Origin of the sequence: Corynebacterium sp. 11A (assembly GCF_008930935.1) — a bacterium.
Classification (GTDB): Bacteria; Actinomycetota; Actinomycetes; order Mycobacteriales; family Mycobacteriaceae; genus Corynebacterium; species Corynebacterium megadyptis.
On sequence record NZ_PQMR01000001.1, the window covers coordinates 402,348 to 459,770 of the forward strand.

Here is a 57,423-nt window from a genome sequence, read left to right on the forward strand (position 1 = left end):
ATACTGGGATTGAACCAGTGACCTCTTCCGTGTCAGGGAAGCGCTCTCCCGCTGAGCTAAACGCGCTTAAGTGGAGGTGGAAACGGGAATCGAACCCGTGTACAAGGTTTTGCAGACCTTTGCCTCACCACTCGGCCATTCCACCGTGTCACTTAGTATTTGCAACGATACACACCTTAAGTGTAAGGAGGACACCCCCGAAGGGGTGGTGTATCAGAGCGGATGACGGGACTCGAACCCGCGACCCTAACCTTGGCAAGGTTATGCGCTACCAGCTGCGCTACATCCGCATGCATGTTGTTTTAAAGAACAATGCCTTGTTCTGCGTGCGCGATACTGGGATTGAACCAGTGACCTCTTCCGTGTCAGGGAAGCGCTCTCCCGCTGAGCTAAACGCGCGTGCGCTGTTCAAATACCAAGCACATGATCGTGATCAGTGCCCATAAATGAACCAGAGCGGATGACGGGACTCGAACCCGCGACCCTAACCTTGGCAAGGTTATGCGCTACCAGCTGCGCTACATCCGCATTGCATCACCTGCTCGCTTGGTTCTGTATCAACAGTTCCGTGAGCTGTGGTGCGTTGAAAACAATAGCGTGAGAGCAAGCGAAATGACAAATCTGCATGTGGCACCGCATTTGCCGTGGTGTGAAGGCGGATAGGCCGCAGCGCAATGAAAGTGACAGCACTGTAATTTACGCCCAGGTGGGGGCGGGGTGTAGCTATAGCTACTTGCGCGCAGGGTGTACGGCGCGCGGGGGAGAGGTGCGCGCATGTCGTATTCGGGGTTCCAGCCGCCTTGGGGTGGGTGTGGCCGCGTTCTCGGGGCGGCATTTACGGTCCTGAACTGGTGATTAGTCCTCGCTGTGAATCTCGTGCTAGGTTATCTACTCGGAAGCGACAAGCTGATTCTTTTCAGTTCTCGTCATTTCTGGTCCCATGGCTCAGTGGAAGAGCGTCCCGTTCACACCGGGAAGGTCGCTGGTTCGATCCCAGCTGGGACCACTTTGTGTTTCTGGGGGCCTCCATAGCGGAGGTCCCCAGTTTTCTTTTCTGCAGCCTTCTTAGCTCGTGTGCGGGAACAGTGCGGGCGCGGTGGGCTTCGCGCCACGCGGGGTGTGGCAGGCGCGGCGGCGGGGTGGGCGACGCAACTCAATATCGCCCTAGCTGTGGCATATGTCACGTGATGGATCGGCGGGGAACTATCGTGCAGGAATCTCCGACTGTTGTCATAGAGCCTGATGCCTTGGGGTATTGCAGAGTTTCTGCCGTTGGTGGCGGGAATGTGGGTGATACCGAATGGAGGTGCAGGCTTAGTCTGATTCACGTCCTCACTTGTGGGTGGTGGTTAGGCGGCACGGCTGGTGCGCCATACTTGTCGTGGAAGCACAACAATGCAGTGTCGGCTTGAAGGAGAATGGTGTATGCGCAGAACCTGGGGACGCACAGCCCAGCCCTCGCGGGCTATGGCGGTACTGACCTCAGTGGGTATCGCGATTGCCACTGTGTTCACGGTGCTGAGCGCTCCGCTGGCCGCGGCGCATGACGTGGTAATCAACTCCACGCCGCAGGATGGCTCCACGGTGAAAGAATTTCCGCAGAAAATCGTGCTAGAGTTCTCTGCCATTCCGCTCGATACCTTTAATCGAGTGGCAGTGAGTAATAGCGATTCCGGCGAGATCCTCTACCAAGGAGAGCCCGAGCTGGATCAGCAACTAGTCATCATCGATCTGCCCGAAGGGATGGATCCCGGTGATGGAAATTATCTCGTCGGATTTCAAATTACCTCCTCCGACGGCCATGCCACCCGTGGTGGCATCACCTTTAGCGTGGATTCTGGTGAGGGCGCAGTCGCCCCGGCCACTGATGCTAGCTCGGAAAAATCCGAGTCTTCCGAGACAGACACGCTAGGCTCGGAGGGGGAACGATCAGCTCCGATGATAATTATCGCCGGTGGCATAGTGCTACTGGTCGCCATCGTTGGCGCAATCCTGATGTTCGCCAAAAGGAAGGAATCACAGAAATGATTACCCGTAAATTCGCTACAGTTGCTGCAGCTCTACTCGCAACCGGCTCCCTGACCCTCGCTGCATGTTCCCCGGAGATGGAAAAAGACTCCGACATGCCCAAGGATCCCACCGATAACCCCTCGATGAGCTCCTCCGCTCCGGCAAGCACCGAGAGCACCGAAACCTCTACCGAGGCCTCCTCCAAGGACGTCGAGTTCCGAAACGCCTACGTGAAGGCAAAGCCGGCCGATAAGAATATGACCGCTGCTTTCGGTACCTTGGTGAATAACACTGATCAGGACATCTTGGTCACCTCCTTCACCACCTCCTTGGGCGCGCCGAAGAACGAGATCCACGAGGTGCGTGATGGTGCTATGCGCGAGCTCGAGGGCGGCCTGCCGATCCCCGCTAATGGACAGGCCCCCCTGCAGCCGGGCGCTAATCACTTCATGATCATGGATTATGACAAGGCCATCGAACCCGGTGACACCGTCTCCATCACCATCACTCTCGAGGACGGCACTTCCTACACCTTCGACGATGTCGAGGTTCGCGATATCGCCGCCGGCGAGGAGAGCTACGACGCCGATGGTGGCGTCCAGGGCCACAACGGCATGAACCACGAGGGCATGAACCACGACAACTCCTAAGCATCGGCGTCGTCATCTCATCAGCGGCGAAGCTCTGTCGGGGCCGCGCCCGCGGCTCCAGCAGCGCTCGCCGCTAGGAGGAGACGGACGTCGCTAGCTAAAAGAGGGCGCCTGCTCCGACCAGAAGTGCGCTAGATCGTGTGTCTAGCTCGCGGCGTGGCCGCCGGCAGGCGCCCTTCACGTTGCCACCGCCTCTCCATGAGTGGAGTGGGTGAGAGGGCGGCGTCGATAAGCTTGCACCTCTACGCGTGTCTACAACTTCATACATAGTGCCCAGCGTGCCCGCATCTGGGGCCTCGTCGTGTGTGTTATTCCTGAGGCGCAAGAGCGGGAGCGGAAACTTATAAAGGAGGATGGTGTCTTCTAAGATGTCCCATGGCAAACCCGTGGACGAGAACCCCCAACCGCACGGATCGGCGAGCTCGGGCCGCTCTGGCGGAGTCAATCGCCGTGCCTTCCTCAGCGGCGCTACCACCTTGGCCGCTGGGGCGGGACTGGCGTCCTGCGCGCGCGGCCAAGACAATTCCGAGGCCGGCGCCGCAGCAGCGAATAAGGACGTATCCACCCGGCTTCGCCATGCCACCGTCGATTTCGATGGCCCGCACCAAGCGGGTATCGCCACATCCAAGCAGGCCCGGGTAGCAGTCTGCGCCTTTACGGTGCGCCCAAATAGCACCATCGAGGACATGCAGCGTCTCTTCCGGCTGTGGACCATGGATGCCCGCCGCCTGACCCAGGGCGTGCCTCCGCTGGGTGATCTCGAGGAGGAGCTTTCGGAGATTCCCGCGAACCTCACCATCACCGCTGGGGTGGGCGAGCGTTTCTTCGATATCATCGGCCGGCCCGATTTGCGCCCCGAGTGGCTGCACCCCATTCCCGCCTTTTCTCGCGATCAGCTGGATCCGAAGTGGGGCGAGGCCGATATTGTGCTGCAAATCTGTGCCGATGATGGGTTGACGCTGGCGCACGCGATGCGGCACATGGTTCGCTCCGGCGACCGCTATGTCACGGTCAAGTGGATTCAACAGGGCTTTTCCAATGCCGATGGCACGGTGACGGCCGATACCACGCAGCGCAATCTTTTCGGCCAGATCGACGGCACCGTTAATCCGCACACGGAGGAAGAGTATGAGGAGCAGGTGTGGATCGATGAGGGCCCCGAGTGGATGCGCGGCGGTAGCTGCATGGTGCTGCGCCGTATCGCCATGAATATTGACACTTGGGAGATTCTGGATCGCGGTTCCCGCGAGCTGTCCGTGGGGCGGACTCTCGATAATGGGGCCCCGCTGACTGGCGGCGATGAGCACAGCCCCGCCGATTTCGAGGCCACGGATAAGTTCGGGCTGCCGGTGATCGACCCGATGAGTCACATGGCGCGCTCGCATCCGCCGGCCGATAAGCCGCAGCAGAAGATTCTGCGTCGACCCTATAGCTATGATCTGCAGCCGGAACCTGGCTCGGAGCAGCTATCTAATTCGGGTCTATTGTTCATCTGTTTCCAGAAGAATCCCGATGAGCAATTCACCCCGATTCAACGGCGTCTCGATGAGGGCGACCGGCTGAACCAGTGGATCACTCACATCGGCTCCTCCGTCTTTTTCATCTTCCCCGGCACCACCGAGGACGACTATTGGGGCAGGGGGCTGCTGGAATCCTAGCGCCACGGGGTAAGATACCCCGCAGACGTGTGTGCAGACGTCCATGGGAGCAGCGCTTATCGACGCTGCCCTCGGTGGCATCTGCAACTCCCTAACCAGAGAGACGACGTCTGGGTGGGCGACCCCCGCCTAGGAAACGCCCTGGCGACCAGGTATGTCGCCGGGGCACAAGATGTGTGAGGAGCACGAAGAAACGTGAGTATGTCAGACCCGGTCTACTGCAGTGTGGATCCTTTCCTTGTCCCCGCCGGCCAGGCTGTGGGCCAGGCCATGCGCGAGCTCGAGTTGCCCAATAAGGGCCCCGAAGCCATCGTGGTGGCGAAGGATCCCGAGGGAACATTGCGCGATTTGTCCTTTGTCCCCACTGAGGACACCGAGTTCACCCCCGTTCCTGCGTGCACCGAAGAGGGGCGCGGAGTTATCCGTCACTCCTGTACCCACGTGCTCGCTCAGGCGGTCCAGGCTGAGTTTCCCGGCACTAAGCTCGGCATCGGCCCGGCCATCGACAATGGCTTTTACTATGATTTCGATGCCGCCGAGCCTTTTACCCCAGAGGATCTCAAGCGCATTGAAAAGCGTATGAAGAAAATCATCAAGCAGGGGCAGAAGTTCGAGCGCCGGGTCTACGCCACCCCGGATGAGGCCCGCGCCGAGCTGTCTCACGAGCCTTATAAGCTCGAGCTGATCGAGGATAAGGGCAATGTGGATCCCGACTCGGACGAGGCCACCGAGGTGGGCGCCGGCGAGCTCACCAGCTACGCCAACTGCAATCCGCGCACCGGCGACGTGGAATGGTACGACCTGTGCCGCGGCCCGCACGTGCCCACCACCAAATACATTCCGGCGTTTGCGCTCACCCGCTCCTCGGCCGCTTATTGGCGCGGCGATCAGAACAACGCCGGCCTGCAGCGCATCTACGGCACGGCGTGGGAGTCCAAGGAAAAGCTCGCGGAGTATCAGACGATGCTCGCCGAAGCCGAGAAGCGCGATCACCGTCGCCTCGGCGCGGAGCTGGATCTGTTCAGCTTCCCCGATGAGATCGGTTCGGGCTTTCCGGTGTTCCATCCCGCCGGCGGAATTGTCCGTCTGGAGATGGAGGAGCACTCCCGCCGCCGCCACATCAGCGCCGGCTACTCCTTTGTCAACACTCCTCACTTGACCAAGGGGGATCTCTTTAAGAAGTCTGGGCACTTGGACTTCTACTCGGACGGCATGTTCCCGCCCATGCAGCTCGATGGCGAGTACGACGATGATGGCGCGGTGGTCAAGCCCCCGCAGGACTACTACGCCAAGCCCATGAACTGCCCGATGCACAACCTGATCTTCGCCTCTCGGGGTCGGTCCTATCGCGAGCTGCCGCTGCGGCTTTTCGAGTTCGGTACCGTCTATCGCTACGAGAAGTCCGGTGTGATCCACGGATTGACCCGTGCCCGCGGCTTCACCCAGGATGATGCGCATATTTACTGCACCGAGGCACAGCTAGAAGACGAGCTCACCCGGGTACTCGACTTCATCATCTCGCTGCTCAAGGACTACGGCCTGGATGATTTCTACCTGGAGCTGTCCACCAAGGACCCCCAGAAGTTCGTCGGCTCGGACGAGATCTGGGAGCGTTCCACCGAGATCCTCGAAAACGTTGCCACCCGCTCCGGCTTGGAGCTGGTGCCCGATCCGGCCGGTGCCGCGTTCTATGGTCCAAAGATCTCCGTGCAGGCCCGCGACGCCATCGGCCGTACTTGGCAGATGTCCACCGTGCAGCTGGACTTTAACCTGCCCGAGCGCTTCAACCTGGAGTACACGGCCCCCGACGGCTCCAAGCAGCGTCCGATCATGATTCACCGCGCGCTCTTCGGCTCGATTGAGCGCTTCTTCGGTGTGCTGCTCGAGCACTATGCCGGCGCCTTCCCTGCGTGGTTGGCCCCGCACCAAGTGATGGGCATTCCGGTGGCCGATGAGTTCTCCGGTTACCTCGAGAATGTCTGCGCCGGTTTGCGCCAGTCCGGCATCCGCGCCGAGGTGGACACCTCGGATGATCGTATGCAGAAGAAGATCCGCAACCACACCACCGGCAAGGTTCCCTTCATGCTGCTGGCCGGTGGCCGCGATGTGGAGGCCAACGCCGTCAGCTTCCGTTTCTTGGATGGCTCCCAGGTCAATGGGGTGCCGGTTGATCAGGCGCAGACGCTGATCCGTAACTGGGTGGCCCAGCGCATCAATGCCCAACCGAATAAAGAACTCGTTGAGGAGTTCCGTGGAACGGCAAGCTAAACCCGAGACGCAGCCCGCAGAGTCTTATAAGGATTCTGGGTTGGGGATCCCCGACCGCCTCGAGCGGCTGTGGGCGCCTTATCGGATGAACTATATTCGCGACGCCAGCGCGGGCGGCGCGGGCAGTGCGGATGCGCGGCCGCGTAATCCCTTCCTCGCTATCCCTGAGATGAGCGATGAGGAAGGGCTGATCGTGGCCCGCGGCGAGCTCGTCTACTGCGTGCTGAACCTCTATCCGTATAACTCTGGCCACGCCATGGTGGTGCCCTACCGGCAGGTTGCCAACCTGGAAGATCTCCGCGTGGACGAGACCGCCGAGCTCATGGCTTTCGCCCAAAAGCTGGTGCGCGTAATCAAATCCGTCTCTGCACCCGATGCCTTCAACGTCGGCTTCAATCTGGGTCGCGCCTCCGGCGGCTCGGTGGGGGAGCATCTGCACCTGCATGTGGTGCCCAGGTGGAGCGGCGATTCCAACTTCATGACGGTGATCGATGGCGTGAAGGTGCTGCCGCAGCTGCTACGTGATACCCGCCAGCTCCTCGCCGATGCGTGGGAGGCTGATAGCGATGCTTAGCGTGCATGGACGCAAACCCGCAGCTGTGGTGGTGGAGCCAATCGCGAAGCGTTTGGTGAAGTGGAATCTCACCCCCAATGTGGTCACCGTGTTCGGGGCAGTGGTGTCCATCCTGCTCGCCGTGGTCCTTATCCCCACCGGCCATCTGGTGGCGGCGGCCGTGCTCTCCGGGCTATTCGTAGCCTTCGACATGGTCGACGGCACCATGGCACGGTTGCGCGGCGGCGGTACCAAATACGGCGCCACCCTCGATGCCACCTGCGATCGGCTCACCGATGGCGCCCTCTTCGCGGCGATTACCTGGTGGCTGATCTATAGCTACGAGGCATCCCAGCCGCTGGTGGTGGCCTCCTTAGTCGTGCTGGTGTGCTCCCAAGTGATCTCCTATGTCAAAGCCCGTGGCGAAGCCAGCGGCCTGAAGATGGTCGGCGGTCTCATCGAGCGCCCCGAAAGGCTCATCATCGGCCTATTGGGCATTGGCCTGCAGGGCTTCGGTGTGCCCTATGCGGTGGACGTGGCCATCTGGGTATTGGCGGTAGGATCGGTGTTCACCGTGGTCCAACGACTCGCCATGGCCGCCAACTCCACTCACGGCCAGGACAGGATCGCCCCTCCCGCGGGGGCGCGTAACCCGAGGACCCGCTAGACCCTATCCGCCCACGACACTGTGCATCGACTGGGCGGCGTCGTCGCCCAACCGCGTGGGCGCGGCGCTGCCCATGCTGCGTGAGGAGCTCGCCCTACGATGACCCCCTGGAGCCGCCTACGCTACGCCCTGAGTGAGCGACACTGGGCCGCCGCCGGCTACATGTTCGGCTGGGCGGCGCTGTCCCAGCTGCCCCGCCCGGCCGCCACCGCCTTAGCAACCATCGGCGCCGATATTGCGAGCAAGCGCGGTCGTGCTCCCGCTCAGCTGCGCCGCAACCTCGAGCGCGTCGTAGGACCGGCCGCGGTGACCCCAGCGTTGATGCGGGCATCCATGCGCTCCTATACCCGCTATTGGATGGAGGCCTTCCGGCTGCCGCACATCGCCACCGATCCACAGCTGCTGGACTCGCTTAATTCCACGGTGCGCGGCTTCGATCACTTAGACGAGCCCCTCGCCGCCGGGCGCGGGGTGATTCTCACTCTGCCGCACAGTGGCAACTGGGACATGGCCGGGGTGTTTTTGGTGCATCGCCACGGCAGCTTTAGCACCGTGGCCGAACGCCTCGAACCCGCCGAGCTCTACGACGCCTTCGTTGACTATCGCAGCTCCCTCGGTTTTCGGGTCCTGCCGCACCGCGATGAGCACGGCAATGGCCCCTACCAGAAGCTCAAGCAGATCCTCGATCATGGCGGGGTGGTGTGCCTGCTCGGCGAACGCGACTTACGCGCCAGCGGGGTAGAGGTGGACTTCTTTGGCCAGCCCGCCCTCTTCCCAGCAGGCCCCGCCCAGCTCGCCCTGGACACCGGCGCCAGCCTGCACGTAGTACATAGCTTCTATCCGAGCGCCGATACCTGGGGGCTCGATGTCTCCGCGGAGATTGAGGTGGATGATCTGCAGTCCACCACCCAGCGCATCGCCGCGGGATTCGAGGCCAATATCGCCGCCCACCCCGCCGATTGGCACATGCTGCAACCCCTATGGCTCGCGGATCTCGATCCGGCGCGCCTCGCCCGTGGCCGCGGCCAGCAGCAGGAGAACCCGCCTGCACCGGGTACCGGAGACACAGCGGAGGGCCACTAATGCGTATTGGTATCGTCTGCCCCTATTCCTTCGACGAACCTGGCGGCGTCCAGGCCCATATTCTTGATCTTGGGCACGCCCTGCACGAACGTGGACACTACGTGCGCGCCATCGGCCCTGCTACGAGCGCTGCAGAGGTGCCCGACTGGGTGGTTCGTGGCGGCAGAGCGGTGCCCATTCCCTATAACGGCTCAGTGGCGCGCATCTCCGTCGGCCCACACGTCGATAGCGGATTGAAGCGCTTTATCGCCGACCACAATTTCGACATTCTGCATATTCACGAGCCCAACTCGCCCAGCTTTTCGATGGCGGCACTACGCGTGGCCCACGGGCCGATCGTGGCCACCTATCACGCCTCCAGTTCCGGGTCGAAGCTGCTGAAACTCTCCACTCCGGTGCTTCGGCCGCTCTTAGAAAAGATCCGCGGCGGCATCGCGGTCTCCGAGCTGGCACGGCGTTGGCAGGTGGAGCAACTCGGCGGCGATCCGGTGCTCATCCCCAATGGGGTGGATACACGGCAGTTCGCGGCGGCGCGCCGTCGCAGCGAGGAGCACGCGGCCGGCGATGCCGTGACGACAAGCGCAGAGCAGGTACCAGAGATTGTCTTTCTCGGACGGCTCGATGAGCCCCGCAAGGGCCTCGATATTTTGTTGCGCGCCCTAACGCAGCTGGATCGTCCCTTTCGCTGCACAGTGATCGGGGCCGGGACCCAGCGGCCGATGCCGGGGGTGCACTACGCAGGCAAGGTCTCCGATGCGGAGAAGGCCGAGATTCTCGGTCGAGCCGATATTTATGTGGCCCCCAATACCGGTGGGGAGAGCTTCGGCATCGTGCTCGTCGAGGCCATGGCTGCCGGGTGTGCAGTGCTGGCTAGCGATCTGGAAGCCTTCGCTGCGGTGACTAACGCCTATAGCGATACCCCTGCAGGGCTGCTTTTCCCCAATGGCAGCGCCGCGGATCTAGCCGCACAGCTGCGGCGGCTCATCGACTCGCCCGCACAAGGCCGCAGCCTCGTGGACGCCGGTGTGGCCCGTGCCGCCAGCTATGACTGGGATACAGTGACCACCCAGATCCTGCAGGTGTATGAGGCCGTCGCCGATGGCACCAGCGTGAAACTGAAATGAAAGGTGCGTCATGAGCGCGGTGTATGTACTCGTTGCCATTGTCCTGACCACTGTGGTGCTCTGGGCCGTCTTTACCGCTCAGCGGTTGAACCGAATGCATATTCGGCTCGACGCCGCCTTGGTGAACCTCCAAGCGGCGCTCGATATGCGGGCCGCGGTGATCGCGGCAAGTATCGAGGAGGTGGCTGTACAGGCCTATGCTGCGCAGAACGAGCCCTTAGACCCGCACAATGTTTCGCTGCGGGTTGATAAAGAAAAAGAGCTCATCAAGGCGCTCAAGAAATACAGCGAGGCCCATGCGGATGAGCCCCTGCCCAGGCCCATCACCGATGCAGCAGTTCGGGTGCAGCTGACCCACCGCTTCTACAACGATGCTGTGGTAGATACCCGTGCCCTTCGGATCCGCCCCGTGGTGCGACTGCTGCATTTGGGAGGGCGAGCACCCATGCCTCAATACGTGGAATTGCCGCTTGCTACCCCCTTTTTAGAAAAAACGTCCCGCGATACGGGAGAAAAAAGCTAGCATTATCTGCTTAAAGATATCCGAGTGGCTCAAGAAGGGTTGGTTCATTCCCAGTGGCAGACACTAATGGAGTACACGCAGGCGTTACTGACCGCCTGCTCGGCGGAGTGATCATGGATGTGGTGACTCCCGAACAAGCAGAGATCGCCCAAGCAGCAGGCGCGAAGGCCGTGATGGCTCTCGAGCGCGTTCCCGCTGATATTCGCCGCGATGGCGGCGTGTCCCGAATGTCCGATCCGGACATGATCGCCGGTATTCAGAAGGCCGTGGATATCCCGGTGATGGCCAAGGTGCGCATCGGACACTTTGTGGAAGCACAGGTCTTGCAGGCCCTCGGGATTGATTGGATCGACGAGTCCGAAGTGCTCACCCCCGCCGACCACTCGCACCACGTGGATAAGCATCGCTTCGGGGTACCGTTTGTCTGCGGTGCGACCACCTTGGGCGAGGCCCTGCGCCGTATCGCCGAAGGCGCGGCCATGATTCGCTCCAAGGGGGAAGCCGGCACCGGTGACGTCTCCAATGCCGTCACGCATATCCGCGCCATCCGCGCCGAGATCGCGAAGCTGGCCAGCCTCGATGAGACCGCCCTCTACCATGCCGCCAAAGAGCTGCAGGCCCCGTATGAGCTGGTGCGGGAGACCGCCTCCACCGGCCGGCTGCCGGTGGCCCTCTTCGTCGCCGGTGGCGTGGCAACCCCAGCGGATGCCGCCATGATGATGCAGCTCGGCGCCGAGGGTGTGTTCGTCGGCTCCGGCATCTTCAAGTCCGGAAACCCAGAAAAGCGCGCGCGGGCCATCGTCGAGGCCACCAAGCACTACAACGATCCCAGCGTGATCGCCGAAGTATCGCGCTCTCTCGGCGAGGCCATGGTGGGCATCAATTGCGATGACCTCAGCGAGCAGCAGCGCATGGCCGATCGCGGCTGCTAAGCCCCACAGACCAACTCCACGCTATGCGGCAGCCACAGCCCTCGAGGATCGAGCAGATTTGCGATCTCCGCGAGATCGCCACCGATGAGTTTCAGACGGCGGTGGTGCCCTCCTCTCTGGAGCGCACCTTCGGCGGCCAGCTCTTGGCTCAGGCTGTGGCTGCGGCGGTGCGTACCGTCGATGCGCGCTTTTCCCCGCATTCGCTGCACTGCTATTTCCTCGCTCCCGGTGATCCGGCCCAGCCGACCCAGGTAAGGGTGCAGCGGCTGCGCGAGGGGCGCTCTTTTCATTCGCGGCTGCTGAGTCTCTCGCAATCTGGGCAGCTGTTGTGCAGCGTGCAGGTGAGCATGCACCACGACAGAGATGCTGGGCTTAGCCACAATGAGCCCGCTCCGGTGCTGCCGGCGCCGGAGGATATTTCCCGCGCCGACTCGGCTCGGGCGGCGTTTTTCGATCGCGAGTGGCCGGAGTGGGATATCCGCATTGTTCCCCGCGAGTGCTTAAACACCCCGCTCACCGCCGCCGCCACACAGGTGGCGTGGATGCGCTCCACCGCGGCGTTGCCGGCAGATGATCTGCTTCACAGCTGCGCGTTGTCCTATATCTCGGATGCCACGCTGCTTTCTGCCGCTCAGGTGCGTCACCCGAACACCCCGCTGCAGATGGCCTCGTTGGATCATGCCCTGTGGTTTCTCCGCCCAGTGCGTGTGGATCAGTGGTTGGCTTATGTACAGACCTCGCCGGCAGCCGGCGGCGGCCGCTCCCTCTGTGAGGGCCGGATATATGATGCCGCTGGGCAGCTCGTTGCCATGGCTACACAGGAAGGCCTGACTCGGCACCTGAAGCACTCACGCTATACTGATAAACCGCTTACTAACGACTGTTGAACGCGAAGTATTTAAGAGAGAAGAGGAACGCTGATGTCAGGCCACTCAAAGTGGGCAACAACCAAGCACAAGAAGGCCGCTAACGACGCCAAGCGTGGCAAGGAGTTTGCCAAGCTCATCAAGAATATCGAGGTAGCGGCCCGGACTGGCGGTGGCGACCCAGCAGCGAACCCGACCCTCGATGACATGATCCGCAAGGCCAAGAAGGCCTCGGTGCCCAATGATAATATTGAGCGCGCCCGCAAGCGCGGCTCCGGCGAAGAGGCCGGCGGCGCCGACTGGCAGTCCATCATGTACGAAGGCTATGGCCCGGGTGGCGTAGCCATGCTTATCGAGTGCCTCACCGACAACCGCAACCGCGCGGCCTCCGAGGTGCGCAGCATTATGTCGAAGAACAACGGCAACATGGCCGAATCCGGTGCCGTGGGCTACCTTTTTACCCGCGTCGGTGTGGTGGTAGTGGACAAGGGCGAGCTAACTGAGGACGACGTGCTCATGGCTGTGCTCGATGCCGGCGCCGAAGAGGTGAATGATCTTGGCGAGAAGTTCGAGGTCGTGTGCTCTCCCTCTGATACCCGCGGCGTGCGCGCTGCCTTGGAGGAGAACGAGATTAAGGTCGATGACGCTGACCAGGATTTCCGCGCCTCTGTCGAGGTGGATGCCGATGCGGATCTTGCCCGCAAGATCCTGCGCTTGGTGGACCTGCTCGAGGATTCCGATGATGTGCAAAACGTCTACTCCAACATCAATATCTCCGATGAGGTCGCCGCTCAGCTCGACGCTTAGCGACGTCGCGCGCTAGGCGTATTCCGTCTGCGGCACAATCAACGCCCTTTCCCTGCAGCCACTGCGGAGGCGAGGGCGTTTTCTGCGCCCAGCACACCGCTGATACAGGATCGTGCGAAAAAATGTGCTAAACATGGTCTGAGACAACGAGGAGGATATACGGGTGCGCGCTGCAAACAGCATGGAGGGCCTGCGGGTGATGGGCATTGACCCAGGTTTGACTCGCTGTGGGCTGTCTGTGGTGCAGGCAGGGCGGGGCCGGGCCGTATATCCCGTGGCTGTGGGGGTGGTGCGCACCCCAGCGAAGGATGACCTGACGGCGCGTCTACTCCAACTCAGCCAGGCGGTGAAGGAATGGATCCGTGACTATGATCCGGACGTGGTGGCCATCGAGCGCGTCTTCGAACGCGGAAACGTCTCTACGGTGATGCACACCGCCCACGCCGTAGGGGTACTGGTGCTCGCTGCCGCCGAGTGCCACATCCCAGTGCACATGTACACCCCCTCGGAAGTGAAGAAGGCCATTTCGGGCAATGGCCGCGCTGATAAGAAACAAATGACCGCCATGATCACCCGGATTCTGGGACTGGCGGAACCACCCAAACCAGCTGATGCTGCCGATGCTTTAGCGTTGGGGGTATGCCACTGTTGGCGCGCTCCCGCCCTAGCGCACCAAGCGGAGCTGGCCAAGCAACACCAAAGGAGCAGCAGCACATGATTGCATCCCTGCGCGGAACCTGTATTGATCTCGGCCTGTCCGGCGCGATCATCGAATGCGCCGGAGTCGGCTATAGCATCAGCGCCACCCCGCGCACCCTCGGCACCATGCGCCAGGGGGAGGAGTGCTTTGTGGTGGTTGCGCAGATCGTGCGGGAAGACTCAATGGAGCTATTTGCCTTCGCCAATAGCGAGGAAAAGGAGTTCTTCCATCTGTTGTGCACCGTCTCCAAGGTGGGGCCCAAGTTGGCGTTGGCGGCGCTCGCCATGGCCAGTCCCACCGAGCTGGCCGGCTATATCAGCCGCAGCGATGCTGCCGCGCTGGAGAAGATCCCCGGCGTGGGCAAGCGCACCGCGGAGCGCATGGTGGTGGATTTAAAGCAAAAGGTGGAGCCCTTCGTCGGGGCCGTCGCCCAGCAGCCCAGTGCTGCTGCCCCCGCAATCACAGGTGGGGTGGCCGAGGATGTGGCAGAGGCTCTGGAAAACCTGGGCTTTAGCCGCAAGGATGCCGATGCGGCCGTGGCGAGCGTGCTGGCCGCCCAGCCGGAGTTGGATGTCTCCGCCGCGCTGCGCGCCTGCCTCGCCACGCTGAGCAGCAACTAGGCTCGAGGAGCAAGTGGGAAGGACACCTGCGCTATGTCGAATGTAGAAAAAACCGAGTTTCAGCTCCCTGAGGGGGCATTGCGTCCACCGGATTCGGCTGTGCGCCCGCAGCTCAACGAAGGCGAGCACGATGATGAGGTAAACCTGCGCCCGAAAAGTCTGGGCGAGTTCATCGGCCAGCCCAAAGTGCGCGAGCAACTCGAGCTGGTGCTTGGCGGGGCCAGGAGCAGGGGAGTGGCGCCCGACCATGTGCTGTTATCTGGCCCGCCTGGGCTGGGCAAAACCACGATGGCAATGATCATCGCCGCCGAGCTCAACTCGAATCTGCGCATGACCTCTGGTCCCGCGCTCGAACGCGCCGGCGATCTGGCAGCCATGCTGTCCAATCTCACCGAGGGCGATGTGCTGTTCATCGATGAGATCCACCGTATGGCTCGTCCGGCGGAGGAGATGCTCTACATGGCGATGGAGGATTTCCGTATTGATGTGATTGTCGGCAAAGGCCCCGGTGCCACTTCGATCCCCTTGGAGCTGGCTCCCTTCACCCTGGTGGGGGCGACCACGCGCTCGGGTATGCTTACCGGTCCGCTCCGCGATCGTTTCGGTTTCACCGCCCAAATGGAGTTCTACGGCCCCGCTGATCTCACTCGGGTGGTGCTGCGCGCCGCCAAGATTCTCGGGGTGAGCATCGATGAGGAGGCCGGCCACGAAATCGCCTCCCGCTCCCGCGGTACCCCGCGTATCGCTAATCGCCTGCTGCGGCGGGTGCGCGATTATGCCGATGTGCACTCCAATGGGCACATCAATCTCTCTGCGGCGCAGTCCGCGCTCGTGGTCTTTGACGTCGATGAGATGGGCCTTGACCGTTTGGATCGGGCGGTGCTCACCGCGTTGATCAAGGGCCACGGCGGCGGGCCGGTGGGGGTGAGCACCCTCGCCATTGCGGTGGGCGAGGAGCCCTCGACTGTCGAGGAAGTCTGCGAGCCTTATCTCGTGCGCGCCGGCATGATTAGCCGCACCGGGCGCGGCCGAGTGGCCACCGCTGCGGCCTGGCGCCACCTCGGCTTGGAGCCGCCGGAGGGAACAGTGGGGCTGTTCTAGGTCCGCCGACACCACACGGGCGGGTGGATATCCCGTTGTTCACGGCGCCAGAGTTTGGCACACTAGTAGGCACTATGACGACTGTATTTCTGCTCATTATTCTGGCGCTCTTTTTACTGCCTGCCTTTTTGCAGATGCGCACTCAGCGCAAGCGGCTCAATGAGATCCGCCAGGTTCAAGAATCCCTGCGTCCCGGCGACCGTGTCGTCACCAGCGCTGGGCTCTACGCTACGGTGCGCGATCGCAGCGAGAACACCGTGGACCTCGAAATCGCCGAGGGCGTGGTGTCCACCTTCGAGCTGATCGCTGTGGTGCGTAAGCTCGAGGTCCCTGGCGCCGAGTCCGCTCCGGTGATGGAGGAGGCGAGCGAGCAGCCCCTCGCACCCCAGCACGACGAGCAGCCTGGCGAGGGGGTGCACCCCGAGAACCTAGAGCGACCGCATCCGGAACAGCAGGATGGACCGACCTCCGAGCAGCACCCCGAAGGTTGGGAAGGCTCTGCTGAGAACCGCCGCGACTAAACTGTTGATTTCATTCACCGCCTCCACTGGCTACTGATTCAGTGGGGGCGTGTCCTATGCCGTACTATGGTCGAATGACCTGCGCGCGCTGTGCATGCGGCGCGCAACCGCTGCCCCCAGTGCATCGTGGTGGTGGCGGCTGATTCACGCCGGTTGATGAGGCACGCGGGCCACGGCGCCCGTGGTGAGCCTCATGCGTTCATTGGAGGAGGAAACGTTCGTGGCATCCCGCAGCAAGCGGTCGCAGCTGGGACCATCGGCATGGCCGAAGCGGGCGATCGGCGTGTTTGCGCTGATCCTCGTGCTGGTTTACGCCCTGGTCTTGTTCACTGGAGACCGCAGGCCCGTCCCCAAGCTGGGTATTGATCTTCAAGGCGGGACTCGGGTGACACTGGTCCCACAGGGCCAGGATCCCACTTCGGAGCAACTCGCGCAGGCGCGCACCATTCTGGAGAACCGCGTGAACGGCATGGGCGTCAGTGGCGCGGAGGTGATCACCGATGGCGATACGCTCGTGATCTCCGTACCGGGTGAAGATACCGCTCAGGCCAAGGCGCTCTCGCAGACCTCGCAACTGATGTTCCGCCCTGTGCTCACCCCAACCGAGGTTCCTTCCCCAGAGGATAACCTCTCGGCGCTGGAGGCCATGGCGAACCGCTGGGTCAGTGTCGGCGCGAGTACCAAGGAGCACGCTCAGGACGTTCTCGACGAGGTCGCCAGCACCTTGTCGACAAACTCCGAGCAGCTCGTGGGGGAGAAGAAGACCTTCGACGCTCCCAAGGTCAGCGAGAACCCTCCGGCCGAGCCGAAGAACTCCCTCGAGCAAGCCGAACAGCGCGATAAGGAGCTGGAGGTGCTCCGCGAGGACCGCCAGTCCGATGATCTCGCGCGGCAAGTAGCGGCCCGTCAACTCATGGTGTGTGAGCAACAAGAGGACCGCTCCCAGCCGGCCCCGCTCGATCCCCTCGCCGGCACCGATGATCCTAAAAAGCCCTTGGTGGCCTGTGATCCGAGCGTTGGTCAGGTGATGCTTCTCGACGCCGTCCCACTGCTCGTGGGCCAGACCGATGAGGAGCAGGGCACGCGCCTGACCGGTAATGAGATCGATACCTCCCAGCCGATCACCGGTGGCTTCAACCCCGAGCGCAACACCATGGAGATCAACTTCGCCTTCAAGTCTTCCGGTGGCGAGCAGGGCTCCTCTACGTGGGCGAAGCTGACCGAGGAATACCTGCAGCGGCAGATTGCGATCACGCTTGATTCGCAGATTATCTCCGCCCCAGTGATCCAATCCGCCACCCCGGTGGGATCGGGCACCTCGATTACGGGTAGTTTCTCGCAGCAGGAAGCCACGGAGTTAGCTAATAACCTGCGCTATGGTGCACTGCCCTTGAGCTTCGCCGGCGAAAACGGTGAGCTTGGCGGAACCACCACCACGATCCCGCCCTCGCTGGGTAGCGCCTCGCTGCAGGCAGGATTGATTGCGGGCATTGTTGGCTTGGTGCTCATCGCTGTCTTCGCCTTCAGCTACTACCGCGTGTTCGGCGCGCTCGCGATCTTTACCCTCGTGGCGGCGAATGTCTTGGTCTACGGCGCCCTCGTGCTGCTGGGCCGATGGATCGGCTATAGCCTCGACTTGGCCGGCATCGCCGGTCTGATCATCGGTCTAGGCACCACGGCCGACTCCTTCGTGGTGTTCTACGAGCGCATCAAGGACGAGATCCGCGATAATAACCGGACCTTCCGCTCTGCAGTGCCCCGCGGGTGGCAGTCCGCTAAGCGCACCATTCTCAGTGGTAACACGGTGTCGCTGATTGCGGCCATCGTGCTCTACGTCCTCGCAGTCGGATCGGTCAAGGGTTTCGCCTTTACCTTGGGTCTGACCACGATCTTCAACTTGGTTGTCACCTTCTTGGTCACCGCGCCGCTCGTGCTGCTCGCCAGCCGTCGTGCGTGGTTCAATAAGACGTCCCGTAATGGCTTTGGTGCGGTGATGAAGGTGCGCGATGAGCGCGCTGCTGCCGACTCCGCTGTGGAAGCGCCCTATGCCAATGAGGTTATCGCCGGCAACGGCTCGAACGATGCGGCAGGAGAGAAGTAACCATGAGTGATACCTCTATGATCAAGCGGCTCTACACCGGCGAGGGCGGGGTCGATTTCATCGGCAAACGCACGCGCTGGTACACCATCGCCGCCATGTTCATCCTTATTGCACTCGCCTCGATCGCGATCCGAGGATTCAGCCTCGGTATCGATTTCGAGGGCGGAACAAAGATGAATATGCCCGCTGGGGATCTGGACGAGACCCGAGTGGAGCAGGTTTTTGAAGAGGCCACTGGGGTGGACCCGCACGCAGTGCAGGTCGTTGGCTCGGGCGATGCTCGCATCCTGGAGATTACCTCGGAGCGTCTCGGCGAGGATCAGATCAATGACGCCCGTGCGGCGCTCTATGATGCCTTCCAGCCCAAGGACTCGCAGGGAGATCCTTCCCCGGATGCTATCGGTGACTCCACCGTCTCCGAGTCCTGGGGTTCGACCATTACCCAACGCATGCTGTTGGCCATGGGGGTGTTCCTTGCGCTTGTCTTTGCCTTTATTGCCCTGCGTTTTGAGAAGCTCATGGGTGTATCCGCGATCGCGTGTATCACGGTGGACGCCATCGTGATCTCTGGGGTGTATGCCCTTATCGGTTTCGAGGTCACCCCAGCTACCGTGATCGGCCTGCTGACCGTACTGGCCTTCTCGCTTTATGACACCGTGGTGGTGTTCGATAAAGTCTCCGAACTTACCGCAGGTTTTCAATCCTCGCGCCGCCGCACCTATGCGGAGCTGGCCAACCGTGCCATTAACCAGACGGTGATGCGCTCGATCTCCACCACGGTGCTCTCGGCACTGCCGATCATCTCGCTGATGGTGGTCGCGGTGTGGATGCTCGGTGTGGGTACCTTGAAGGATCTTGCTCTGGTGCAGCTCATCGGCGTGGTGCAGGGTACGCTCTCCTCGATCTTCCTCGCCGCCCCCTGTTTGGTGTCGATGAAGAACCGCACCAAGGAGGTGCGTGAACACAACGCCGCCGTGGAGCGCTACCGCTCTGGGGCAGCAGAAGAACCGGAGGAGGCTCCGGTGGATACTGGCCGCACGGTTCATGCTCCGCGGCCCGCAGAGTATGGTCAGCCGGAGGCGCTCAGCTGGCGCCCCACCACCCACTAGCGATGTGCCTGGCGGCGCTGAGGACCACGCGGCCACGGCAGCGGCGGTGCCCCACGGGGCACCGCCGCTGCCGTGGCGCCGGTGGGCGTCGATAAGCACAGCAAGAATGAAGGAAACCCTGATGAGTGCAGGAATGACTCTGCGCCGCGTGATCGTGATGCTAGCTGTGGGGGTTCTCGGGCTGGCCGGCTGCGCGGAGGAAGAACAGTTACCACAGGAAGTCTTCGGCTATGCCGTGGATACGCCGCTGGTAACGACCAATGCGGCCTCCACAATCGGGGTGAGTACCAACGCGGAACAGCTGGCCTCACGGCTGTATCCACCGGTATTCATGCACGGCCCGCAAGGGCAGAGCATTCCCAATATGGATCTGGCGCAGGGCCAGTCCCTTCCGGGACAAACCGTGCAGATCATTTACACCATTAATAAGCGGGCTATTTTTTCCGATGAGGTGCCCGTGACCTGCGATGATTTTTATCTCTCCTTCATCGCCGCGACGCGGGAAGCCTATTTCAAGGCCTATAACCCGCTGATGCAGCAGGTGGCAGATGTGAAGTGCGAGCGCGGCTCCAAGAACTTCACGGTGCAGTTCAAAGACTCCTTCGGTTCTCGGTGGCGGCAGCTCTTCGGCCCCGGCACTGTGCTGCCCGCCCACATCATCGCCCGCGCCGCCGGAATGAGCGAAGATGAGATGTGGCAGGCAGTGGACAGCGGCGCTGCCGAGCCGATGGAAAAGGTTGGCAACGCATGGAACGATGCTTTTCTGCTGAAGAACTTTAACCCCGAACTTCACGCCTCCTCGGGCCCGATGAAGATCTCCGAGGTGCTCGATGATGGTTCGGTTGTGCTCGTGCCCAATCCGCACTACGCAGGAGACGCCCCCTCCCTCGATAAGATCGTGGTCTACCCCGCTGGGGTGGACCGAGTGGCGAAGTCCGAGCAGAACTCCTTGGAGATCGCGGATCTGGTTAATGCCTGCTCGATCGACTGGGTGGACCGCAATGACACCGCCAATCCCTATGAGGTCACCCGTGAGGTGGGGCAGCTGATCGAACAACTCAATCTCGCCAACTCGGGAGTACTCGCCACCCCTGCGAAGCGACAGGGCTTTGCCGCCTGCATAGATCAAAACGAGATCGCCCACTTATCCTCCGAGTACTCCGGCGTGGATGTGCCGCCGGTAGGTACCCGGCTCAGCCCGGCGATTGCGCCGACATTCGCGAGCACCCGTGATATTTCCGACCGCAACCTCGGCACCGATATGGCCAAAGCCCGCGCGGAGCTGGAGGGGGCGACGATCCGTATCGGATATACCGCCCCCGATCCACGGAAAAAGGCGATCGTGGACGCCATCAGCGAGAGCTGCGCCAAAGCCGGGATCACGATCAAGGACGTCTCGGATATCACCAATGATCTCGGTGATCTCTCCCGCACCGCAACGAATGAGTGGGGCGGCCCAGCCGATCTGGATGGTCAAGCCGACGCGATCTTGGTGGCGGTGGATACTCGTACCGAGTATGCCTCGGTGAACGCACCCGCGAACAATAGCGAGCTATTGCGCCAAGCGGAAGAGCGGTTGTGGGATGAGATTCCCTCAATTCCGCTTGCTGCCCAACCCCGCACGTTTGTGGTGGACAACTCGGTGGGTAACGTTGTTCCTAACACCTCGCGAGCGGGGATCGGCTGGAACATGTCGCGCTGGCAGATCGAATAACTTGCGCTCGCCTCTCGCGGCGCTGGCGCCTTGTCGTAGCGGTGCGGTCGTGGCAGTCGATCGCGTTCGTGGGGGAGTGTCTCAACTTCATGCTCGATGAATCCCGTGCACCTTTGGTGCCCGCTGGGTGAGCCTAGGCCCGCCCAGCCCCTGACAGGAAGGCCACACCTAATAGCCATGTCGTATGCAACCGCCCGCGACGCCCTTGCCGATCGCATCCGCTATGTGCCCGATTTTCCCGCCGAAGGCGTGATCTTTGAAGATCTCACCCCGGTGCTCGCCGACGGGGAGGCATTGCGTGTGATCGTCGATGAGCTCTCCCAGGCTGTCAAAGAGATGGGTGCGGAGATGATCGGTGGTCTCGATGCCCGTGGCTTTCTACTCGGCTCGGCGGTGGCGTACAAGCTCGGCATGGGCGTGCTGGCCATCCGGAAAAAGGGCAAGCTGCCGCCGCCGGTCTTCAGTGCGGAATATGACCTGGAATATGGCTCGGCAGCACTCGAGATCCCAGGCAGTGGTGTGGAGTTGCAGGGGCGAAAGATTGCGCTTGTCGACGACGTCCTCGCCACGGGCGGCACTCTCTGCGCGGCGCGAAGCCTGCTGGAGAAGGCTGGGGCCACTGTGGTGGGCAATGCTCTCGTGCTGGAGGTCGGAGGCCTCGGCGGTCGGCAGAAGCTTGAGGACTTACCTTTGGTTGTCCTCAACAATGGGGATATCGCCTAGGTTTATCTAATACACTTATCGCTATGCCGGAAAACAAACCTGGACGCAACCAAGTCAGTGTCCGCAGCATGTCTGCCAGGCTCGCTCGTAGCCTCACCGGCAACAAGGTCAAGGCTAATCCTGTCCTCGAGCCGCTGATCAGCATTCACCGCGAGATCCACCCGAAGTGCGATGTCGCCCTCTTGGAGCGGGCGTACTCCACCGCCGAGCGGCTGCACGAAGGCGTGTTTCGCAAGTCCGGTGATCCCTATATCACCCATCCCTTAGCGGTAGCCACGATCGCCGCGGAGATCGGCATGGATACCACCACTCTTTTGGCGGCGCTGCTGCATGACACGGTGGAGGACACCGACTACACCCTGGAGGATCTCACCCGAGACTTCGGCGAGGAAGTCGCCCGCATGGTTGACGGCGTGACCAAGCTAGACAAGGTGGCGCTCGGAGCGGCCGCGGAGGCGGAAACAATCCGCAAAATGATCGTGGCCATGAGCAATGATCCGCGCGTGTTGGTGATCAAGGTGGCCGATCGCCTGCACAACATGCGCACCATGCGCTTTTTGCCCCCAGAGAAGCAGGCCAAAAAGGCGCGCGAGACCCTCGAGGTGATTGCACCGTTGGCGCACCGGCTCGGCATGGCTTCGGTGAAGTGGGAGCTGGAGGATCTCTCCTTCGCCATTTTGTATCCGAAGAAGTACCAGGAGATCGTGCGCTTGGTGGCGGACCGTGCCCCCTCGCGGGATCGCTATATCACCCAGATTATCGACGAGCTCAGCACCACCCTCAAGGACAACAACATCCACGCCGAGGTGATGGGCCGGCCGAAACACTATTGGTCCATCTATCAGAAGATGATCGTGCGGGGCCGCGATTTCGACGAGATCTTCGATCTCATCGGTATCCGCGTGCTCGTGGATGACATCAATAGCTGCTATGCCGCCATCGGTGCGGTGCACTCGCTCTACGCCGCCATGCCCGGACGCTTCAAGGACTATATTTCCGCGCCTCGCTTTGGGGTGTATCAGTCCCTTCACACCACCGTGATGGGGCCGGGCGCGAAGCCGCTTGAGGTGCAGGTGCGCACCCATGAGATGCACTACAACGCCGAGTTCGGCATTGCCGCGCACTGGCGCTACAAGGAGACCAAGGGCTCGCACAAGGGTGATAAAGCCGACCTTGATCAGATGGCGTGGTTGCGCCAGCTGTTGGATTGGCAAAAAGAGGCCGCCGACCCGAATGAGTTTCTCGACTCGCTGCGCTATGACCTCAGCAGCACGCAGATCTTCGTGTTCACCCCCAAGGGTGATGTGGTGAACCTGCCGGTGGATGCCACCCCAGTGGACTTCGCCTATGCGGTACACACCGAGGTGGGGCATCGCTGTATCGGCGCGAAGATCAACGGCAAATTGGTGGCGCTCGAAACCAAGCTGAACTCCGGTGATCGGGTAGAGGTATTCACTTCCAAAGATCAGGCAGCGGGGCCCAGCCAGGACTGGGAGAAGTTCGTGGCCTCGCCGCGCGCCAAGGCGAAGATCCGGCAGTGGTTCGCCAAGGAGCGCCGCGAAGAGCATGTGGAGCTCGGCCGTGATGCCCTCGCCACCGAAGTGCAGCGTGGCGGGTTGCCACTGCACCGGCTGATCACCTCGCAGTCCATGCGGGCGGTGGCCGAGGAGCTGCATTACCAAGACGTGGAGACGCTCTACGCCGCTATCGGTAATGGTTCGGTCTCAGCGCGGCATGTGACGAATCGCCTCATGGCCACCTTCGGGGATGCCGACGACGCCGAGGACGCCCTAGCCGCGCGCACGCCTTTCCACGAGCTGGTGAATTCGAAGCAGCGAGCTAATCAGGATTCCTCCACCGGAATCTTGGTCGAAGGCAGCCCGGATGTGATGGCGAAGCTGGCCAAGTGCTGTACCCCAGTGCCGGGCGATACCATTTTCGGTTTCGTCACCCGCGGCGGCGGGGTGAGCGTGCACCGCGCCGACTGCACCAACGCCGAGAAACTCCAACAGGAGCCGGAGCGGCTCATTCAGGTCTCTTGGGCCTCGGAGTCCTCGGGGACGGTATTCGCCGCCACGCTGCAAGTCGAGGCCCTCGACCGCAATGGTCTGTTGCTGGAGGTCACCCGGGTGATCGCGGAGCAGAAGGTGACGGTGACCGCGATGAATACCCGCGTCGCCGATGACCGCGTGGCGATGCTGCGCTTTATCTTCCAGGTCTCGGATTCCAAGCAGCTGGGATCCTTGATGCACCATCTGCGCAGTATCGAAGGCGTCTTCGATGTCTACCGCGTCACCTCCGGCGGCTAAATAGCAATCAACGCTGTGTCCGCCCCTCCGGCGAAACACGAAGGCCCACGCTCTCCCCGTTGGGGGAATGAGAGTGTGGGCCTTGTCCGCGTAGTGCCGGCTGCAGTGCGTCCAGCCGCGCGGGGTGTGGCCTAGCTCACCGTTGCTGTGGTGATCTTGACTTCCTCTGCAGGAGCGCCGTCACCGGCGCCGTCGGCAGCACCCTTCTCGGCGATGGCGTCGAGAGTCTTCAACCCGGCGTCATCGATGGTGCCGAAGTAGGTGTACATCGGCGGCAGTGGAGAATCATTGTAGTTGAGGAAGAACTGCGAGCCATTGGTGTCGGGGCCGCTATTGGCCATGGCAATGGTGCCGCGCTCGTAGTTCACGGGCTGCTGCTTGGCCTGATCCGAGGCCTCATCGGTGGGGAACTCGTTGGCGAACTGGAAGCCCGGGCCGCCCGATCCCTGGCCGCTCGGATCGCCGCACTGCAGCACGTGAATACCGGAGGTGGTGATGCGGTGGCAGATCGTATCGTTGTAGAAGCCCTCCTGTGCAAGGTGTTCGACCGCGTTGACGGTGCAGGGCGAGACGGAACGATCCAGCTTCATGCCGATCGGGCCTTGGCTGGTGTCGAGGGTGACGGTGACGGTGCCGCGGGCGGGCACATCCTCCTGGTTCGGGCGTGAGACCTCCCTGCTGGCCTCACGGCCGGAATCTTCATAGGAGCAGGTGACGGTCTCCCCGAGGGGGGTGGTGCGCTCGGTGGCCAGAGGCGTGATGTCCTTCTCTGCTGCCTCGGTGGTGCTGGTCTCCTCGGAGGCCTCCACCGCATCATCGCCTTCGTGCGTCGAAGCCCAGTAGATACCGGCGGTAGCGAGACCAATCACTGCTAGCGAGGCCAGTGCCACGCCGAGAGGCTGGGTCTTTTCCTTCCGATCACGGGACTTGATTTCGCGCTCGAGGGCGCGCATCGACTCCTCGCGACGCTTCTTATTGCTCTCCATTAGGGGTGCTCACCTAGCCTCATGTGCTCGTAGATTCCGTGCTAACTGAACACAGTTTAGAGTATCGCGGGCGCGGTGGTGGTACCGCCCGCAACCTATGATGGTGAGCATGAATCTTGCGATGATGGTCACCGGCCCTTTCCAGACCAACTGCTATGTCATCTCCGATGGCGAGTTCGCTACCGTGATCGATCCCGGCCTCGGCGCGGCCGCTGCGATCACCCAGCACCTGCAGCAAAACAATCTCACCTTGGAGCAGGTACTGCTGACCCACGGCCACATTGATCACACCCGCGATGCGGCCGCACTCGCCAACGAGCTGGGCTGCACCGTCTTCATCCACCCCCAGGATGCGGGCATGCTCAAGGATGGATCTGGGGTGTCTGAGCAGGCACAGCAGCTTTTCGACGCCGCCTCCATGCCATTTCCGGACGCGTTGGACTATCTCGAGGACGGCGCTGAGGTCCGCATCTGTAAAGAGCGCTTCACGGTGCGCCATGCCCCAGGCCATTCCCCCGGTTCGGTGCTCTTCGTGGGGCGGCAGGTGTGCTTTTCTGGAGATGTGCTCTTCTCGGGCTCGATTGGCCGCACCGATCTACCTGGCTCCGATCCTGCCGCCATGAAGCGCAGCCTAGCCGATGTCGTCTCTCAGCTCCCGCCCGAGCTGCATGTGCTGCCTGGACATGGACCGGAGACTACGATGGCCACGGAGTTGAAGTCCAACCCCTTCCTCGCCTGATATACACTGTCATCCGTGACTGATTCGAAGAAATTCAAGGCATTTTCCGCTCCCAAGGGCGTTCCGGATTATGTTCCGGCGCACTCTGCTGAATTCAAGGCTGTGCAGAACACCTTGGTGGCTCAGGCGCATCGGGCGGGCTATGAGCACATTGAGTTGCCGATCTTCGAAGACACCGGCCTGTTTGCGCGCGGCGTGGGCGAATCCACCGACGTGGTGAGCAAGGAAATGTACACCTTCCCCGATCGTGGTGGGCGCTCAGTGACCCTGCGCCCCGAAGGCACGGCTGGGGTGATGCGCTCGGTTATCGAGCACAATCTCGATCGCGGCCAGCTGCCAGTGAAGCTGGCTTATGCCGGCCCCTTCTTCCGCTATGAGCGCCCCCAAGCTGGCCGCTACCGCCAGCTGCAACAGGTGGGCGTGGAAGCCATCGGTGTCGATGATCCCGCCCTTGACGCCGAGGTGGTGGCCCTCGCCGATCGCTCCTTCCGTGCTCTGGGCTTGAGCGGCTACCGACTGGAGCTGACCTCTCTTGGCGATGCCAGCTGCCGAGGCGCCTATAGAGAGAAGCTGCAGGAGTTCCTCTTCGCCTTGCCGCTGGATGAGGCCACTCGGCAGCGTGCAGAGCTGAACCCGCTGCGCGTACTGGACGATAAGCGCGAAGAGGTCAAGGAGATGACCGCCGACGCCCCGCTCATGCTGGACTATCTCTCCGCCGAGTGCCGAGAGCACTTTGAGACGGTCACGGGCCTGCTCAAGGATATGGAGATCGACTTCGAGATCAATCCGCGCTTGGTCCGAGGTTTGGACTATTACACGAAGACCTGCTTTGAGTTCGTGCACGACGGTTTGGGGGCGCAGTCCGGTATCGGCGGCGGCGGCCGCTATGACGGACTGATGAAGCAGCTCGGCGGACAGGATCTCTCCGGTATCGGCTATGGCTTGGGCGTAGACCGCGCCTTGCTGGCCATGCAGGCCGAGGGAGTGAGCCTGACCACCGGTTCCCGCGTAGACGTCTACGGCGTCGGCATGGGCGCAGACGCCAAGCGCCGACTCGCTGCTGTAATCAATGAGCTGCGCGTGGCCGGCATCTCGGCCGATATGTCTTATGGCGATCGCGGCTTGAAGGGCGCGATGAAGGGTGCGGATCGTGCCGGCGCCCAGTTCGCCCTAGTGATCGGTGATCGTGAGCTGGACAATGACGTGGTGGCGGTGAAGAATTTGAGCCGCCACGAGCAGCAGGAGGTCTCCACCGCCGCGCTGGTGGAGCACCTGCGCAACGCGCTGGGCTAAAAGCTCGGACGCATATAACGGCGCTGCCGCAATTCCTCGTACTGATCACAGGAACTGTGGCAGCGCCGTTACGCATGCCAGACCGGAGGGGGTTAGCACTCCACGCGGTTGACCTTTAATCCGATGTTCACGGCCAGACCTCCCATGGAAGTCTCCTTGTACTTGGAGAGCATGTCCTTGCCGGTATCGCTCATGGTCTTGACCGCATCATCCAAAGACACCCAGTGCTGGCCATCGCCGAAGCAGGCGAGACGGGCGGCATTGATAGACTTCACCGCGCCGATGGCATTGCGTTCAATGCAGGGTATCTGGACCAGACCTCCGATGGGATCGCAGGTGAGCCCGAGGTTGTGTTCGAGGGCGATCTCCGCGGCGTTTTCCACTTGGGCTGCGGAGCCGCCCATGATCTGCGCCAGTCCCGCCGCAGCCATAGCTGAGGCGGAGCCCACCTCCCCTTGGCAGCCGACCTCGGCGCCGGAGATGGAGGCGTTTTCTTTAATGATGAGGCCGATGGCGGCGGCGGCGAGCAAAAACTCGCGGGCAGTGTCATGGGTGAAGTCCACGCGGAAGTCCCGGGCGTAGTTCATCACCGCGGGGATGATGCCGGCTGCGCCATTGGTGGGGGCGGTGACCACCCGCCCGCCGGCGGCGTTTTCCTCATTCACTGCCAGCGCGTAGAGGTTCACCCACTCCATGGCGCGCAGCGCATCGCCCTCATCGTTCTGCTTCTCGGCGCGGATGCGCTCGAGCATGGCTGCAGCGCGACGACGCACCCGCAAGCCCCCAGGGAGCTCGCCGGTGGCGGCGGTGCCGCGCTGGATGCACTCGCTCATGGTGTGCCACACGCGGTCGAGATGGTCGAGTACATAATCGGTCCCGCCGTGCTCGCAGTGCAGTTGGGACTCATTGGCCAGCATGATGGCCGCTACCGACATGTCGTGTAGGCGACATAGCTCCAGTAGCTCATTGCCGGTGGTGAAGGGATATGGCAGTTCGCCCTCGCGGCCGGCAGTGGCGGCTCCGGCAGGCAGGGTGGAGATCTCCTCCATCTCCTCTTCCCGCAGAATGAACCCGCCGCCGACCGAGAAATAGCGCTGCGCCGCCCCGAATGGCTCGCCGGAGGCGTCGAGCTGCTGGAAGGTCATGCCATTGGGATGCTGTGGCAGGGGAGCGTTATCAAAGATGATCCGGTAGTCGATAGGCCCGTCGAAGGAATCGATAGTGCCGCTTGCCGGGATCGCCGCACCAGGGGCGGGCTCTATATCGTGGGGGACCCTATCGGGTTCGTAGCCCATCAGTCCGAGGAGCGTGGCGCGGTCGGTGCCATGTCCTAGACCTGTGGCGGCAAGCGAGCCGTGCAGAGTGATGGCAACGGCCTGGGGCTGATGCTGCCGTACATACTGCAGGGCGGCGCGCATCGGCCCAACAGTATGGGATGACGAGGGGCCGATGCCGATGCTAAAAAGATCAACCGCTGAAATAGTCATAGTGCCTAGTCTATTGCGGGCTACATCACATAAACCTCCCTAAAACTACCCTCTGGTCTGGTATGTGAGAACGGCATCTGAGCTGGGAAAATAGTAGTATGTGCGGGGGTGGGAATCTGGTATTCCAGATTCAACAAGAAGGCGGACGCCGAGCGTTCTATGGGGTGGAGGTGCCTGCCGAGCGCTTCGTCACGATCGCCTCAGAGAGCTCCTCGGCGGCACGCTGAATGCGCTCCACAAACTCTGTCGAATCCGCGCTATCGGTGGAGTGAAATACTGCCGTGGGCAAGACGCTGGCCTTCAAGTGAGTGATCAGCGGCCGCAGCGCATAGTCCACCGCGAGTAGATGGCGAGGACTGCCGGCGGTTGCTGCCAATGTCGTCGGAGTACCCACCACCGCAGTACGAGGCAGCGAGTCCACAAACATTTTCAACAGTCCCGAGAAACTGGCGGTAAAGATCGGAGTGGCAATAATCAGCCCATCGGCCTGCTCAACCTGGCGATGCGCAGCGCTAAGCGCTGGGCTGAGCTGAAAACCCTCGGTCATATAGGAGGCCAGATCGAAGGCCAAGGTGCGCACCTCGAGCTCGGAGCGGATGATAGTCTCACCTCGCTGCGCCAGCGAGTCCTCGGCAGCAGTGGCGATACGGCGCGCTAAAGAAAGCGTGGAGGACGGCGAAGAGAGCCCAGCAGAAATCACGAGCAGAGATGGCATGGTTTCTTAGGGTAGCCCAGCTGGCACAGAAGTGGCAGGGGGAGGAGAGAAGATAAGGCCGGATGCCCCTATGCGTACCCAGCCTGACGAGTACGACGGCTTAAAACTCCTCCAGCGCATCCAGCAGCGGGATCACATCGGCGGCGCCCACAATACGAATCGGCTTCTGCGATTTCTTGCCGTGCTCGGTAACAATAAGCACCCGCGGCAGCTCCGGATGCCGCAGCATCGTCACCGCCGTGGCCGCGTCAACATCGGCCGCAGCAAAGACCGCATGATCGCGCAATGCGCGGCTATGGGCGAAATCGATCACCTCGCCCACCCGAACAGACTCGAGTGCGCCCACATCCTCGCCCGCGTTGTGGCGAAGCGACCAGTCCGCAAACCACTGCGCCACCATGGTGGTGGTCAGCAGCGCCTGATAGGAGCCCTCGTGGTAGATCGGGTACTGAGAAATGCCCTTCTCATTAATAATGTGAAACACTTCGGAGAGCGAATCCTCTGGGGTGAAGCTATAGATCTTTTGCTGTCCGATCACCTGCACCACTTGCGGCGGGCTGAGCAAGACATCGCGCAGCTTCTCAATGGCGGCCACCGTATCGGTCCGCGGCTCCGCAATGGGCTCGCCCTCGCGATAAGAACCGTGGCTGATCGCATTGCGCAGATCCACAAAGGCCTCGAGCTCCATCAACTGCAGGGACGTGATAGCTCCGCTGTTTTCCATGCGGCGTGCCATCGAGCCAAAGGCTTCATAGCCCTTCGGCTGCAACACCGAGCGAAAGTGCGCTTCGATATCGTTAAATGCCGCGATGAATTGGTGGGCACGGTGTGCCGGTTCATTCGCGGTGTTGCGCTTGGCGTCGCGCTCGGCGGGGCGGGTGTCATTCATGGGGCCATCCTTCTCCACGCATCGGGGTATCACGGGGCGGGCGGAACGTTAGTTGGTATAGCCGCCGCGCTCTAAGGTGTCGCAGGTGGACATGCGGCCACTGGTGTAGCCAGCCATAAAGGCCTGCTGGCGCTGCTTCGAGGAACCGTGCGTCCAACTATCCGGCTGCACCTCTCGACCGGACTGCTGTTGGATATTGTCATCACCAATAGCGCGCGCGGTATCCACGGCCTGTTGTACCTGTTCTTCGGTAATCGGCTCGAGATAGGCATCCTCGCCCTGATCGGCATAGTGTGCCCAGAGCCCCGCATAGCAATCGGCCTGCAGCTCGATCTTTACCGCATTCGAATCCGCGCCGGGATCGTTGTAATCGCTCAAGCCTAGGGTGCCTTCCAGATTCTGGATGTGGTGGCCGTATTCGTGGGCCACCACATACATCTGGGCGAGCGGGCCGGAATCGCCGCCGAGCTGATCCAGCTGGCTAAAAAATGAGGTATCGAAATAAGCGGAGTTATCCCGCGGGCAGTAGAAGGGGCCGGTGGCGGATTGCGCGATGCCACAGCCTGATTGGGTGGCGCCTTCAAAAAGCACGGGGGTGGGCTCAGTGTAGGTGATGCCGGCCTGAGCCGACAGCTGCTCGCGCCACACATCATCGACCGACAAGGCGGTAAACATCACGCGGCAATCGTCGTAGGCGTTGGCGTCCTCGCCGGTACGGCAGTGCTCCAGCGTGCCGGACTCGCCGTGTACTTCTTGCTCGGGCGCAGTGAGCTGGCCGAGGCTGCCAATATCGCCGCCCATGAATAGATACAGCCCCACAAGTAGCAGGGTGCCAATGCCGCCGCCACCTAGCGCTACCGCTCGGCCACCGCCGCCGGTGCGGGCGCGGCTTCCCTCGCTCGTAACGTCTTTACGAAAAGTCATGCGTTTATATTCTCACATTCTTCGCGTTTATCGACGCCATCTTGCTGCGGCCGTTGCGTACTGGCGATGTGCGGGTGCGAAGATGGCGTCGATAAGCATGCACAGGGGCCGGTGTCGAATATGTCCACTATGGCGGGTAAACTCAGCACGGATCTACATATTTATGTAAAGGAAAGGGACAGCCTTCAGTGTTGCGTACTCATTATGCAGGGGATTTAAGGAAAGAAACCGCGGGTAGCACCGTGACGCTGACCGGATGGGTCGCGCGTCGCCGTGACCACGGTGGTGTGATCTTTATTGATCTTCGCGATAGTTCCGGCGTGGCGCAGGTTGTGTTCCGCGAGTCCGAGGTGGCAGAGCAGGCGCACAAGCTGCGCAGCGAGTTCTGCGTACAGGTCACCGGCGTGGTCGAGCCACGCCCGGAAGGAAGCGAAAACCCGAACCTTGCCTCCGGTGATGTGGAGGTCAACGTCTCCGAACTGGAGATCCTCAATGAGGCCTCGGCGCTGCCTTTCCAAATCGAGGACGCATCCTCCTCCGGTGAGGTGGGCGAGGAAACCCGTCTGAAGTACCGCTATCTGGACTTGCGTCGCTCCAGCCAGGCGGCCGCCATGAAGCTGCGCTCGAATGTCAATCGCGCGGCACGCGCGGTACTCGATAGCCACGGCTTCCTCGAGATCGAGACCCCCACCCTGACGCGCTCTACCCCAGAGGGGGCTCGCGACTTCCTCGTTCCGGCGCGTCTCAAGCCGGGCTCATGGTACGCCTTGCCGCAGTCGCCGCAGTTGTTCAAGCAGCTGCTCATGGTGGCCGGCATGGAGCGCTATTACCAGATCGCGCGCTGCTACCGCGATGAGGACTTCCGCGCTGACCGCCAGCCGGAGTTCACTCAGCTGGACGTGGAGATGAGCTTCGTGGACCAAGAAGACGTCATCGCCTTGGCCGAGGACATCCTAGTGGCGCTGTGGAAGGAGATCGGTTATGAGATCTCCACCCCGATCCCGCGTATGACCTACAAGGAGGCAATGGAGAAGTACGGCTCCGATAAGCCGGATCTGCGCTTCGACATCCCGCTGGTGGAATGTACCGAGTTCTTCAAGGACACCACCTTCCGCGTCTTCCAGAATGACTACGTCGGCGCCGTGGTGATGGATGGAGGCGCCTCCCAACCGCGTCGTCAGCTGGACGCCTGGCAGGAGTGGGCGAAGCAGCGCGGCGCGAAGGGCTTGGCCTATATTCTCGTGGGCGAAGACGGCGAGCTGGCCGGCCCGGTGGCCAAGAACATCACCGACACCGAGCGCGCCGGCATTGCCGAGCACGTGGGCGCCAAGCCCGGCGACTGCATCTTCTTCGCCGCCGGCGATGCCAAGTCCTCCCGTGCCCTGCTGGGCGCGGCCCGTGGCGCGATCGCCGAGAAGCTCGGCCTGATCAAGGAGGGCGACTGGGCCTTCACCTGGGTGGTGGATGCGCCCCTGTTCGAGCCCTCTGCCGACGCCACCGCCTCCGGCGATGTGGCTCTGGGACACTCCCAGTGGACCGCCGTGCACCACGCCTTTACCTCCCCGAAGCCCGAGTGGATCGATAGCTTCGATGAGAACCCAGGTGAGGCTACCGCCTACGCCTATGACATCGTCTGCAACGGCAACGAGATCGGTGGCGGCTCCATCCGTATCCATCGCCGCGATGTGCAAGAGCGCGTGTTCAAGGTGATGGGGATCAGCGATGAGGAAGCTCAAGAGAAGTTCGGCTTCCTGCTCGACGCCTTCGCCTTTGGCGCCCCGCCGCATGGCGGTATCGCCTTCGGCTGGGACCGCATCGTTTCCCTACTGGGCGGTTTCGACTCCATCCGCGATGTCATCGCCTTCCCGAAGTCTGGTGGCGGAGTAGATCCGCTCACGGCAGCCCCAGCGCCGATCACCAAGCAGCAGCGTAAGGAATCGGGCATCGACGCAAAGCCGAAGGAGAAGGACGCACAGTCCTAATCCGCACGCATCGCGGCCGCCACCCGCAGTGATGGCGGTAGCGCGCTCAGCGAGGGTGGCAGTCTCGTGCACAGTGTGCGGCAGGCGAAGCGCCCTCGCTTTCGCATGCGCGCACCCAGTTGGCGGGCATCCCGCGGCCATCTCACACGACGCCGCGCCATGGGGCTGCGGATGTGATGTCGCTGTGAATATCACCCAAGACCTATCGGTAGGACCTTCCGCTCAGGCACAATGGTGCACATGTCTGTAAGGAATTGAGTGCGTGCGTACTGTCGCGCGTCTGCCCCCAGCGGCAGTGCCGTTCCGCTGCGCATAGACCGTAGGGGAGCGGTGCTCATGCGCGGGAGCCTTAACCGAACCATACTTTTAGCTCATAACCCCACCGAGGAGAGATCACGCCCATGTCGGCGACAATCACACCCACCGCGGCCGTCGAAGAGATCCACGAGCATGTGGTTGCTCGTGCAGAGAAGCTCTTGTGCAAGCGGTACGGTGGTTCCCTCAGGTTGGTCGGCGCAGAAATTCTCGAGGGCTCGGGCAATTCCACCGTTTTGCGGTTGAAGCTCACCCCCTCGCCCTATCTGCAAGAGCGCACGGTGGTGGTCAAACACTCGCCGTCCTCGGACGATCCTCTTGATCCCACGCGCTTCCTGCGGGAGGTGGTGGCCTATCAATTCACCACCTCGCTGCCGAATGATGTTCGGCCAGGGCCGGTGCTTTTGGCCTATGACATGGACGAGCGCCTATTGGTGATTTCTGACTGTGGCGATGTAGATACCTTTGCCGATCTGATGGATCGCGCCGATACAGAGCAACGCCGCTCTTTGCTGCGCCGCCTCGGCCGCGCCCTTGGTCTGTTGCACTCGGCCTCTGCCGATCACGAACAAGACTTTGACATTCTCTTTCGCCGCATGGTGTCCAAACACGGGACACAGGCCTCCCATGCCGGGTATCGGGACCAGGCACTGGAAACCGGAGTGCTCTCGGGGCTGGAATTCCTCGAAAAGCACGGGGTGGTCATTGACGACACCGTGCGACGTTTCGCCCATGAAGCGCAGCGCCGACTGGTCTCCGGGCAGCACCGTGCATTCACCCCCTTCGATCTTTCTCCGGATAACATCGTCTACTCGGAGCGTCCGGAATTCTTGGACTATGAGTGGGCGGGCTTCCGCGATGCCACCTTCGATGTGGCCTGCGTGGTTGCCGGCTTCCCCCAGTTCGTGTTCTCCCACCGGCTCAGCGACCAAGAAGCGGATCTCTTCGTGGAGGCGTGGCGCCAAGAGGTGAGCACCATGTGGCCGAACGTGAATAACCCCGAGCGCTTACGCGCCCGCATTGTCACCGCGCTCGTGGGCTGGGCAGTGCTGTCGATCTGGCATCTCAATTTCGGCGCGCTCAACATTCTCGATCAGATGAACCCAGCCGAGGAGTCCGTCGATGATGCCGCGCAGAACACCAACTTGGGGTGGTCCGCACAGCAGATGCTCGACTCCTTCGACGACACCGCTGAGCTGGAAAGACTCGCGAAGATCGACATCTACGAAACCTTCGATGCGCTCATCCGCTTTGCCCAGCGTTCAGACGATCCCCGTTTCCCCGCCGTGGTGGATTTTGCCCAGCACGTGATCGATCGATTCGTCGGTGCCGACTTCGCCGAGACGCTGCGCGAGAGCACCCACTAGGAGTAGGTGGAGCACACATGCCCCAACAAGGCCTGTTTGATACGGCCGGAGTGGACGTGGCCGGCACGGGCGGCATAGCAGGGATGTCGGCAGGATCCTCCGCTGCGGACTATTTCCATCCCGGTGCCGCCGCCCCCTTGGCGGCGCGGATGCGCCCGCGCAGCCTCGACGAGGTGGTGGGACAAGATCACCTTCTTGGACCAGGTAAGCCGCTGCGGCGGCTGGTGGAGGGCTCTGGCGACGCCTCGGTGATTCTGTATGGCCCGCCGGGGACGGGAAAGACCACAATCGCCTCGCTGGTGAGTGCCGCCACCGGCCGGCACTTCGTGGCGCTCTCAGCGCTTAATAGCGGGGTGAAGGAGGTGCGCGCGGTCATCGATGAGGCGCGCCGTCGCCTCATCCAGGGCCAGCAAACCGTGCTCTTTATTGATGAGGTCCACCGTTTTTCGAAAACGCAGCAAGACGCGCTGCTGGCCGCAGTGGAAAACCGCACCGTATTGCTCGTGGCCGCCACCACGGAAAACCCGAGTTTTTCGGTTGTCTCGCCGCTGCTCTCACGCTCGCTCTTACTCCAGCTCAACCCGCTGGAGGATGAGTCCATTAAGCAACTGATCACACGCGCCCTCGAGGACGAACGCGGAATCGGTGGCCGCATTAGCGCCGACGATGAAGCCTTAGAGCAGCTGGTGCTGCTCGCCGGCGGCGATGGTCGTCGCAGCCTCACCTATCTCGAGGCCTGCGCGGAGGCCGTCGAGGATGGCGGCACGCTCACTCTGGAGACCATCGCAGACAACGTCAATCGCGCGATCGTGCGCTATGACCGCGATGGAGATCAGCACTATGACGTCACCAGTGCCTTCATCAAATCCATTCGCGGCTCGGATGTGGATGCGGCCTTGCACTATCTGGCACGGATGATCGATGCAGGGGAGGACCCCCGCTTTATTGCCCGCCGGCTGGTGATCGCCGCCAGCGAGGATATCGGCATGGCCGATCCCACCGCGCTCAGCACCGCTACCGCCGCTGCCCAAGCCGTACAGTTGATCGGCCTGCCCGAGGGACGTATCGTGCTCGCCCAAGCGGTGGTGCATTTGGCTACGGCACCGAAGTCCAATGCGGTGTATCGGGCCATCGACCGCGCGCTCGAGGATGTGCGCCAAGGCAAGAACTATCCGGTGCCGCAGCACCTGCGCGACGGGCACTATGAAGGCGCAAAGAAGCTGGGCAATGCGGTGGGTTATAGCTATCCGCATGATGATCCGCGTGGGGTGGTGGCGCAGCGTTATATCCCCGAAGCGCTGGAGGATGCCGTCTACTATGAGCCGAGCACCCACGGTGCGGAAAAGCGTCTGTATGATTTTATCGGCCGCCTGCGCAGGATCGTACGCGGCTAAAGAGTAAACTACCCAGAGATTGACACTCATACCACGGTGAAGCGAGGAATTTTTCGTGCAGACTCATGAGATCCGAGAGCGTTTTACGCAGCACTTCGTGAAGGCAGGCCACGAGGCCGTGCCGAGCGCCTCGCTGATTCTTGACGATCCCACCCTGCTGTTCGTGAACGCCGGCATGGTTCCCTTCAAGCCCTACTTCTTGGGCCAGCAGAATCCACCTTTCCCCAATGGCACGGCCACCTCCATCCAGAAGTGTGTGCGCACCCTCGACATCGAGGAGGTGGGAATTACCACCCGCCACAACACCTTCTTCCAGATGGCCGGCAACTTCTCCTTCGGCCAGTATTTCAAGGAAGGCGCGATCACCCACGCTTGGGAGCTGCTCACCGGAGATGTTGCCGAGGGTGGCTATGGCCTCGACCCGGAGCGCCTCTGGGTAACGGTGTATCTCGACGATGATGAGGCCGCCGATATCTGGAATAAGAAGATTGGTGTGCCCACCGAGCGCATCCAGCGCTTAGGCATGGCAGATAACTACTGGTCCATGGGCATTCCCGGCCCCTGTGGCCCCTGCTCCGAGATCTACTACGATCGCGGCCCCGAATATGGCCAAGAGGGTGGCCCAGTGGCGGATGATAACCGCTACATGGAGATCTGGAACCTCGTGTTCATGGAGAATGAGCGCGGCGAAGGCACCGGCAAGGACTCCTTCGAGGTCCTCGGTCCGTTGCCGAAGAAGAACATTGATACCGGTCTCGGCATTGAGCGCGTTGCTTGCATTATGCAGGGCGTGGACAATGTCTACGAGACGGATCTGCTGCGCCCCGTCATTGACGTGGCAGAGACCCTCACCGGCGCCACCTATGGCAAGAACCACCGGAACGATATTCGTTTCCGCGTGATCGCCGACCACTCCCGCACCGGCATGATGCTCATCCTCGACGGTGTTACCCCGGGCAATGAGGGCCGTGGCTATATTCTGCGCCGGCTCTTGCGCCGGATCATCCGCTCCGCCAAGCTGCTCGGGGCCACCGGCGAGACTATGAAACAGCTGATGAACACCATCATGGACACCATGGAGCTGTCCTACCCGGAGATCACGGAGGCCCGCGCCCGCATTCTGCAGGTGGCCACCAATGAGGAAAAGGCCTTCCTACGCACTCTCGAATCTGGGACGCACCTATTTGATAATGCCGCCGCCGAAGCCCGCGCTGCTGGGGTTAAAAGCCTCTCCGGAGATAAGGTCTTCGCCCTGCACGACACCTATGGCTTCCCGATCGATCTCACCCTCGAGATGGCCGCCGAGGCTGGCCTCGACGTGGATCGCGAGGGCTTCGATCAGCTCATGGCTGAGCAGCGCGCTCGGGCTAAGGCCGATAGCGTGGCCAAGAAGCACGGCCATGCCGACATGTCCGTCTACCGCGAGTTCGTGGACGATCACCCTACCCAATTCGTGGGCTATGACAACCTCGATTCCGAGTCCCGCGTGCTGGGTTTGATCCGCCAGGGGCAGCGTCTCGACGTCGCCTCCTCGGGCGAGGAGGTCGAGGTGATCCTCGACGTCTCGCCGATGTATGCCGAAGCAGGCGGCCAGCTGGGTGATCGCGGCCGCATTACCGCAGGCTCCGCCGATCTTGAAGTCAGCGACGTGCAGAAGATCGGCAAGAAGCTGTGGGTGCACAAGGCCCGTGTGGTCGGCGGTGAATTGGGTGTGGGCGCGCAGGTGCACACCGCTGTCGATCCGGCATGGCGGCACGCCGCCCGCCAGGCACACTCCGCCACCCACCTCATTCACGCTGCGCTGCGGGAGGTGCTCGGCCCTACAGCCGTCCAGGCTGGCTCGATGAATAAGCCCGGCTATCTGCGCTTCGATTTCAACTACACGCAGGCCTTGAGCCCTGAGCAGATGCAGCAGATTGAGTACATCACCAATCAGGCTGTGGATTCCGACCACCAGGTCAATACCATCGAAACCACCCTGGACGAGGCCAAGGCCATGGGCGCGATGGCGCTCTTCGGCGAGAACTATGGCCGCAATGTGCGCGTGGTGGAAATCGGTGGCCCCTTCTCCATGGAACTCTGCGGCGGCACCCACGTGCGGCACTCTTCTCAGATCGGCCCCGTGGCCGTGCTGGGCGAGTCCTCGGTGGGCTCTGGGGTGCGCCGCATTGAGGCCTATTCCGGCTTGGATTCCTTTTCCTACCTCTCCCGCGAGCGTGCCCTCGCCGCTGGTCTCGCTAGCTCCTTGAAGGCCCCCAGCGAAGAGCTGCCGGAGCGGATCTCTCAGCTGACCGAGAAGCTCAAGTCCGCCGAGAAGCAGATCGCCCAGCTGCACAAGCAGCAGCTGGCCGCCCAGACCGGCGAGATCCTCTCCTCGGCTCGGCCGGTAGGCGGCTATGAGCTGATCACCGCGACCCCGGCCGATAATCTCTCTGGCGGAGATCTGCGCGAGATGGCCTCTGATCTGAAGAACCGCCTCGGCGAGCGCGCCGGTGTGGTGGTGCTGGCCAGCGATAATGGTGGCAAGGTGCCCTTCATCGTTGCTGCCACCACGCAGGCGGTGTCCCAAGGGATCAAGGCCGGCGAGCTGGTCAAAATCTTCGGCAGCCACATTGGTGGCCGCGGCGGCGGCAAGCCGGATATGGCCCAGGGCTCTGGCTCTGATGTCTCCGGCATCCCTGCCGGTTTCGCTGCAGTAGCCGCAGCACTCGAGGGCTAGACTCCCGCAACGCGTGCACCCATCCCGAGGCATAAGGGATGGGTGTTTCATTTTTTTGGAAAAATTTTTCTGCGTTGAATTGGCGCGGCTCGCCGTTCCTGAGGCGTCTATCAATCAAGGTTTGACGCTTGACTGAGCGTGGGTGGGGAAGGGGATGGAGGCGTCGAAAAGCCATATTACTGGGCAACACACGCAGGAATATTTGTCACTAAACGGTTACGAATCGCTACATTGTAAATGTAGCTATGTGCTCAATGCCCGTTGTGAAGATAGAAAGATGCGAATGGCCAATAAACCAGTTCCCGATGAGCCTGGGGTTGATGATCCCGGAGTGGGTCGACGGCTTGGTATTGATGTCGGGACGGCCCGTATTGGTGTCGCCATGTCGGATCGCGACGCCTCGCTGGCTATGCCGGTGGAAACCGTGCAGCGCCAGACGGGGTTCGGGGGCAGAGACCTAGCGGACATTGACCGTCTGATCGAGATCATCGAGGACGGTCAGGTAGTGGAGGTCGTGGTCGGTTTGCCGCGCGATCTCAAGGGACATGGCTCCAAGTCAGTCAAGCATGCCAAAGAAATCGCGTTCCGGATTAACCGGCGGCTGAGTCGCGCGGGGCGCACCATTCCCGTGCGTTTCGCCGATGAACGCCTCACCACCGTCGTGGCCACCCAGGCAATGCACACGGTGGGGCGTTCCAGTCGCACGAGTCGAGACGTGATTGATCAGGCAGCTGCAGTGGAAATCTTGCAATCGTGGCTGGATGCGCGGAACAACCGCCTCTGCCGCGAGGGCGAGGAGTAAAGATTCTGAGAGGCTCAAATAAGTTATGGCTCAACGTCCTCAAGCCCGGCGCGGTAGGCGCATGGAACCGGTGTATGTCAAAAGGCGCCAGCGCGGTGTGGCTATATTGGTTGCCTCTCTGCTGCTTATCATCGGCTCCGTCATCTACATCGCTGTGATGCGCGCAAATCCACCGAGCCTCGCCGACTACTCCGGCGAGGGCAATGGCGAGATCGAGCTCGTGCAGATCAACGAGGGCGAGTCCGTCTCCGAGTTGGGAGTGGAGTTGGTCGATCGCGGCATCGTGAAGTCCAATGGCGCCTTCCAGCGGGCGGCCGGCGCGAACCCTGATGCCGCGAGCATTCAGCCCGGCTTCTACCGTCTGCAGGGCGAGATGAGCGCCGAGGCGGCCGTGGCAGCGCTCGTGGATCCAGCCAATAAGGCCGAGGCGTTGCAGGTACCCGGCGGCCAGACCCTGATGGATGTCCGCGCCGTCAGTGGCGAAATCCGGCCCGGTCTTCTTTCCGAGATCTCCCGTATCAGCTGCGAGGACGCAGCCGGTGCATGTATCCCGCTGCCAGAGCTGGAAAAAGCGGCCGCCAATGCGAACCTCGAAGAGCTCGGTGTGCCCGCGTGGGCACTCGAGCCGGTGCGTGCTCGCGGGGCGGATCCGAAGCGTCTCGAGGGGCTTATCGCCCCCGGTACCTATGTGATCGACCCCAAGGCCGATGCCACTGCAGTGCTGAAGGACTTGGTGGCCCGCTCCACCAAGATCTACAACGACACCGATATCGTGGCCCGCGCCCAAGCCGTCGGTCTCAGCCCCTATGAGCTACTCATCGCCGCATCCCTGGTCGAGCGCGAGGCCCCGGCCGGTGACTTTGACAAGGTGGCCCGAGTTATTCTCAACCGCCTGCATGAGCCGATGCGCCTGGAGTTCGACTCCACCGTGAACTACGGCCTGCCCGAGGTGGAGGTGGCCACCACCGATAAGGACCGCTCCCGCGTCACCCCGTGGAATACCTATGCCAAGGAGGGTCTGCCCGAGACTCCCATCGCTGCCCCCTCTGAGGAGGCGCTGCGCGCCATGGAGAACCCAGCCGAGGGCAACTGGCTGTTCTTCGTGACGGTGGATAAGGACGGCACGACCGTGTTCAACGATAACTTTGACCAGCACCAGGCTGATACTCAGCGCGCCATCCAAAACGGCGTGCTCGACAGCAGCCGCGAGGAACCCGAGCCCCCGGCAGCGCCCGAGCCGCCCGCACCGGAAGCTCCCTAAGCCATAGGGTTCTGGGGCGAAAGCTCCATACTGGGGTACAGGCCTTGGGGCACGCATGACGCCCGCCTCCTACGTAATGGGGGCGGGCGTACTGCATGTCTGTGGAAGGCCGGAGCGAAGGGGTGTGCAGTGGGGTGAAGCGTCGCCGCGTATCCCCCGTGCCGCCCCCCCCACCTCGCTGCGGTGTGTGGACAGCGCCCGAGCGAGGCGAGACAATGGCAGACATGCCACGCGCCGCAGTTTTAGGATCCCCGATCGCCCATTCTCTCTCCCCGGTATTGCATAACGCCGGCTACCGAGCCGCTGGCCTGAGCCAGTGGAGCTACGGCCGCCGCGACACCTCCGCCGAGGAGATGGCCACGGTCATGGCGGAGGCCGCCGCAGATCCGGAGATCGCCGGTTTTTCGGTGACGATGCCCTGCAAGTTCGATGCCGCTGCCCACGCTGTTGAACGCAGCCCGCGCGCCCGTGCCATCGGCTCGGCCAATACGCTCGTGCGCTGCGAGAACGGGTGGCGCGCTGATAATACCGATGTGGAGGGGATCTACGGCGGGCTCGGGGTACTCGGCGTGGAGTTGGCCGGTGAGCCCGTGGTGGTCATCGGCAGTGGCGGTACCGCCCGTCCTGCCATCTATGCCGCAGGACAGCTTGGTGCCGCAGAGATCACCGTGATTAACCGCAGCGATAAAACCGAGGAGCTGCGCTCGCTCTGCGAGGCGCCACTTCGCTGGTTGTCATGGGAGGACACGGCGGGGATTGACGAGGCCTGCCGCCGCAGTGCCGTGGTGATCTCCACGGTGCCCGCCGCCGTGGTCCAGGACAAGGAAGAGCATATCGCCCACGCGCCTGTCTTCGATGTCATCTACGATCCATGGCCCACCCCGCTCGTCGCACTCGGGAGGACGCGCGGTCTGGCGTGCGTGGGCGGGCTGAGCATGCTCGCCTTTCAGGCCTTTAGTCAATTCGAACAATTCACCGGCGTGGCCGCGCCCAAGGACTCGATGGTGGCCGCGCTCGCTGAAGCAACTGGGGTATCGGCCACCGAGATCGCCGGCGCTCGTTAAGCTTCCGGCCCCGTGTCAGCACGGTGGAGCGAGCCGGATATCTCAGCACATATCGAGGGGGAGTATGTGTCCACAATCGTCTGCGTCGCGCCCGGTGGCGGCATTGCGCAACAGCTGTTACTGAGCAGCGTGTGCGTGCTTCTCATTTCTGCCGCCGGCTGGGATCGCATTCACGCCCGCCTGCCCAACACGCTCACCCTGCCAGCCATCCTCATGGCGCTACTGCTCTTTCCCAGCGCGTGGTGGGGAGGGCTGCTCTGGGGCGTCAGCTATGGGCTCGCGTGGTGGCGGAACTGGGGAATCGGCGGAGGGGACGTCAAACTCGCCGTCTCTCTAGGTGTCATCGCTGCAGCTCAGGGTGTGCTCGTGCTGCCGTGGGTCATCGCCGGTGCCGCATTATTGACGCTTATCGACGCTACCCTCCAACACTTTCAGCTCCTGCCCTCGGCATTAGCGCGCGGTCGCGTCCCGCATGGGCCGGGGATGGTGTCGGCGACGCTCATCGCTGCGTTGCTGTGCGCCAAGGTTTAAGGGCGCCGAAATTAAACGGGGGTAGATGTGCGTGTATCCAGCCGCGGCGTGCAAGAATATGGGGCATGCTTCGATGGACTACAGCTGGGGAATCCCACGGTCAAGCCTTAATCGCCACCATGGAACACCTGCCTGCGGGCGTGCCGATCACCTTGGAGGAGATCTCGGCGCATCTCGCTCGTCGTCGGCTCGGTTATGGCCGCGGCGCGCGCATGAAGTTCGAAGCCGATGAGCTGTCCCTGCTCACTGGGGTGCGCCACGGCAGAACGATGGGTGCACCGATCGCCATCATGATCGGCAACACCGAGTGGCCTAAGTGGACCACCATCATGTCTGCCTCGCCATTGGATGAGGACGACCCTGAGGTACAGAAGGCGATGTCTTCCGGCCGCGGTGCCAAGCTCACTCGGCCTCGGCCCGGGCACGCCGATTTCTCCGGCATGATCAAGTACGGATTCGACGAGGCTCGGCCCGTTCTGGAGCGCGCCTCCGCCCGCGAAACTGCGGCCCGGGTGGCCCTTGGTGTGCTGGCGCGCAACTTCCTGCGCGAGACCATCGGAGTGGAAGTGTTCTCCCATGTGATCTCGATCGGCGAATCCGAGCCCTATGACGGTCCCACCCCCAGCTTCGAGCAGCTCGAGGAGATCGACGCCTCGCCGGTGCGAGCCGCCAATAAGGCCGCCGAGGAGTCCATGATCGCACATATCGATAAGGCGAAAAAGTCCGGCGATACCCTCGGCGGCGTGGTGGAAGTCGTGGTCAATGGCTTGCCCATCGGTTTGGGCTCCTATACCTCCGGCGAGGACCGACTCGACGCCCAATTGGCGGGAGCGATCATGGGCATCCAGGCCATCAAGGGCGTGGAGATCGGCGATGGATTCCTCGAAGCTGTCCGCCCCGGCTCCCAGGCCCACGATGAGATGGTGCGTACCGCCGATGGCGTGGACCGGCTGTCCAACCGGGCTGGTGGCCTCGAGGGTGGCATGACCAATGGTCAGCCGCTGATCGTGCGCGCTGCCATGAAGCCGATCTCTACGGTGCCGCGGGCTTTGCAAACAGTGGATATGGCTTCTGGCGATGCTGCCACCGCCATCCACCAGCGCTCCGATGTGTGCGCCGTCCCCGCCGCCGGAGTGGTGGCCGAAGCGATGGTTGCTCTCGTCCTCGCCCGCGCTGTGCTGGCGAAATTCGGCGGTGATTCGCTTGCCGAGACTAAGCGAAATGTCGATACTTATACCGAAAGCGTTGCTAAGCGATTGGAGTTCTAAAAACACATGGGAACCCCTCGAGTTGTTCTCGTTGGCCTGCCTGGTGCGGGGAAATCGACCATTGGTCGCCGCCTATCGCGGGCGCTGAACATCCCCCTTGTGGATACTGATCAGATGATCCAAGAGCGCGAAGGCGAGCCGTGCGGCGACGTATTCTCCCGCCTCGGTGAGCAAAAGTTCCGCGCTCTCGAGGCAGAAGTGGTCGCAGAAGCCCTCGATCAGGACGCTATTGTCTCCCTCGGCGGCGGGGCAGTGGTCACTGATTCCGTGCGCGCCGCACTCGATCATCACTCCGTGGTGTGGATCGATATCTCCGTGGAGGAGGGGCTACGTCGCACCGCCCAGGATTCTTCACGGCCCATCCTGCAGTCCGAGAATCCGCGCGAGCGCTATCAGCAGCTCTACGACGAGCGCATCGGCTATTACAAGGATGTGGCCACCTTCCGCGTTCGCTCCAATGAGCGCAGCCCGCAGCGAGTGGTAGCCGACGTGCTCGCCTATCTCGAGACCGTCTGCGAACCCGAGCCCAGCGTCTAATACCCCGTAGCAAGGACAATCATGCGTTCCATCCCCGTTAGCAGCGCCTCTCCTTATGAGGTCGTCATCGATCACGGTATCGCGCCGGCGCTGACCGAGCTGGTGAGCAGCGCCGCAGACGCCCGCAAGGTCGCGATTATCCATCAGCATTCCGTGAAGCACATCGCGACGCGGATTGGCGCCGCTCTCAGCTCCGCCGGTATGGAGGTACATCCTCTTAAGCTGGCTGATGCGGAATCCGGAAAAACCCTCGCCGAAGCGGGGCGCATGTGGGACGAGCTGGGCAGGCTCGAATTTTCTCGCCGCGATGTAGTGGTCTCTGTTGGCGGTGGTGCTTGCACCGACGCCGCTGGTTTCATCGCCGCCTCGTGGATGCGCGGCATCAAGGTGATTCATTGCCCCACCACGCTGCTGGCGATGGTGGACGCCGCTGTCGGCGGCAAAACCGGAATCAATACCGCGGCCGGGAAAAACCTCGTTGGCGCCTTCCACGAGCCCTTCGGTGTATTCATCGATCTTGATTGTCTCGGGACCTTGCCACGGGAAGAGATCATCGCCGGATCTGCGGAGATCATCAAAACCGGCTTGATCCGCGATCCGGAGATTCTCGCCCTCTATGAGTCCGATCCGGCCGCCTGCGTGGATCCTACTGGGCACCTGCCGGAGTTGATTGCTCGCTCCGTGGCGGTTAAAGCTGCGGTCGTCGCGGCCGATCTGAAGGAATCGAATCTGCGCGAGATCCTCAACTATGGTCACACCTTCGGCCACGCTGTGGAGCTCAATGAGCAGTTCCGGTGGCGCCACGGAGATGCGGTGGCGGTGGGCATGATGTATGTTGCCGCGCTCTCGCACATCCGTGGCGAGCTCTCGGCGGCCGAAGTGGAGCGCCACCGCGCGATCATCTCCAGCGTGGGCCTGCCCACCGGCTACAACGGCGCCAGCTTTGAGCAGCTGCTCGCCGGCATGCGCAAGGATAAAAAGAACCGCGGCGGCTCTATTCGCTTCGTTGGTCTCACCGGGGTGGGGGAGACCACCCGCCTCGAGGACACCACCGAAGAGCAGCTGCGCCAGGCCTATGAGCAGGTGGTGGCATGGACGTCCTAATTCTCAACGGTCCGAACCTCAACCGTCTCGGCAAGCGCCAGCCCGAGGTCTATGGCAGCACGACGCTTGACGACGTCGAGCAGCGGCTCGCCAGTCGCGCCCAGCAGTTGGGCCTCGCGGTGGAGTGCCGCCAGTCCAATCACGAGGGCCAGCTCATCGACTGGGTGCACGACGCCGCCGATCGGGGTGCCGCAGTCATCATCAATCCCGGCGGGTTTACCCATACCTCGGTGGCGCTGCGCGATGCCCTCGCCGAGATCGCCGATGGCCAGGGCTTCGTCGAGGTACACATCTCGAATGTGCACGCCCGCGAGCCTTTCCGCCACCATTCCTACCTCAGCCCGATCGCGCTCGGAGTGATCGCCGGCCTTGGGGTGAAAGGCTATGAACTTGCCCTCGAGTATCTGGCGGAGCGAATCACCTAGAGTTGAGCTAGATCCACACCACACGATTTGAGCCGAGAGGGGCCCTGAAATAGATGTCTTTGAGCGATACCCGATTCCTCACCCGCCGCCGCGCTCTATCTGCCGAGCTGAACAGCCAACGCGTCGATGTCATGCTGGTCACTCATCTCACCCACGTGCGCTACCTCTCCGGGTTTTCCGGATCTAATGCAGCACTGCTGGTGAATAAGGATCTCACCGCCAGCATCGCCACCGATGGCCGCTACACCACTCAGATCGCGGAAGAAGTACCGGATATTGAGGCCGTGCTGGAGCGCCGCTGCGCTACCGGGCTGCTCAAGCGGGTGGAAGGGCATCGCCGGGTGGGCTACGAGGCCGATTATGTCACCGTCTCTGAACTGGAAGCCCTAGAAAAGGCCTGCCCAGAGGACGTCACCTTGGTGCCGGTCAGCGGCATCATCGAGAAACTGCGCCTGATCAAGGACGATGTGGAAAAGCAGCGGCTGCGCGACGTCGCGGCGCTGGCCTCCCAAGCCTATCTGGACATGCTCGCAGCGGGCGAGGTGGCCGCGGGCCGCACCGAGCGGCAGGTCGCCGCAGATCTGGAGTACCGGATGCGCATGCTCGGCTCCGAGCGGGTGTCCTTCGATACCATTGTGGCCTCGGGCCCAAACTCGGCGAAGCCGCACCACGGCGCCGGCGATAGGGTGCTCGAGCACGGCGATATCGTCACCATCGACTTCGGTGCCCACGACCGCGGCTTTAACTCGGATATGACCCGCACCATCATGATCGGCGAGGCCAGCGATTTTGCCCGCGAGATCTACGAGGTGGTGCTCAAGGCCCAGCTCGCCGGTGTGGAGGCCTCGCGACCTGGCGCGAAGCTGGTCGATATCGACCGCGCCTGCCGCGACGTCATCGAGGAAGCCGGATATGGCGAGTACTTTGTGCACTCCACCGGCCACGGCGTTGGTCTCGATGTACACGAGGCCCCCGCTGCCGCCCAGACCAGCACCCACGTGCTGGAGAAGGACATGACGCTGACCATCGAGCCGGGTATTTACGTTCCCGGCAAGGGTGGCGTGCGTATCGAGGACACCCTCATCATCACCGACGGCCAGCCCGAGATTATTACCAAGGTGAGCAAGCAGCTCACCGTGGTGTAGTCTGGTTTGGTCAAGTACACGCTTTCAAATTGTTGAGTGCTCGCGCCGCGCGGCGGCGGGGAAACCTTTCCCGCAGCCGACGTCGTTGGGCGCGGGCCCGAAGGAGCTAAACACGTGGCAACTACCGCCGATTTCAAGAATGGTCTTGTGCTGAAGATTGATAACAAGCTGCAGCAGATTATCGAGTTCCAGCACGTCAAGCCGGGCAAGGGCCCCGCATTCGTGCGCACCAAGCTGAAGGATGTTGTCTCCGGCAAGACCGTAGACAAGACCTTCAATGCCGGCGTGAAGGTGGAGACCGCGCTGGTGGATCGCCGCGACATGACCTACCTGTACAACGACGGCACCGCCTACGTGTTCATGGACGATAAGACCTTCGAGCAGGTCGAGCTAGAGCCGCACCTGATCGGTGATTCCGCCCGCTTCCTGCTGGAGAACATGCCCGTGCAGGTCTCCTTCCACGAGGGTGAGGCTCTCTTCGCCGATCTGCCTGTGGCCGTGGAGCTCAAGGTGGAGCACACCGATCCGGGTCTGCAGGGCGACCGCTCCACCGGCGGCACCAAGCCCGCCACTCTCGAGACTGGCGCCGAGATCCAGGTGCCGCTTTTCCTCGAGACCGGCAACGTGGTGAAGGTCGATACCCGCACCGGCGAGTACCTGTCCCGCGTGAACAACTAAGCACCACACTGAACATGCACGTCTCGCGGACAAGTGCCGCGCGGCGTGCGCATTCTTTTTACTATCAGGAAGTTCTGAGGAGACTGTGACTGACTTCAAGCGGCGGGGAACTCGGTATAAGGCGCGTCGCCGCGCCGTCGATATCCTCTTCGAGGCAGAGGCCCGCGATATCGATCCCGTGGCCTTGGTGGATGAGCGCGCGGCGCTCTCCCAGGACCGTAATGTTGGGGTAGCTCCCATCAAGCCCTATACCCGCGAGATCGTCGAGGGTGTTGCGGTCGAGCTCGACCGCATCGATGAGGTCATCGAGCGCTTCCTCGCCGCCGAGTGGGAACTTGATCGCCTGCCTGCTGTAGACCGCGCCATTCTGCGTGTCTCTGGCTGGGAGCTGCTCTTCAACCCCGATGTGCCGCGTCGCACCGCCGTGGTGGAGGGGGTAGAGCTTGGTAGCGAATACTCCACCCCCGTTGCCTCGCCCTATATCAATGCCGTGCTCGACGCGGTGGCAAAGAACCTCGAGGACATTACAGCCGAGGAACTTCAACCCGTGGAGAGCGACGCAGATGAGTACGCCTGCGACGAGGCCAACGACACCCTCGAAGGCCCCGTGCCCGTCACGGTTGACGATGAGGAGCGTCCGCTAGACGTTGAGGACATCCCCGCCGAGAGCGATGCCGCCGCAGTGGCTGAGCCAGAGCATGAGCTAGGGCCGGAACAAGACCACTAAAGACCCGCACTGGTCGCTGAGATTCGTTCTCTACCGAAACGCCGGATACCGCCGAGAACTCTGCTGCGTAGTAGCAGCAGATTCGGCGGTTGTTTTCTGTGTTGGTCCGTCCTAGGCGCGTGTATCCGGCTCCGTCCACGGCCCATTGAGCGTGAGGGGCAACCACTCAGGGCTGGGAGCGGGAACGATGGTGGGGGTATCGAGGGTGGTGCTCAGCCAGTGCAGCGCGTCGGCAATGTCGTAGCAGCAGCGTAAGACATGCCGCTCCAAGCGGGCGGTGGTGAGCGAGTCAACGAGGTAGGTCGATGCGGTGCCCATGGCGGTGAGCGCCTCTGTCAGGCCGATCTGGCCGATCCCGAGCTTCGCGTGATGGCCCTCCTGGTGGTAGCCATTGGCGGCGAGAACAGCGTCGTGGCGCTGTTCGGCGGTATAGGACTCCCGCAAGGCTTCGCTCGCGCTGATGAACATCACCGCCGGGGCACGAAGATGGGCGTGAAAGACCAAGGGATGGTCGGGAAAGCAGAATCGTATCCCTCGGTGCCGATCGATGATGCGGGCGTGGGCGGAGATCGCCTCCACGAGATGGAGATAATGAACGCTCATCGGGGCGGGCTTTCGATAATCGGCATGGTGGGCAGCCGCAGCATGTAGTGGTGGTGATCCACAGTGGTACCACACACATCGGGTAAGAAGTGTTCCATTTCGATGAAGAAGATGTCCACCATCGCGAGGTAATGGTCGACGGCATCACCCAATTCATCCGCGGTGCACTGGGAGGCATCGGGAAGATGTACCACACAGCCCACACCGAGGGAGGCGTCCTCGCCGGTGAGCATATAGCCGATGGGCTGAATGCGGTTGACGTTCCAAAAGTCCACAAAGTTCGTCAAGCGCTCGAAGGTATCGACGGTGGCCTCCTTGGGCCACACACCGTGCACCACTAGAGCATCACGGTAGGGATCGTAGGTGATTTCTACTGCGGCGTGGTCGGTGGTGACGAGAAAGGACTCATGGTCGAACCTCACCGGCAGGCGCACACTACGCAACCAGGCATGAACAGCCTCAAAGATGCGTAGTGCTGCGGGATGGGAGCGGCGGGCCACGATAGTGAACTTACTTTTTCCCGAGATCCTGCAGGGCCTTCATACCGGCAAGAACCAGATCGATGCGGATCTCCAGCGACTCCTGCAGCTGTGTATCGCTCATGTAGGCAGAGACAGGGAACTCGGACTCGGTGCGCAGGCCGTGGGTATCGCCGGAGGTGGCGACTACTGCTTTTACCCCGTGCAGCCGAGCATTGAAGTGGTTGCAGGCAGCAAACCACGGGCCCTCGAGGGACTCGAGAGGGTATTCGGCGCGCACAATCACGGACTGATTGTCCAGCACGGCGATGAAGGTATCGATGTTATTGAGGCGGGCGTGGCCCACATCAGGGAAGTCGATGTCTTCCAGTTCCACATCGACACTGGCCAAGGCGTCCTTGACGCGGGCATAGGTGACTGCGTTGAGTTCAGGCACGGCGTGATCCTTTAAGCGTTGTCGTTCTCTGAGGTGGTGGCGGGCGCATTGGCCTCGGGGATGGGCTCCGTCTCGGGGCGCTCCCAGGTGACCAGATCAGGGAAAGAGTTGGCGAGATAGTCACAGGCGGTGGCCGTGGCGGTGAAGAAGGAGACCACGAATAGCCCCAGCTGATTGTGGGTGTAGCCACCGGCTTTATTCAGCGCAGGCAAGGCGCGCTGCAGGTGTACTTCCACACCGTCCTCGCTGCCGGAGGCGGCCCCCACATACATGGTGGGTTTTATTTCCAGCACGTTCCATTCATGGGCTGCTTGCAGCAGATCATTGCCCTGCTCGGGGCTCGGCTCGCCGCGCCAGCGAGCGTCGAGCAGCAAGGTGCCCTCGTGTACCACGATGCCGATGGCGGCGTCATAGAAGCCAGTGCGAATAGCGCCCTCGATGGTGTCGAACTCGAGGTCCTGTTCGCGCAGCACGGTGGCCACTCGCTCGATGGTGAGGGGCATGAGTAGCTGCTCGTCGGCAGCGGTTTCGGCTGAATCCACTGATTCACTCCTTAAAGCAAAGATGACGGGGGATAGGTGGAGATACGAAAAAGGTTTAGGAATCGTCGCCTGTGGTGGCGTCGAAGAGCGTCTCGCCGCCAAGCTCGTGGGCGAACGTCGCCGCTAGCGTGGGGTGGGTGAAACGGTAGCCCAGCTTCTCAAACTTGGTGGGCACCGCGTTCTGCGAGGTCATCAGCAGCTCCTCGGAGGCGATGGGGCCCATCATCAGCTTGGGGGCCACCGCTGGGATCGGCACCACGAATCTGCGGTGCATCGCGCCCTGGAGGGTGTCGCCAAATTCCTCGGAACGCACTGGCTGAGGGCCGGTGGCGTTGAAGGGGCCGGACATCTTCGGATCAACGGCGGCGCGGACATACATGGAGGTGAGATCATCGATACTTACCCAGGGCAGATAGCCGCCCTCGGTACCCACCTGCGGGGCAAGACCCGCGCCGAAGGCGGCGCGCAGTCCGGGCAGCATGCCACCAGCGGCGCCCATGACGAGCCCGGTGCGAAGATTCACCACGCGCTTCCCAGCATCGCGGGCTGGAGCGCAGGCATCCTCCCAATCGGCGACCACATCGGCCAAAAAGCCCTCGCCGCGTTCGGCGGTCTCATCGAGGAGTTCATCGCCACGGTCGGGGCCGTAGAAACCCACTGCGGAGGCGACGATCATGGCGTGGCAGGTCTCAGACGCGGCCACCAATTCCGCGAGGCGGCGGGTGGGGGTGACGCGGGAGTGGCGGATCTTGTCGCGGTGGGATTCACTCATGCGGCCGGCGATGGACTCGCCGGCAAGGTGGATGAGCACATCCACACCATCGAGGAGATCCTCATCGGGCAGAGTCGTATGCCAGCGGCGTTGGCCGAGTTTCAGATCAGAGCCGCGTTTGAGCTCGATTACGGTGTGACCGGAGGTGCGCAGCTGGGCGGCGAGATGGGTGCCCACGAAGCCGCCGGCACCGGTGAGAGCAATGGTAAGCGGCTCGGTGGGGGCGCCGGCGAGAGCCCGGAACTCCGCTATACGGGTGAGATCCTCCAGCAGCTGGTGTTGCCGATAGGCGAAGGTGGCCTCGAGGAAACTCCCCGGAAGCCGGGTGTGCACGGTGTCAGTGATACGGGTGCCGGCTGGGGCGTCGGCGAAGGCGTGTATGTGGCGCCACTGCGAGAGTGCACGCATGGGGGCGTTGATGCACACATCGGTAAATTGGCGTCCCTCGTGGTAGCCGGAAAGATCGTGCTTGGCCACCCATTTCAGGCCTGCTGGCAGGGAAAACTCGGTGGTTCCGGTGGCTAGCGAGCTAGCCTGCTTCACAGGGGTCATGGGTACGAAAGGCGGCGTCAGCCGCACCACCGCACCAGGGCGGGTGTGCCACTGCCAGACATCTGAGCGGGGGAAGGGAAGGACATGCTCGGTTGAAATACCCACGTGGGTTGGTGACCTCCTCAAAGCGGCGGCAAGTGTATGAGTGTCGATTATACGGAGACGGCCGGACACTGCCATGAGATTCAGCTCTCGCTGGGGTGAGAAGCCGGGCAGGTGAGCGTCGATAAGCGACAGCCCTGCGGGTGGGGTGAGGGTGGAGGTAATTGCCTAGTGATGGGCAGAGGCGAGTGCTAAGCTAAGAAAACGATAAAGTTCATAGGATTCAGTGGCTGTATAGTGACTGCAGTCTCGGTGTCTGAAGGCATCCTTTAACGGACCGCACAGAGAGGCGGGGAAGGAGGTCACGATGGCAACGCAATTAATGAGCGCCGACGATGTCGGACGCACAATTGCGCGCATCGCGCACCAAATTATTGAAAAGACAGCACTTGATGCTGCGAAGGAATCAGCGCACCCCGAGGTGTGTCTGATGGGTATTCCTTCGGGGGGAGTGCCGCTGGCCCAGCGCTTGGCGGCCAAGATTGAAGAATTCTCGGGTGTTGCCGTGAGCGTCGGCACCCTCGATATCACCTTGTACCGCGATGATCTGCGCCACCGTGCACACCGCGCGCTCAAGCCCACCACCATTCCTGATACCGGCATCGATGACATCACTGTGGTGCTGGTCGATGATGTGCTCTATTCCGGTCGCACCATTCGTGCCGCCCTCGACGCGCTCCGCGATATCGGCCGCCCGCACTGCGTGCAACTCGCGGTGCTCGTGGATCGCGGCCATCGTGAGCTGCCTATCCGCGCGGACTATGTGGGCAAAAACCTGCCCACGGCCGTCAGCGAGGGCGTGAGCGTGTTGCTTGCAGAGATCGACGGCGAGGATGCCGTGGAGATCTCCCGCACGAATCATCCCGGCGAATCCGCCACCACCCGCGAGTAGCGCGCGCCTGCCGCGGCAGCTGCGAACGCCGCCACGGCCTGCACGTGCTGTCGAGAACCTAGTGAGCTAGAGGCTAATGAAACACCTGCTTTCCATCGAGGAACTCAGCAAAGACGAGATCCTGACCATCATGGACGAGGCGGACAAGTTCCTAGAACTGCTGTCTCACCGCGAGATCAAGAAGCTGCCGACACTCCGCGGCCGCACCATTTTCACCCTCTTCTACGAAAACTCCACCCGCACCCGTTCCTCCTTCGAAACCGCTGGCAAGTGGATGAGCGCGGACGTCATTAATATTTCCGCTTCCTCGTCCTCAGTGAAGAAGGGCGAATCACTCAAGGACACCGGCTTGACCTTAAGTGCTGTGGGGGCGGATGCCATCATCATCCGGCACCCCGCGTCGGGTGCGGCCGAGCAGCTGGCCCGCTGGGTGGCCCCGCAGGGTGAGGGGCCGAGTGTGATCAACGCCGGCGATGGCGCCCACCAGCACCCCACCCAAGCCCTCTTGGATGCGGTGACCATGCGTCAGCGCCTGGGCCGCATCGAAGGCAAGAAGATCGCGATTGTGGGCGACTGCCTGCACTCGCGGGTGGTGCGCTCCAATGTGGATCTGCTCACCACCTTAGGCGCCGAGGTCACCCTCGTCGCCCCGCCCACGCTGCTGCCCTTCGGCGTGGAGAACTGGCCGGTCACCGTCTCCTATGAGATGGACCCAGTGCTCGCCGCACAAGATGTGGTGATGATGCTGCGCGTGCAGCAAGAGCGCATGAACGGCGGGTTCTTCCCTTCGCATCGCGAATACGCCACCCTGTACGGGATGAGTAAGGCCCGCCTGGCGCAGCTGAAGGACGAGGCCATTGTGATGCACCCTGGGCCGATGCTGCGCGGCATGGAAATCAACGACTATGTTGCCGACGCCCCGCAAACCGCCGTGTTGCAACAGGTATCCAATGGTGTGCACGTGCGCATGGCCGTGCTCTTCACCCTGCTCTGTGGCCAGGGCAGCCCGCGCGAGTAATTCCCAAAGGAGAAAACAATGACGACTGAGACCACATATCCTGCCACTGGGGAACTCGCGCCTGTTGCCGAGGGAACCCTCCTCATTATGAATGCGCGCCCCTATGGCGAGGGCGAGCCGCGTAACCTGCTGATCCGCGATGGCGTGATCGATAGCCTTGACGCGGCAGCCGACACCGCCGCCGATCGCACCATTGACGCCGCCGGGGCGGTGCTGCTGCCCGGACTGGTGGACATTCACGTGCACCTGCGCGAGCCTGGTCGCGAGGACACTGAGACCATCGCCACCGGCTCCGCGGCCGCCGCCAAGGGCGGGTTTACCGCCGTGTTCACCATGGCCAATACCCAGCCGGTGATGGATCAACCGGTGATCGCGGAGTCCGTCTGGTTCAAAGGCCAGCAGGTGGGCCTCTGCGATGTCCACCCCGTGGGCTCGATTACCAAGGGGCTGAAGGGCGAGACGCTTACCGAGTTCGGCATGATGGCTAACTCCGCAGCCAAGGTGCGCATGTTCTCCGATGACGGCGTATGCGTGAACAATCCGCAGGTGATGCGTCGTGCCCTAGAATACGCCAAAGGCCAGAACGTGCTGCTCGCTCAGCACTGCGAGGATGCCCGCTTGACTGAAGGGGCAGTGGCCCACGAGGGAGAGATGGCTGCGCGGCTCGGCCTGCGCGGCTGGCCGCGCGTGGCGGAGGAGTCGATTGTGGCGCGCGATGCGATTATGACCCGCGATTATGGCGCCCGCATGCACATCTGTCACGCCTCCACCGCAGGCACGGTCACGCTCGTGCGCTGGGCCAAGGACTGCGGCATTCCGCTCACCGCCGAGGTCACACCCCACCATTTATTGCTTCACGACGCTCGCCTGCACAATTTCGACGGCCGCGACCGAGTGAATCCGCCGCTGCGAGAGAAGTCCGATACCGAGAAGCTGCGTGATGCGCTGCTCGACGGCACCATCGACTGCGTGGCCACCGACCATGCACCGCACGGCTCTGAGGAGAAATGCTGCGAATTCTCTGAGGCCAAAAATGGCATGCTGGGCCTCGAGACCTCGCTCGCCATCGTGCACCAGATCTTCGTGGAAACTGGGCTGGCCGATTGGCGCTTTGTAGCCAAGGTGATGAGCGAAAAGCCCGCCGAGATCGTGCGCCTTCCCGGCCACGGCCGTCCCATCGCCGTCGGCGAGCCCGCCAACCTCACCGTGGTGGATCCGCACAGCCCGTGGACCGCCCGCGGCGAGGAGATGGACTCCAAGGCCGATAACACCCCCTATGAGGGCATGGCCTTCAACGCCCAGGTCACCCACACCATCCTGCGCGGAACCGTGACCTATCAGCGTCGCTAAGCCACAGCACTCTCCCACACCCCATAAAGAACTTCATGGAAAGGCCCTCACACAGTGACTACTGAGACCACCCACTCGGCCACCACGCGGCCCGCAGTGCTCGTGCTCGCCGATGGCAACACCTACCGCGGGCTCGCTTTCGGCGCGGACGGCAATGCCTTCGGCGAGGCCGTCTTTACCACCGCCATGACCGGTTATCAGGAGACGATGACCGATCCCAGCTACCACAAGCAGATGGTGGTGATGACCGCCCCGCAGATCGGTAACACCGGCTGGAACGACGAAGATAATGAGTCCCGCGAGGACAAGATCTGGATCGCCGGTCTAATTATTCGCGATCTATCCCACACCGTCTCTAATTGGCGGGCCTGCCGCAGCCTCGAGGAGGAGATGATCTCTCAAGGCCTGGTAGGCATTAAGCATGTGGATACCCGCGCCATCGTGCGCCACCTGCGCAACTATGGATCCATCAAGGCTGGCGTCTTCACCGGCGAGGACGCCTTGCTCGATACCGAGGAGCTGGTGCGCCGCGTTCAGGCCCAAGAGGATATGGAAGGCGCGAATCTCTCGGCCGATGTCTCCATCGATGAGCCGCAGGTCCTCGAGCCTGAGGGCGAGGTCCACGCCACCGTGGTGGCCTATGACATGGGCATTAAGTCCAATACCCCGCGTAACCTGCTTGCTCGCGGTATGCGCACCGTGCTGGTGCCGGCCAATTACCCCTACGAGAAAGCCATGGAGTTCCAGCCCGATGGCGTGTTCATCTCCAATGGTCCAGGTGATCCCGCCACCGCAGACGAGATGGTAAGCATTGTGCAGCAGTTCTTGGACAAGGATGTGCCGATCTTCGGCATCTGCTTCGGCAACCAAATCCTGGGCCGGGCCTTCGGCATGAACACCTACAAGCTGAAGTTCGGACACCGCGGGGTAAACATCCCCGTGAAAAATCACGTGCAGGGCCACATCGAAATCACCGCCCAAAACCATGGCTTCGCCCTCGAAGGCGAGGAAGGCCAGGAGTTTGATACCCCCTATGGTCCCGCGCTGGTGACGCATACTTGCCTCAACGACGGCGTGGTCGAAGGCGTGGCACTGAAAAATGGACGGGCCTTCTCGGTGCAGTACCACCCCGAGGCTGCCGCCGGTCCGAATGATGCCAACCCGCTCTTCGATCAATTCGTGGAGCTGGTTCTCGCGGACATCGCCGCGAAAAACTCCGGCTCCGGTGACAGCCAGAACTAAGCACACCAGGAAGAGAAAGAGGAATACAGACAATGCCCAAGCGCACTGACATCAATCACGTCCTGGTTATTGGATCCGGCCCCATTGTGATCGGCCAAGCCTGCGAGTTCGACTATTCCGGCACTCAGGCGTGCCGCGTGCTCAAGCAGGAGGGGATGCGGGTGACCCTCATCAACTCCAACCCAGCGACGATCATGACCGATCCGGAGTTCGCCGATCACACCTACGTGGAGCCGATTCACCCCGATTACATCGAGAAGATCTTTGAGAAAGAGATCGCCGAAGGCCATCCCATCGACGCCGTACTGGCGACCCTTGGCGGCCAGACCGCCCTCAACGCTGCGATCGCACTGAATCGACGCGGCAGCCTTGAGAAGTACGATGTGGAGCTCATTGGCGCCGATATCCCCGCCATTCAGCGCGGCGAGGACCGCCAGAAGTTCAAAGATATCGTGGCCAAGATCGGCGGCGAGTCCGCGCGGTCGCGCGTCTGCCACAACATGGACGAAGTGCACGAGACCGTCGCCGAGTTGGGCCTGCCCGTGGTGGTGCGCCCCTCCTTCACCATGGGTGGCCTCGGCTCCGGCCTGGCCTTCGACAACGATGACCTCGAGCGTATCGCCGGCGGCGGCTTGGCCGCCTCTCCGGAGGCCAATGTGCTCATCGAGGAATCCATCCTCGGCTGGAAAGAATACGAGCTCGAGCTCATGCGCGATGGCGATGACAACGTGGTGGTCATTTGTTCCATCGAAAACGTCGATGCCCTCGGTGTGCACACCGGTGATTCCGTGACCGTGGCGCCGGCCTTGACGCTGACCGACCGCGAGTTCCAGAAGATGCGCGATCAGGGCATCGCCATCATTCGCGAGGTGGGCGTGGACACCGGCGGCTGTAATATCCAGTTCGCCATCAACCCCACCGATGGCCGCATCATCACCATCGAGATGAACCCGCGCGTCTCCCGTTCTTCGGCGCTGGCCTCGAAGGCCACTGGCTTCCCGATCGCGAAGATCGCCGCCATGCTGGCGATCGGCTATACCTTGG

53 protein-coding genes and 6 tRNA genes (2 of these 59 running past the window's edge) are annotated in these 57,423 nt (G+C 62.1%); 44 read left to right on the top strand and 15 right to left on the bottom strand.

All coding sequences use genetic code 11. The features are described 5' to 3' along the window. The 5 genes from GBB18_RS01705 to GBB18_RS01725 all read right to left on the bottom strand — a co-directional run. A tRNA-Val gene (locus GBB18_RS01705) sits at positions 1-66 on the bottom strand (it extends 6 nt beyond the left edge of the window). Between the two features lie 5 nt (positions 67-71). Further along, positions 72-145 (bottom strand) — tRNA-Cys (locus GBB18_RS01710). 72 nt (positions 146-217) lie between these two features. Further along, a tRNA-Gly gene (locus tag GBB18_RS01715) sits at positions 218-290 on the bottom strand. Positions 291-327: 37 nt separating this feature from the next. Further along, a tRNA-Val gene (locus GBB18_RS01720) sits at positions 328-399 on the bottom strand. 56 nt (positions 400-455) lie between these two features. Next, positions 456-528: transfer RNA gene (locus GBB18_RS01725), tRNA-Gly, on the bottom strand. A gap of 406 nt (positions 529-934) precedes the next feature. Between GBB18_RS01725 and GBB18_RS01730 the strand changes: the two genes are divergently transcribed. The 22 genes from GBB18_RS01730 (at position 935) to GBB18_RS01835 (ending at position 24,039) form a co-directional block, all read left to right on the top strand. Next, positions 935-1,006, top strand: a tRNA-Val gene (locus GBB18_RS01730). Positions 1,007-1,425: 419 nt separating this feature from the next. Next, entirely contained in the window at positions 1,426-2,028 is a 603-nt protein-coding gene (locus tag GBB18_RS01735; RefSeq protein ID WP_225990209.1) for a copper resistance CopC family protein, read from the top strand. Beyond that, positions 2,025-2,660 carry a copper chaperone PCu(A)C gene (locus GBB18_RS01740; protein ID WP_151640534.1) on the top strand — a complete coding sequence of 212 codons (636 nt, stop codon included), beginning with the start codon at positions 2,025-2,027 and terminating at the stop codon, positions 2,658-2,660. The genes GBB18_RS01735 and GBB18_RS01740 overlap by 4 nt, the downstream gene beginning before the upstream one ends. Before the next feature lie 353 nt (positions 2,661-3,013). Then, the gene (locus GBB18_RS01745; protein WP_225990210.1) at positions 3,014-4,318 is read left to right on the top strand and encodes a Dyp-type peroxidase; all 1,305 of its coding nucleotides are present in this window, start codon (positions 3,014-3,016) and stop codon (positions 4,316-4,318) included. A gap of 201 nt (positions 4,319-4,519) precedes the next feature. After that, a complete protein-coding gene (gene thrS, locus GBB18_RS01750; RefSeq protein ID WP_151548999.1) occupies positions 4,520-6,586 on the top strand; it encodes a threonine--tRNA ligase in 2,067 nt (688 codons plus the stop codon). After that, on the top strand, positions 6,570-7,160 hold the full coding sequence (locus GBB18_RS01755) for an HIT domain-containing protein (protein ID WP_151548694.1): 591 nt from the start codon (positions 6,570-6,572) through the stop codon (positions 7,158-7,160). The genes thrS and GBB18_RS01755 overlap by 17 nt, the downstream gene beginning before the upstream one ends. Next, complete coding sequence (gene pgsA / locus GBB18_RS01760; RefSeq protein ID WP_151548693.1) at positions 7,153-7,806, top strand: phosphatidylinositol phosphate synthase; 654 nt, start codon at positions 7,153-7,155, stop codon at positions 7,804-7,806. Before GBB18_RS01755 ends, pgsA begins: the two co-directional genes overlap by 8 nt. 99 nt (positions 7,807-7,905) lie before the next feature. Continuing rightward, a complete protein-coding gene (locus tag GBB18_RS01765) occupies positions 7,906-8,889 on the top strand; it encodes a phosphatidylinositol mannoside acyltransferase (protein ID WP_151640535.1) in 984 nt (327 codons plus the stop codon). Then, positions 8,889-10,013, top strand: coding sequence for a glycosyltransferase family 4 protein (locus GBB18_RS01770; protein WP_151640536.1), 1,125 nt, complete (start codon positions 8,889-8,891; stop codon positions 10,011-10,013). Before GBB18_RS01765 ends, GBB18_RS01770 begins: the two co-directional genes overlap by 1 nt. A gap of 10 nt (positions 10,014-10,023) precedes the next feature. Next, positions 10,024-10,536, top strand: coding sequence for a hypothetical protein (locus GBB18_RS01775; RefSeq protein ID WP_151640537.1), 513 nt, complete (start codon positions 10,024-10,026; stop codon positions 10,534-10,536). A 53-nt stretch (positions 10,537-10,589) separates the two neighbouring features. Beyond that, a complete protein-coding gene (pdxS, locus tag GBB18_RS01780; RefSeq protein WP_151640538.1) occupies positions 10,590-11,468 on the top strand; it encodes a pyridoxal 5'-phosphate synthase lyase subunit PdxS in 879 nt (292 codons plus the stop codon). 23 nt (positions 11,469-11,491) lie between these two features. Continuing rightward, positions 11,492-12,355: an acyl-CoA thioesterase II gene (locus tag GBB18_RS01785; RefSeq protein WP_151640539.1), complete on the top strand. Its 864-nt coding sequence runs from the start codon at positions 11,492-11,494 to the stop codon at positions 12,353-12,355. A 33-nt stretch (positions 12,356-12,388) separates the two neighbouring features. Continuing rightward, positions 12,389-13,141 carry a YebC/PmpR family DNA-binding transcriptional regulator gene (locus GBB18_RS01790; protein ID WP_151640540.1) on the top strand — a complete coding sequence of 251 codons (753 nt, stop codon included), beginning with the start codon at positions 12,389-12,391 and terminating at the stop codon, positions 13,139-13,141. Positions 13,142-13,322: 181 nt separating this feature from the next. Further along, positions 13,323-13,859, top strand: coding sequence for a crossover junction endodeoxyribonuclease RuvC (gene ruvC, locus GBB18_RS01795; RefSeq protein WP_151640657.1), 537 nt, complete (start codon positions 13,323-13,325; stop codon positions 13,857-13,859). Beyond that, on the top strand, positions 13,856-14,461 hold the full coding sequence (ruvA, locus tag GBB18_RS01800) for a Holliday junction branch migration protein RuvA (RefSeq protein WP_151640541.1): 606 nt from the start codon (positions 13,856-13,858) through the stop codon (positions 14,459-14,461). The genes ruvC and ruvA overlap by 4 nt, the downstream gene beginning before the upstream one ends. Before the next feature lie 33 nt (positions 14,462-14,494). Beyond that, entirely contained in the window at positions 14,495-15,562 is a 1,068-nt protein-coding gene (gene ruvB, locus GBB18_RS01805) for a Holliday junction branch migration DNA helicase RuvB (protein ID WP_151640542.1), read from the top strand. Positions 15,563-15,636: 74 nt separating this feature from the next. Next, positions 15,637-16,083, top strand: a complete 447-nt coding sequence (gene yajC / locus GBB18_RS01810; protein WP_151640543.1) for a preprotein translocase subunit YajC — start codon at positions 15,637-15,639, stop codon at positions 16,081-16,083. Between the two features lie 220 nt (positions 16,084-16,303). Continuing rightward, the gene (gene secD, locus GBB18_RS01815) at positions 16,304-18,184 is read left to right on the top strand and encodes a protein translocase subunit SecD (protein ID WP_151640658.1); all 1,881 of its coding nucleotides are present in this window, start codon (positions 16,304-16,306) and stop codon (positions 18,182-18,184) included. A gap of 2 nt (positions 18,185-18,186) precedes the next feature. Then, the gene (secF, locus tag GBB18_RS01820; RefSeq protein WP_151640544.1) at positions 18,187-19,293 is read left to right on the top strand and encodes a protein translocase subunit SecF; all 1,107 of its coding nucleotides are present in this window, start codon (positions 18,187-18,189) and stop codon (positions 19,291-19,293) included. A 121-nt stretch (positions 19,294-19,414) separates the two neighbouring features. Further along, positions 19,415-21,007 (top strand): ABC transporter substrate-binding protein, encoded by a 1,593-nt coding sequence (locus tag GBB18_RS01825; protein ID WP_192795875.1) that lies wholly within the window; start codon positions 19,415-19,417, stop codon positions 21,005-21,007. 177 nt (positions 21,008-21,184) lie between these two features. Next, on the top strand, positions 21,185-21,730 hold the full coding sequence (locus GBB18_RS01830; RefSeq protein ID WP_151640546.1) for an adenine phosphoribosyltransferase: 546 nt from the start codon (positions 21,185-21,187) through the stop codon (positions 21,728-21,730). A gap of 23 nt (positions 21,731-21,753) precedes the next feature. Then, positions 21,754-24,039 (top strand): bifunctional (p)ppGpp synthetase/guanosine-3',5'-bis(diphosphate) 3'-pyrophosphohydrolase, encoded by a 2,286-nt coding sequence (locus tag GBB18_RS01835; protein ID WP_151640547.1) that lies wholly within the window; start codon positions 21,754-21,756, stop codon positions 24,037-24,039. A gap of 131 nt (positions 24,040-24,170) precedes the next feature. Here GBB18_RS01835 and GBB18_RS01840 read toward each other — a convergent pair whose 3' ends face one another. Then, positions 24,171-25,025: a peptidylprolyl isomerase gene (locus GBB18_RS01840; protein WP_151640548.1), complete on the bottom strand. Its 855-nt coding sequence runs from the start codon at positions 25,023-25,025 to the stop codon at positions 24,171-24,173. A 109-nt stretch (positions 25,026-25,134) separates the two neighbouring features. Between GBB18_RS01840 and GBB18_RS01845 the strand changes: the two genes are divergently transcribed. Together GBB18_RS01845 and hisS are read left to right on the top strand one after the other, a co-directional pair. After that, on the top strand, positions 25,135-25,764 hold the full coding sequence (locus tag GBB18_RS01845) for an MBL fold metallo-hydrolase (protein WP_151640549.1): 630 nt from the start codon (positions 25,135-25,137) through the stop codon (positions 25,762-25,764). Between the two features lie 15 nt (positions 25,765-25,779). Further along, positions 25,780-27,057 carry a histidine--tRNA ligase gene (gene hisS / locus GBB18_RS01850; RefSeq protein WP_192795876.1) on the top strand — a complete coding sequence of 426 codons (1,278 nt, stop codon included), beginning with the start codon at positions 25,780-25,782 and terminating at the stop codon, positions 27,055-27,057. Positions 27,058-27,149: 92 nt separating this feature from the next. On the opposite strand, the gene GBB18_RS01855 is transcribed toward hisS, so the two are convergent. The 4 genes from GBB18_RS01855 to GBB18_RS01870 form a co-directional block, all read right to left on the bottom strand. Continuing rightward, entirely contained in the window at positions 27,150-28,544 is a 1,395-nt protein-coding gene (locus GBB18_RS01855; RefSeq protein ID WP_151640551.1) for an L-serine ammonia-lyase, read from the bottom strand. Between the two features lie 157 nt (positions 28,545-28,701). Next, entirely contained in the window at positions 28,702-29,259 is a 558-nt protein-coding gene (locus tag GBB18_RS01860) for a CE1759 family FMN reductase (RefSeq protein WP_151640552.1), read from the bottom strand. A 100-nt stretch (positions 29,260-29,359) separates the two neighbouring features. Then, positions 29,360-30,148 (bottom strand): CBS domain-containing protein, encoded by a 789-nt coding sequence (locus tag GBB18_RS01865; RefSeq protein WP_151640553.1) that lies wholly within the window; start codon positions 30,146-30,148, stop codon positions 29,360-29,362. A 48-nt stretch (positions 30,149-30,196) separates the two neighbouring features. Beyond that, positions 30,197-31,072 carry a neutral zinc metallopeptidase gene (locus GBB18_RS01870; protein ID WP_151640554.1) on the bottom strand — a complete coding sequence of 292 codons (876 nt, stop codon included), beginning with the start codon at positions 31,070-31,072 and terminating at the stop codon, positions 30,197-30,199. Between the two features lie 188 nt (positions 31,073-31,260). On the opposite strand from GBB18_RS01870, the gene aspS reads away from it, so the two are divergent. From aspS to nusB, 15 genes are all read left to right on the top strand, one after another. Continuing rightward, on the top strand, positions 31,261-33,054 hold the full coding sequence (gene aspS, locus GBB18_RS01875; protein WP_151640555.1) for an aspartate--tRNA ligase: 1,794 nt from the start codon (positions 31,261-31,263) through the stop codon (positions 33,052-33,054). 401 nt (positions 33,055-33,455) lie between these two features. After that, positions 33,456-34,736, top strand: coding sequence for a phosphotransferase family protein (locus GBB18_RS01880; RefSeq protein ID WP_151640556.1), 1,281 nt, complete (start codon positions 33,456-33,458; stop codon positions 34,734-34,736). A gap of 17 nt (positions 34,737-34,753) precedes the next feature. After that, positions 34,754-36,130, top strand: a complete 1,377-nt coding sequence (locus tag GBB18_RS01885) for a replication-associated recombination protein A (RefSeq protein WP_151640557.1) — start codon at positions 34,754-34,756, stop codon at positions 36,128-36,130. A gap of 55 nt (positions 36,131-36,185) precedes the next feature. After that, a complete protein-coding gene (alaS, locus tag GBB18_RS01890) occupies positions 36,186-38,849 on the top strand; it encodes an alanine--tRNA ligase (protein WP_151640558.1) in 2,664 nt (887 codons plus the stop codon). 283 nt (positions 38,850-39,132) lie between these two features. After that, entirely contained in the window at positions 39,133-39,651 is a 519-nt protein-coding gene (gene ruvX / locus GBB18_RS01895) for a Holliday junction resolvase RuvX (RefSeq protein WP_151640559.1), read from the top strand. A 61-nt stretch (positions 39,652-39,712) separates the two neighbouring features. After that, the gene (gene mltG / locus GBB18_RS01900) at positions 39,713-40,912 is read left to right on the top strand and encodes an endolytic transglycosylase MltG (protein ID WP_151640659.1); all 1,200 of its coding nucleotides are present in this window, start codon (positions 39,713-39,715) and stop codon (positions 40,910-40,912) included. Positions 40,913-41,127: 215 nt separating this feature from the next. Next, the gene (locus GBB18_RS01905; protein WP_151640560.1) at positions 41,128-41,976 is read left to right on the top strand and encodes a shikimate dehydrogenase; all 849 of its coding nucleotides are present in this window, start codon (positions 41,128-41,130) and stop codon (positions 41,974-41,976) included. A gap of 12 nt (positions 41,977-41,988) precedes the next feature. After that, complete coding sequence (locus GBB18_RS01910) at positions 41,989-42,507, top strand: prepilin peptidase (protein ID WP_151640561.1); 519 nt, start codon at positions 41,989-41,991, stop codon at positions 42,505-42,507. A gap of 65 nt (positions 42,508-42,572) precedes the next feature. Then, positions 42,573-43,775, top strand: a complete 1,203-nt coding sequence (gene aroC, locus GBB18_RS01915; protein WP_151640562.1) for a chorismate synthase — start codon at positions 42,573-42,575, stop codon at positions 43,773-43,775. Positions 43,776-43,781: 6 nt separating this feature from the next. Continuing rightward, on the top strand, positions 43,782-44,312 hold the full coding sequence (locus tag GBB18_RS01920; protein WP_151640563.1) for a shikimate kinase: 531 nt from the start codon (positions 43,782-43,784) through the stop codon (positions 44,310-44,312). Between the two features lie 21 nt (positions 44,313-44,333). Beyond that, on the top strand, positions 44,334-45,416 hold the full coding sequence (aroB, locus tag GBB18_RS01925; RefSeq protein WP_151640564.1) for a 3-dehydroquinate synthase: 1,083 nt from the start codon (positions 44,334-44,336) through the stop codon (positions 45,414-45,416). Further along, on the top strand, positions 45,404-45,841 hold the full coding sequence (aroQ, locus tag GBB18_RS01930) for a type II 3-dehydroquinate dehydratase (RefSeq protein WP_151640565.1): 438 nt from the start codon (positions 45,404-45,406) through the stop codon (positions 45,839-45,841). The genes aroB and aroQ overlap by 13 nt, the downstream gene beginning before the upstream one ends. A 53-nt stretch (positions 45,842-45,894) precedes the next feature. Further along, complete coding sequence (locus tag GBB18_RS01935; protein WP_151640566.1) at positions 45,895-46,986, top strand: aminopeptidase P family protein; 1,092 nt, start codon at positions 45,895-45,897, stop codon at positions 46,984-46,986. A gap of 114 nt (positions 46,987-47,100) precedes the next feature. Next, positions 47,101-47,664, top strand: coding sequence for an elongation factor P (efp, locus tag GBB18_RS01940; RefSeq protein WP_151528678.1), 564 nt, complete (start codon positions 47,101-47,103; stop codon positions 47,662-47,664). 85 nt (positions 47,665-47,749) lie between these two features. Next, on the top strand, positions 47,750-48,391 hold the full coding sequence (gene nusB, locus GBB18_RS01945) for a transcription antitermination factor NusB (RefSeq protein WP_151640567.1): 642 nt from the start codon (positions 47,750-47,752) through the stop codon (positions 48,389-48,391). A 111-nt stretch (positions 48,392-48,502) separates the two neighbouring features. Here nusB and GBB18_RS01950 read toward each other — a convergent pair whose 3' ends face one another. From GBB18_RS01950 to GBB18_RS01970, 5 genes are read right to left on the bottom strand one after another with little or no spacing between them, the layout of a single operon-like run. Further along, a complete protein-coding gene (locus GBB18_RS01950) occupies positions 48,503-48,994 on the bottom strand; it encodes a hypothetical protein (protein WP_151640568.1) in 492 nt (163 codons plus the stop codon). Continuing rightward, complete coding sequence (locus GBB18_RS01955) at positions 48,991-49,494, bottom strand: hypothetical protein (RefSeq protein ID WP_151640569.1); 504 nt, start codon at positions 49,492-49,494, stop codon at positions 48,991-48,993. The genes GBB18_RS01950 and GBB18_RS01955 overlap by 4 nt, the downstream gene beginning before the upstream one ends. A gap of 10 nt (positions 49,495-49,504) precedes the next feature. Continuing rightward, the gene (locus tag GBB18_RS01960; RefSeq protein WP_151640570.1) at positions 49,505-49,909 is read right to left on the bottom strand and encodes a YbjN domain-containing protein; all 405 of its coding nucleotides are present in this window, start codon (positions 49,907-49,909) and stop codon (positions 49,505-49,507) included. Positions 49,910-49,920: 11 nt separating this feature from the next. Then, the gene (locus tag GBB18_RS01965; protein ID WP_151640571.1) at positions 49,921-50,451 is read right to left on the bottom strand and encodes a YbjN domain-containing protein; all 531 of its coding nucleotides are present in this window, start codon (positions 50,449-50,451) and stop codon (positions 49,921-49,923) included. Between the two features lie 55 nt (positions 50,452-50,506). Beyond that, a complete protein-coding gene (locus GBB18_RS01970) occupies positions 50,507-51,880 on the bottom strand; it encodes a TIGR01777 family oxidoreductase (RefSeq protein ID WP_151640572.1) in 1,374 nt (457 codons plus the stop codon). A gap of 304 nt (positions 51,881-52,184) precedes the next feature. Here GBB18_RS01970 and pyrR point away from each other — a divergent pair, with 304 nt between their 5' ends. The 5 genes from pyrR to carB all read left to right on the top strand — a co-directional run. Next, on the top strand, positions 52,185-52,769 hold the full coding sequence (pyrR, locus tag GBB18_RS01975; RefSeq protein ID WP_151528685.1) for a bifunctional pyr operon transcriptional regulator/uracil phosphoribosyltransferase PyrR: 585 nt from the start codon (positions 52,185-52,187) through the stop codon (positions 52,767-52,769). Between the two features lie 76 nt (positions 52,770-52,845). Next, positions 52,846-53,787 (top strand): aspartate carbamoyltransferase catalytic subunit, encoded by a 942-nt coding sequence (locus GBB18_RS01980; RefSeq protein WP_151640573.1) that lies wholly within the window; start codon positions 52,846-52,848, stop codon positions 53,785-53,787. Between the two features lie 18 nt (positions 53,788-53,805). Then, entirely contained in the window at positions 53,806-55,137 is a 1,332-nt protein-coding gene (locus GBB18_RS01985; protein ID WP_151640574.1) for a dihydroorotase, read from the top strand. 54 nt (positions 55,138-55,191) lie between these two features. Next, complete coding sequence (gene carA, locus GBB18_RS01990; protein ID WP_151640575.1) at positions 55,192-56,379, top strand: glutamine-hydrolyzing carbamoyl-phosphate synthase small subunit; 1,188 nt, start codon at positions 55,192-55,194, stop codon at positions 56,377-56,379. Between the two features lie 32 nt (positions 56,380-56,411). Further along, a protein-coding gene (gene carB, locus GBB18_RS01995; protein ID WP_151640576.1) for a carbamoyl-phosphate synthase large subunit crosses the window boundary here: on the top strand, positions 56,412-57,423 show its beginning. 2,327 nt of this gene lie beyond the right edge of the window; only the first 1,012 of its 3,339 coding nucleotides appear in the window; it begins with the start codon at positions 56,412-56,414; the stop codon falls past the right edge of the window.

Excerpts from the sequence above, each read along its gene's own strand:
- GBB18_RS01735 (WP_225990209.1), top strand. The coding sequence starts at position 1,426 with ATGCGCAGAACCTGGGGACGCACAGCCCAGCCCTCGCGGGCTATGGCG.
- GBB18_RS01740 (WP_151640534.1), top strand. The coding sequence starts at position 2,025 with ATGATTACCCGTAAATTCGCTACAGTTGCTGCAGCTCTACTCGCAACC.
- GBB18_RS01745 (WP_225990210.1), top strand. The coding sequence starts at position 3,014 with ATGGTGTCTTCTAAGATGTCCCATGGCAAACCCGTGGACGAGAACCCC.
- thrS (WP_151548999.1), top strand. The coding sequence starts at position 4,520 with ATGTCAGACCCGGTCTACTGCAGTGTGGATCCTTTCCTTGTCCCCGCC.
- pgsA (WP_151548693.1), top strand. The coding sequence starts at position 7,153 with ATGCTTAGCGTGCATGGACGCAAACCCGCAGCTGTGGTGGTGGAGCCA.
- GBB18_RS01765 (WP_151640535.1), top strand. The coding sequence starts at position 7,906 with ATGACCCCCTGGAGCCGCCTACGCTACGCCCTGAGTGAGCGACACTGG.
- GBB18_RS01770 (WP_151640536.1), top strand. The coding sequence starts at position 8,889 with ATGCGTATTGGTATCGTCTGCCCCTATTCCTTCGACGAACCTGGCGGC.
- GBB18_RS01775 (WP_151640537.1), top strand. The coding sequence starts at position 10,024 with ATGAGCGCGGTGTATGTACTCGTTGCCATTGTCCTGACCACTGTGGTG.
- GBB18_RS01785 (WP_151640539.1), top strand. The coding sequence starts at position 11,492 with ATGCGGCAGCCACAGCCCTCGAGGATCGAGCAGATTTGCGATCTCCGC.
- GBB18_RS01790 (WP_151640540.1), top strand. The coding sequence starts at position 12,389 with ATGTCAGGCCACTCAAAGTGGGCAACAACCAAGCACAAGAAGGCCGCT.
- ruvC (WP_151640657.1), top strand. The coding sequence starts at position 13,323 with ATGGAGGGCCTGCGGGTGATGGGCATTGACCCAGGTTTGACTCGCTGT.
- ruvA (WP_151640541.1), top strand. The coding sequence starts at position 13,856 with ATGATTGCATCCCTGCGCGGAACCTGTATTGATCTCGGCCTGTCCGGC.
- ruvB (WP_151640542.1), top strand. The coding sequence starts at position 14,495 with ATGTCGAATGTAGAAAAAACCGAGTTTCAGCTCCCTGAGGGGGCATTG.
- yajC (WP_151640543.1), top strand. The coding sequence starts at position 15,637 with ATGACGACTGTATTTCTGCTCATTATTCTGGCGCTCTTTTTACTGCCT.
- secF (WP_151640544.1), top strand. The coding sequence starts at position 18,187 with ATGAGTGATACCTCTATGATCAAGCGGCTCTACACCGGCGAGGGCGGG.
- GBB18_RS01825 (WP_192795875.1), top strand. The coding sequence starts at position 19,415 with ATGAGTGCAGGAATGACTCTGCGCCGCGTGATCGTGATGCTAGCTGTG.
- GBB18_RS01830 (WP_151640546.1), top strand. The coding sequence starts at position 21,185 with ATGTCGTATGCAACCGCCCGCGACGCCCTTGCCGATCGCATCCGCTAT.
- GBB18_RS01835 (WP_151640547.1), top strand. The coding sequence starts at position 21,754 with ATGCCGGAAAACAAACCTGGACGCAACCAAGTCAGTGTCCGCAGCATG.
- GBB18_RS01840 (WP_151640548.1), bottom strand. The coding sequence starts at position 25,025 with ATGGAGAGCAATAAGAAGCGTCGCGAGGAGTCGATGCGCGCCCTCGAG.
- GBB18_RS01845 (WP_151640549.1), top strand. The coding sequence starts at position 25,135 with ATGAATCTTGCGATGATGGTCACCGGCCCTTTCCAGACCAACTGCTAT.
- GBB18_RS01855 (WP_151640551.1), bottom strand. The coding sequence starts at position 28,544 with ATGACTATTTCAGCGGTTGATCTTTTTAGCATCGGCATCGGCCCCTCG.
- GBB18_RS01860 (WP_151640552.1), bottom strand. The coding sequence starts at position 29,259 with ATGCCATCTCTGCTCGTGATTTCTGCTGGGCTCTCTTCGCCGTCCTCC.
- GBB18_RS01865 (WP_151640553.1), bottom strand. The coding sequence starts at position 30,148 with ATGAATGACACCCGCCCCGCCGAGCGCGACGCCAAGCGCAACACCGCG.
- GBB18_RS01870 (WP_151640554.1), bottom strand. The coding sequence starts at position 31,072 with ATGACTTTTCGTAAAGACGTTACGAGCGAGGGAAGCCGCGCCCGCACC.
- GBB18_RS01880 (WP_151640556.1), top strand. The coding sequence starts at position 33,456 with ATGTCGGCGACAATCACACCCACCGCGGCCGTCGAAGAGATCCACGAG.
- GBB18_RS01885 (WP_151640557.1), top strand. The coding sequence starts at position 34,754 with ATGCCCCAACAAGGCCTGTTTGATACGGCCGGAGTGGACGTGGCCGGC.
- ruvX (WP_151640559.1), top strand. The coding sequence starts at position 39,133 with ATGGCCAATAAACCAGTTCCCGATGAGCCTGGGGTTGATGATCCCGGA.
- mltG (WP_151640659.1), top strand. The coding sequence starts at position 39,713 with ATGGAACCGGTGTATGTCAAAAGGCGCCAGCGCGGTGTGGCTATATTG.
- GBB18_RS01905 (WP_151640560.1), top strand. The coding sequence starts at position 41,128 with ATGGCAGACATGCCACGCGCCGCAGTTTTAGGATCCCCGATCGCCCAT.
- aroC (WP_151640562.1), top strand. The coding sequence starts at position 42,573 with ATGCTTCGATGGACTACAGCTGGGGAATCCCACGGTCAAGCCTTAATC.
- GBB18_RS01920 (WP_151640563.1), top strand. The coding sequence starts at position 43,782 with ATGGGAACCCCTCGAGTTGTTCTCGTTGGCCTGCCTGGTGCGGGGAAA.
- aroB (WP_151640564.1), top strand. The coding sequence starts at position 44,334 with ATGCGTTCCATCCCCGTTAGCAGCGCCTCTCCTTATGAGGTCGTCATC.
- aroQ (WP_151640565.1), top strand. The coding sequence starts at position 45,404 with ATGGACGTCCTAATTCTCAACGGTCCGAACCTCAACCGTCTCGGCAAG.
- GBB18_RS01935 (WP_151640566.1), top strand. The coding sequence starts at position 45,895 with ATGTCTTTGAGCGATACCCGATTCCTCACCCGCCGCCGCGCTCTATCT.
- GBB18_RS01950 (WP_151640568.1), bottom strand. The coding sequence starts at position 48,994 with ATGAGCGTTCATTATCTCCATCTCGTGGAGGCGATCTCCGCCCACGCC.
- pyrR (WP_151528685.1), top strand. The coding sequence starts at position 52,185 with ATGGCAACGCAATTAATGAGCGCCGACGATGTCGGACGCACAATTGCG.
- GBB18_RS01980 (WP_151640573.1), top strand. The coding sequence starts at position 52,846 with ATGAAACACCTGCTTTCCATCGAGGAACTCAGCAAAGACGAGATCCTG.
- GBB18_RS01985 (WP_151640574.1), top strand. The coding sequence starts at position 53,806 with ATGACGACTGAGACCACATATCCTGCCACTGGGGAACTCGCGCCTGTT.